At 40.6% G+C, this 57671-nt stretch carries 46 protein-coding genes (2 of these 46 cut by a window edge); 21 read left to right on the top strand and 25 right to left on the bottom strand.

Annotated elements, in window-relative coordinates; all coding sequences use genetic code 11:
* The 3 genes in view from tatC to tatA are tightly spaced (at most 12 nt apart) and all read right to left on the bottom strand, a layout consistent with a single transcriptional unit that may run on beyond the window.
* On the bottom strand, positions 1-198 hold the 5' end (the start) of the coding sequence (gene tatC / locus FTU02_RS10155; protein WP_180156970.1) for a twin-arginine translocase subunit TatC. Its footprint begins 573 nt before the window's first position; the window shows 198 of its 771 coding nt (coding positions 1-198); the start codon lies at positions 196-198; its stop codon lies beyond the left edge, outside the window.
* Positions 195-671 carry a Sec-independent protein translocase protein TatB gene (gene tatB / locus FTU02_RS10160; RefSeq protein ID WP_180156972.1) on the bottom strand — a complete coding sequence of 159 codons (477 nt, stop codon included), beginning with the start codon at positions 669-671 and terminating at the stop codon, positions 195-197. Before tatB ends, tatC begins: the two co-directional genes overlap by 4 nt.
* 12 nt (positions 672-683) lie before the next feature.
* The gene (gene tatA, locus FTU02_RS10165) at positions 684-905 is read right to left on the bottom strand and encodes a Sec-independent protein translocase subunit TatA (protein ID WP_078189673.1); all 222 of its coding nucleotides are present in this window, start codon (positions 903-905) and stop codon (positions 684-686) included.
* Positions 906-1046: 141 nt separating this feature from the next.
* Between tatA and FTU02_RS10170 the strand changes: the two genes are divergently transcribed.
* The gene (locus tag FTU02_RS10170; RefSeq protein WP_180106416.1) at positions 1047-1928 is read left to right on the top strand and encodes a permease; all 882 of its coding nucleotides are present in this window, start codon (positions 1047-1049) and stop codon (positions 1926-1928) included.
* A 395-nt stretch (positions 1929-2323) separates the two neighbouring features.
* Here FTU02_RS10170 and rdgB read toward each other — a convergent pair whose 3' ends face one another.
* From rdgB to FTU02_RS10220, 10 genes are all read right to left on the bottom strand, one after another.
* Positions 2324-2947: an RdgB/HAM1 family non-canonical purine NTP pyrophosphatase gene (gene rdgB, locus FTU02_RS10175; protein WP_180156974.1), complete on the bottom strand. Its 624-nt coding sequence runs from the start codon at positions 2945-2947 to the stop codon at positions 2324-2326.
* 76 nt (positions 2948-3023) lie between these two features.
* The gene (locus FTU02_RS10180) at positions 3024-3464 is read right to left on the bottom strand and encodes a hypothetical protein (protein WP_180144333.1); all 441 of its coding nucleotides are present in this window, start codon (positions 3462-3464) and stop codon (positions 3024-3026) included.
* A 92-nt stretch (positions 3465-3556) separates the two neighbouring features.
* The gene (locus tag FTU02_RS10185) at positions 3557-4147 is read right to left on the bottom strand and encodes a tetratricopeptide repeat protein (protein WP_218956183.1); all 591 of its coding nucleotides are present in this window, start codon (positions 4145-4147) and stop codon (positions 3557-3559) included.
* Positions 4144-4737 (bottom strand): methionine biosynthesis protein MetW, encoded by a 594-nt coding sequence (metW, locus tag FTU02_RS10190; RefSeq protein ID WP_067763682.1) that lies wholly within the window; start codon positions 4735-4737, stop codon positions 4144-4146. The genes FTU02_RS10185 and metW overlap by 4 nt, the downstream gene beginning before the upstream one ends.
* Entirely contained in the window at positions 4737-5897 is a 1161-nt protein-coding gene (locus tag FTU02_RS10195) for a homoserine O-acetyltransferase (RefSeq protein WP_078192713.1), read from the bottom strand. Before FTU02_RS10195 ends, metW begins: the two co-directional genes overlap by 1 nt.
* Positions 5898-6001: 104 nt before the next feature.
* Positions 6002-7699, bottom strand: coding sequence for a 2-isopropylmalate synthase (gene leuA, locus FTU02_RS10200; RefSeq protein ID WP_180156976.1), 1698 nt, complete (start codon positions 7697-7699; stop codon positions 6002-6004).
* 256 nt (positions 7700-7955) lie between these two features.
* On the bottom strand, positions 7956-9062 hold the full coding sequence (locus tag FTU02_RS10205) for an alpha-hydroxy acid oxidase (protein ID WP_180157071.1): 1107 nt from the start codon (positions 9060-9062) through the stop codon (positions 7956-7958).
* A 33-nt stretch (positions 9063-9095) separates the two neighbouring features.
* The gene (locus FTU02_RS10210; protein ID WP_078192711.1) at positions 9096-9779 is read right to left on the bottom strand and encodes a Fe2+-dependent dioxygenase; all 684 of its coding nucleotides are present in this window, start codon (positions 9777-9779) and stop codon (positions 9096-9098) included.
* Positions 9780-9888: 109 nt separating this feature from the next.
* Entirely contained in the window at positions 9889-12141 is a 2253-nt protein-coding gene (locus FTU02_RS10215; RefSeq protein WP_180156978.1) for a TonB-dependent siderophore receptor, read from the bottom strand.
* Positions 12142-12442: 301 nt separating this feature from the next.
* Positions 12443-14653: a TonB-dependent receptor domain-containing protein gene (locus tag FTU02_RS10220; protein ID WP_180156980.1), complete on the bottom strand. Its 2211-nt coding sequence runs from the start codon at positions 14651-14653 to the stop codon at positions 12443-12445.
* A gap of 272 nt (positions 14654-14925) precedes the next feature.
* Between FTU02_RS10220 and tig the strand changes: the two genes are divergently transcribed.
* The 4 genes from tig (at position 14926) to FTU02_RS10240 (ending at position 19274) form a co-directional block, all read left to right on the top strand.
* On the top strand, positions 14926-16257 hold the full coding sequence (tig, locus tag FTU02_RS10225) for a trigger factor (RefSeq protein ID WP_078192708.1): 1332 nt from the start codon (positions 14926-14928) through the stop codon (positions 16255-16257).
* A 194-nt stretch (positions 16258-16451) separates the two neighbouring features.
* Positions 16452-17057 (top strand): ATP-dependent Clp endopeptidase proteolytic subunit ClpP, encoded by a 606-nt coding sequence (gene clpP, locus FTU02_RS10230; protein ID WP_078192707.1) that lies wholly within the window; start codon positions 16452-16454, stop codon positions 17055-17057.
* Positions 17058-17086: 29 nt separating this feature from the next.
* Positions 17087-18397: an ATP-dependent protease ATP-binding subunit ClpX gene (gene clpX / locus FTU02_RS10235; RefSeq protein ID WP_078189661.1), complete on the top strand. Its 1311-nt coding sequence runs from the start codon at positions 17087-17089 to the stop codon at positions 18395-18397.
* Between the two features lie 163 nt (positions 18398-18560).
* The gene (locus FTU02_RS10240) at positions 18561-19274 is read left to right on the top strand and encodes a DUF2846 domain-containing protein (protein WP_180004550.1); all 714 of its coding nucleotides are present in this window, start codon (positions 18561-18563) and stop codon (positions 19272-19274) included.
* Positions 19275-19404: 130 nt separating this feature from the next.
* On the opposite strand, the gene FTU02_RS10245 is transcribed toward FTU02_RS10240, so the two are convergent.
* The gene (locus FTU02_RS10245; protein ID WP_078189659.1) at positions 19405-20931 is read right to left on the bottom strand and encodes a fumarate hydratase; all 1527 of its coding nucleotides are present in this window, start codon (positions 20929-20931) and stop codon (positions 19405-19407) included.
* A 771-nt stretch (positions 20932-21702) separates the two neighbouring features.
* Between FTU02_RS10245 and FTU02_RS10250 the strand changes: the two genes are divergently transcribed.
* The 3 genes from FTU02_RS10250 (at position 21703) to FTU02_RS10260 (ending at position 25265) form a co-directional block, all read left to right on the top strand.
* Positions 21703-22140 (top strand): GNAT family N-acetyltransferase, encoded by a 438-nt coding sequence (locus FTU02_RS10250; RefSeq protein WP_218956184.1) that lies wholly within the window; start codon positions 21703-21705, stop codon positions 22138-22140.
* 232 nt (positions 22141-22372) lie between these two features.
* Positions 22373-23593: an OprD family outer membrane porin gene (locus tag FTU02_RS10255; protein WP_180034916.1), complete on the top strand. Its 1221-nt coding sequence runs from the start codon at positions 22373-22375 to the stop codon at positions 23591-23593.
* Between the two features lie 49 nt (positions 23594-23642).
* A complete protein-coding gene (locus FTU02_RS10260) occupies positions 23643-25265 on the top strand; it encodes an alkaline phosphatase (protein ID WP_180156982.1) in 1623 nt (540 codons plus the stop codon).
* Positions 25266-25417: 152 nt separating this feature from the next.
* On the opposite strand, the gene FTU02_RS10265 is transcribed toward FTU02_RS10260, so the two are convergent.
* The 4 genes from FTU02_RS10265 to FTU02_RS10280 form a co-directional block, all read right to left on the bottom strand.
* The gene (locus tag FTU02_RS10265) at positions 25418-26092 is read right to left on the bottom strand and encodes a phosphatase PAP2 family protein (RefSeq protein WP_180156984.1); all 675 of its coding nucleotides are present in this window, start codon (positions 26090-26092) and stop codon (positions 25418-25420) included.
* 260 nt (positions 26093-26352) lie between these two features.
* Positions 26353-28494 (bottom strand): phosphate acetyltransferase, encoded by a 2142-nt coding sequence (pta, locus tag FTU02_RS10270; RefSeq protein WP_180004548.1) that lies wholly within the window; start codon positions 28492-28494, stop codon positions 26353-26355.
* A gap of 59 nt (positions 28495-28553) precedes the next feature.
* Positions 28554-29771, bottom strand: a complete 1218-nt coding sequence (locus tag FTU02_RS10275) for an acetate/propionate family kinase (RefSeq protein ID WP_078189653.1) — start codon at positions 29769-29771, stop codon at positions 28554-28556.
* 494 nt (positions 29772-30265) lie between these two features.
* Entirely contained in the window at positions 30266-31531 is a 1266-nt protein-coding gene (locus FTU02_RS10280; RefSeq protein ID WP_180021062.1) for a glutamate-5-semialdehyde dehydrogenase, read from the bottom strand.
* Positions 31532-31834: 303 nt separating this feature from the next.
* On the opposite strand from FTU02_RS10280, the gene FTU02_RS10285 reads away from it, so the two are divergent.
* Positions 31835-33163, top strand: coding sequence for an alpha/beta fold hydrolase (locus tag FTU02_RS10285; RefSeq protein WP_180004547.1), 1329 nt, complete (start codon positions 31835-31837; stop codon positions 33161-33163).
* Between the two features lie 28 nt (positions 33164-33191).
* Here the strand turns inward: FTU02_RS10285 and FTU02_RS10290 are convergent, their stop codons facing one another.
* A complete protein-coding gene (locus FTU02_RS10290) occupies positions 33192-34061 on the bottom strand; it encodes a class I SAM-dependent methyltransferase (RefSeq protein ID WP_180021060.1) in 870 nt (289 codons plus the stop codon).
* Between the two features lie 130 nt (positions 34062-34191).
* Entirely contained in the window at positions 34192-35214 is a 1023-nt protein-coding gene (gene nagZ / locus FTU02_RS10295) for a beta-N-acetylhexosaminidase (protein WP_180021058.1), read from the bottom strand.
* A 200-nt stretch (positions 35215-35414) separates the two neighbouring features.
* Here nagZ and FTU02_RS10300 point away from each other — a divergent pair, with 200 nt between their 5' ends.
* From FTU02_RS10300 to FTU02_RS10330, 7 genes are all read left to right on the top strand, one after another.
* Positions 35415-37625 carry a carboxy terminal-processing peptidase gene (locus FTU02_RS10300; protein WP_180116706.1) on the top strand — a complete coding sequence of 737 codons (2211 nt, stop codon included), beginning with the start codon at positions 35415-35417 and terminating at the stop codon, positions 37623-37625.
* 437 nt (positions 37626-38062) lie between these two features.
* Complete coding sequence (locus FTU02_RS10305) at positions 38063-40129, top strand: EAL domain-containing protein (protein ID WP_180156986.1); 2067 nt, start codon at positions 38063-38065, stop codon at positions 40127-40129.
* A 242-nt stretch (positions 40130-40371) separates the two neighbouring features.
* Entirely contained in the window at positions 40372-41964 is a 1593-nt protein-coding gene (locus tag FTU02_RS10310) for a peptide chain release factor 3 (RefSeq protein ID WP_078192693.1), read from the top strand.
* Between the two features lie 106 nt (positions 41965-42070).
* Positions 42071-42898: a hypothetical protein gene (locus FTU02_RS10315; RefSeq protein WP_180156988.1), complete on the top strand. Its 828-nt coding sequence runs from the start codon at positions 42071-42073 to the stop codon at positions 42896-42898.
* Between the two features lie 74 nt (positions 42899-42972).
* Positions 42973-43929, top strand: a complete 957-nt coding sequence (locus FTU02_RS10320) for an RsiV family protein (protein WP_180084685.1) — start codon at positions 42973-42975, stop codon at positions 43927-43929.
* An 8-nt stretch (positions 43930-43937) separates the two neighbouring features.
* Positions 43938-44759 (top strand): TatD family hydrolase, encoded by an 822-nt coding sequence (locus FTU02_RS10325; protein WP_180156989.1) that lies wholly within the window; start codon positions 43938-43940, stop codon positions 44757-44759.
* Between the two features lie 151 nt (positions 44760-44910).
* Entirely contained in the window at positions 44911-45717 is an 807-nt protein-coding gene (locus tag FTU02_RS10330; RefSeq protein ID WP_078189642.1) for an enoyl-ACP reductase, read from the top strand.
* 150 nt (positions 45718-45867) lie between these two features.
* Here the strand turns inward: FTU02_RS10330 and secB are convergent, their stop codons facing one another.
* The 4 genes from secB to rsgA all read right to left on the bottom strand — a co-directional run bounded on the left by secB (position 45868) and on the right by rsgA (position 48198).
* On the bottom strand, positions 45868-46323 hold the full coding sequence (secB, locus tag FTU02_RS10335) for a protein-export chaperone SecB (protein ID WP_078189641.1): 456 nt from the start codon (positions 46321-46323) through the stop codon (positions 45868-45870).
* Between the two features lie 40 nt (positions 46324-46363).
* Entirely contained in the window at positions 46364-46618 is a 255-nt protein-coding gene (grxC, locus tag FTU02_RS10340) for a glutaredoxin 3 (RefSeq protein WP_078189640.1), read from the bottom strand.
* Between the two features lie 20 nt (positions 46619-46638).
* Positions 46639-47046 (bottom strand): rhodanese-like domain-containing protein, encoded by a 408-nt coding sequence (locus FTU02_RS10345; protein WP_078189639.1) that lies wholly within the window; start codon positions 47044-47046, stop codon positions 46639-46641.
* A 93-nt stretch (positions 47047-47139) separates the two neighbouring features.
* Complete coding sequence (gene rsgA / locus FTU02_RS10350; RefSeq protein ID WP_180004539.1) at positions 47140-48198, bottom strand: ribosome small subunit-dependent GTPase A; 1059 nt, start codon at positions 48196-48198, stop codon at positions 47140-47142.
* A 125-nt stretch (positions 48199-48323) separates the two neighbouring features.
* Between rsgA and orn the strand changes: the two genes are divergently transcribed.
* Positions 48324-48881 carry an oligoribonuclease gene (orn, locus tag FTU02_RS10355; protein WP_067763591.1) on the top strand — a complete coding sequence of 186 codons (558 nt, stop codon included), beginning with the start codon at positions 48324-48326 and terminating at the stop codon, positions 48879-48881.
* 55 nt (positions 48882-48936) lie between these two features.
* On the opposite strand, the gene FTU02_RS10360 is transcribed toward orn, so the two are convergent.
* Positions 48937-49377, bottom strand: a complete 441-nt coding sequence (locus FTU02_RS10360) for a GNAT family N-acetyltransferase (RefSeq protein WP_180156992.1) — start codon at positions 49375-49377, stop codon at positions 48937-48939.
* A 199-nt stretch (positions 49378-49576) separates the two neighbouring features.
* On the opposite strand from FTU02_RS10360, the gene FTU02_RS10365 reads away from it, so the two are divergent.
* The 4 genes from FTU02_RS10365 to FTU02_RS10380 form a co-directional block, all read left to right on the top strand.
* The gene (locus tag FTU02_RS10365) at positions 49577-50347 is read left to right on the top strand and encodes a ThiF family adenylyltransferase (RefSeq protein WP_180156994.1); all 771 of its coding nucleotides are present in this window, start codon (positions 49577-49579) and stop codon (positions 50345-50347) included.
* Between the two features lie 115 nt (positions 50348-50462).
* The gene (locus FTU02_RS10370) at positions 50463-52277 is read left to right on the top strand and encodes a tetratricopeptide repeat protein (protein ID WP_180156995.1); all 1815 of its coding nucleotides are present in this window, start codon (positions 50463-50465) and stop codon (positions 52275-52277) included.
* A gap of 236 nt (positions 52278-52513) precedes the next feature.
* Positions 52514-55288, top strand: coding sequence for a type VI secretion system Vgr family protein (locus tag FTU02_RS10375; RefSeq protein WP_180156997.1), 2775 nt, complete (start codon positions 52514-52516; stop codon positions 55286-55288).
* 13 nt (positions 55289-55301) lie between these two features.
* A protein-coding gene (locus FTU02_RS10380; RefSeq protein WP_180156999.1) for a hypothetical protein crosses the window boundary here: on the top strand, positions 55302-57671 show its 5' portion. It continues 711 nt past the right edge of the window; only the first 2370 of its 3081 coding nucleotides appear in the window; it begins with the start codon at positions 55302-55304; its stop codon lies off the right edge, out of view.

A 57671-nucleotide genomic window follows, 5' to 3' on the forward strand; every position in this document is an offset into this window, starting at 1 on the left:
CGGCAACTGCGCACGCAGTGGCTCTGACATCAATTGATAGCTTTGATTGGCAAAGGGTAGTAAACAAAAGAACAGAATCAAAATAAGTCCTGTAATTTTGATCAAATGCCGACGCAAAATCACCAAATGTTTGGTGATCGGCATTTCTTCCAAATCAGGCACAGTGTTCTGTGAATTATTCAGTGAAAGATCTGTCATACGGCCACCTGATATTCTGCTAATGCGTCGGTCGAACTTAATACAGGAGCTTGATCTGTTTTAATTTCGTGCTTTTTTTTCATTTGGGGGGTAACCACGGCAAAGATCGTGATCTGACCACGTTCGATGTACTGATAACGTGGGGATAAATTTTTATTGTCTGGTAGGACTGCTTCTTGTTGTTTTTGCGCAGTCTGTTCTATGGGGTGTTGCGTTTGTTGCAATTCATTCATCTGAGCCTGCATACGCGCTTCGAGCTGTTGAATACGTTGCATTTCTTTTTGCATTTCTTCACGAAGTTCGGACATGCGAAGTTCACGATCAATGTCTGTTTGCACGTTACTGATCAGTCGTTTAACTTTCCCGTACCATTTACCTGCAAAGCGGATACCTTCAGGCAGTTTTTCCGGGCCGAGTACGATCAGCGCAATAATGCTGAACACCAGTAATTCGCTAATACCAATATTAAGCATTATGACAACTCCTTAGCTTTGAACTGAGGAATTGGTTTTATTTTGAGCTTCATGCTCTAGCGTGCGAGGCTCATTAAGCTGTGTATTTGCTGCGTCTTCATCACGCATCGATTTTTTGAAATCTTTGACCGCGCCGCCGACATCTTTGCCCAAGTTTTTTAGTTTTGATGTACCAAAGAGTAAAATCACCACAATTGCAAAAATCAGTACATGCCAAATCGATAGTCCAGCCATCTTGTTATCCTCTTGTTGGTCTGCACAACATTTCAGCAGTTGTAGATGACAGTGAAGTGACCAAGATGTTGCAGTTTAAAGACAGCCGCGAAGCTTATGTTCAGTGTTACTATGCATGGATTGAGCAGTGAGGGTGGTGTAGTGGCGTTTCTTCTTCCGATATTGGGTTTTTTAAGTGGCCTCGGATTAGCATCATTATCAGGAACCGCATCGCTCAAATCGATTTTCTCTAGCTTACTTGCACGCTGTTTTATTCCAGCCGTAATCATCTACAACATGGTGTTCTATCAAGCAGGCAGTTTAGCGCTCATGCTCTTTAGCTTTAGTGTTGCCGTGCTGATGTTTTATTTATTTCGCTGGCTGTTAAAAGATAGTTTACGTGCCTTGTGTGTCAGTTATTTGAACTTAGCTTGGCTGGGTTTTCCTTTTGCCTTAGCACTGTTCGGCCCTGAAATTAGTGCAGCGATGGTGGCTCTGTATGTCGGTGGCTCTATCTTTGGCAATATGTGGGCCGTGACAGCCGTCAGTTCAGCCCAACTCCCATGGTCGAGCGTGATTCAAAAAGTGGCGATGTCACCGCCTGTATTTGCCTTGATGATTGCAGGCGTCTGTCGAATAGTTGGACTACAACATTTAGAAGAACATCAGATCTTAGATTGGCTGTATCAGGCTGCAAAAATTGGAATGAGTTTCACGGGGATGTGTGTCTTAGGCATGTGGCTGCGTCAAACCAAGGTGCAGTGGCGTGATCTGATGAACAGTAGTCGTATTTATGCGATGAAACTCACCGTCGGTGCGGTGATCTGTAGTTTGAGTTATGCCTTTCTTCCGATTCCTCAGATCGAGAAATATATTGGGGTGATGTTTATGCTGTTCTGCTTACCCCCTGCAGCCAATATTGTGGCTTTAGAAACGCATTATCAAGGAACAGGAACTTCGGCACGTTATATTGCTTCAGGCACGATTATGAGCTGCATCGTAGTCAGTTTTTATGGGTTAATTTTGCATCTTTTTTCGCTTTAATATGAAAAGTGAATTATAGATGCCCACAAAGGGTGACTACTTAAGCTGTTTGCGAATCTGCCAATCACGCACGAGGGCATATATCATCGCGATACCTATCAGGCCTGGAAATCCAACCTGACCTTGCGACAGATTAAGCATGATCGACAGTACGATCAACACTGCAAAAATAACGTAAGTGGTACGAAAGCCAGAGGTGAGCGGGTAGGTTAGTTGCGCATGGCAATGAGGGCAGCTTAGTTTTTGAAAACCAAGAAATGAGCGTGTTGGGATTTCAGTTGAAGTGTGATGGCAAGCGTTGCATATGATCTGTATCGGTTGAAGTGCCATAATTATTCTATTTTTATTCAGGGATTGGAGTTAATCTTTGGCATTAAGATTAACTCCAATTCAAATTATTTCAAACTTGCTTTAAATAATTTCATCGCCTGACCACGATGGCTGATTTTATTTTTTTCTTCTTTTGATAATTCAGCGCTAGAAACGTTTAGTTCAGGCAGCCAAAACAGTGGGTCATAGCCAAAGCCATTTTCACCACGTGCTGCTTCCATCACTTCACCGCGCCAAACCCCTTGGAAAATTTGTGGGAGTGGGTCTTCTGCATGTTGGACCAAAGCCAAGACACATACAAACATACCTTCGATGGCTTCACCCTCTTTACGGAGTGGTTTGAGGTCAGCAAGCAACTTGGCATTGTTAGCGGCATCATTGCCATGTTCACCTGCATAGCGCGCAGAGTAAATCCCTGGTGCGCCACCGAGTACAGGAACGCAAATGCCAGAATCATCTGCAATGGCTGGCTTGCCTGAAATTTTCGATGCGTGGCGCGCTTTGATAATGGCATTTTCAACAAAGCTTAGACCGTCTTCGATGGCATCTTCAATGTTCAACTGACCTTGTGGAATCACTTCAACAGGAAGATTAAGCTCGGCAAACATTTTTTCAAATTCTGCAATTTTACCTTTGTTGTTGCTCGCCAGAACCAAAGTGCCTTGAGATAACCAATTAGATGAAGCCATGCAGAATCGCTCTTTATGTTGAATATTGAAAAGTATTTTAACGGATTTAACGTATCTGGTTGAAGTTAAATGCGCTTTAGACTCCTATTACTGTAATACCATCAATTTTGTTGATTTGAATGTTTTTTAAAAATCCAATGACTTGGTTAATCATAGTGATTACTTTAGTTTTATATTTAGGGAATTTCTTCCTAAAATTTTTTGTTTCTTTTTTAAAGAGAAGCTGAACATTATCTTTATAAGTTAAAAATTTTTTTTCATTTAGATAGTTTTTATAATGATTCAGCCTTTCAATAATTGTAGTGATTTTTTCAGGATAAACATAAGTTGGTCCCCAGTGTGACCAAGGGCTTTCATGTTCAAAGAAGAATTTTTCGATAAGTGAAAAAGCTAGTTCATCAATAACGATAGAGTTTTGCAAGTTTGGATTTTGATCAAGGTTAAAAGGAATAATCTGTATGTTTAATCCAGAATAATATCCACTTGAATATTGAATGACTTCAAAATTTATTTTCATGTATTGCCCTTATAATTTTAAAAATATGGGTTGTTTTAGAAGTATATATTTAATAAAAAAGCACCCGAAGGTGCTTTTTAAGATTCAAAAACTTATTGTGCTTGAATCCATTTGTCTGCACGGTCACGTGCTTGACGAATTTGGTCTTGGCTTAAGTTGGCTGCCAATGCCGTTTTCTTACCTTCAGACAAGCTGATCACTTTGTTGTCGAGCATGCCATCACGAGTAGAAAGCTCATACCATTGGTATGCACCCATATAGTTTTTCTTTTGCTCTTCCATCATGGCTAAGTTAAAGCTTGCACGGTTATCACCACGGCTGGCTGCTTTTTCGAAATATTGACGAGCAAGCGCTTCATCTTTTTTAGTCCCAATGCCATCTGCGAGCATACGACCTACATTGAGCTGTGCCGCAGATAAACCTTGATCAGCAGCAGCCTTGTACCATGCAAAAGCTTGACGTTCATCTTTTGCAACGTCTTTACCTTGTTGATATTTAGTGCCTAAGTAAAACTGAGCACCGGGCTGACCTGCTTTAGCAGCTTTACTTAAGCTGTGAATATCCATAATTGAATATTGTGCAGCTTGGCTAGAAACTGAAGTTGATGGAGCAACATAATCCGCATGGGCTTGTATGCTAAAAAGTCCAATCAGTAGCGTCGTGCTTAATAATAATTTTTTCATAGAGCGCTCACTCGATAAATTGCGACTTCACCAAATAGATTTGGGAGACGTTTACTCAGTAAACTGTCTTGTTGATCCCCATTCACGGCAAGTCGGTTAATAATCCGGATGTTATTTTCAGCACACAGCGCTTCAAAATCACGGAAAGTACATAAATGAATATTGGGCGTGTTATACCACATATAGGGTAACGCGTCTGAAACAGGCATCATTCCTTTTAATGCAAGGAAAGAACGAGTCTTCCAATGTGCAAAGTTTGGAAAGGTAATAATAGCCTGTTTCCCCACACGCACCATGTCTCTTAAGAGAACGTCTGGTGCATCTACAGCTTGCAAGGCTTGTGCCATAACCACATAGTCAAAAGACTGGTCGGCAAAGCGACTTAAACCTAAGTTCAAGTCCTGTTGGATGATATTTAACCCGCGACTGACTGCAATTGCAATCTTTTCTTGATCAATTTCTAAGCCATATGCACGAATATTGTGCTTTTTGCTCATATGTGCAAGCAGTTCACCGTCACCACACCCTAAATCGAGTACGCTTGAATCTGGTTTAATCCAACGTTCAGCCAGTTGATGATCAATACGCATTAGTTGGTCTCCTTCGGTGTTTCTTGCAGGTGTTTTACACCGCCTAGGAATGCACGTAAGCTTTTCACATATAACGGAATCGGGAACAAGAAAGAGTCATGGCCTTGTTCAGCATCAATATCCACATAGCTCACAGGCTTATGATTGCTAATTAATGCATCTACAATTTCTTGCGAACGAGCAGGGGCAAAACGCCAGTCCGTTGTAAACGAAACAACTAAAAATTGACACTTGGTTTTAGACATCGCGGTTTTTAATGATTGCTCATATTCACGTGATGGATCGAAATAATCTAAAGCCTTGGTCATGATCAAATAGGTATTGGCATCAAAGTTACGGCTAAATTGCTCACCTTGATAACGCAAATAACTTTCGACTTGGAATTCGACGTCAAAGCCATACATAAATTTACCTGACTTTAAGTCACGGCCAAATTTTTGTTTCATGGCTTCTTCAGAGAGGTAAGTGATATGACCGACCATACGGGCCAAGATCAAACCTCGCTTAGGATAACTATCATTTTCTAAATAGCGACCATCATGGAAATCAGGGTCAGACAAAATCGACTGACGCGCCACTTCGTTAAAGGCAATGTTTTGCGCAGACAGTTTTGGTGTACTCGCAATAATCACGCACTTTTGTAAACGATCTGGATAGTCCACAGACCATTGTAGAGCTTGCATGCCCCCTAAAGAGCCGCCAATCACCGCATACCACTGCTGAATTTCTAAACGATCAGACAACATGGCTTGGGTTTTGACCCAGTCACGGACAGTCACTAATGGGAAATCAGGACCATAAGGACGATTGTCATTTTCAGGATTTGGAGAGGTCGGTCCAGTAGAACCGCTACAGCCGCCAATATTATTTAGTGCTACGACAAAGAATTTTGACGTATCAATGGCTTTGCCTGGTCCAATACATGCGTCCCACCAGCCCGGCTTACGGTCATCTTCATGATGATAACCTGCAGCATGGTGATGGCCTGACAGTGCATGACAAATCAAAATTGCATTGGATTTGTCCGCATTCAGTTCGCCATAAGTTTCAACCATGAGCTCAAAACGTGGGAGTATGCGATCGCATTCGAGCTCTAACGGCTCTTCAAAAATAAACTTTTGTGGGGTAACTAAGCCCACTGAGTCAGCTGGAAAAGACACAGGAATAATTCGCCTTAAATCTTTAGTATGAATAATAAAAGGATACCACTTGAGGGTATCCTTCTAAAGTCATTTTATTGCTATTTGATATTTATAGCATTGAATTAGACTGCAGCAGCAATCACTTGTTCAGTACTTAAAACACCTTGTTCAATTAAACGGTTCGTGCTGGCAATAATCGCTTCGATGGATGCAGTCACGATGTTGTCATGTACACCTGCGCCGAATGCAGACTTGCCTGTGCCTTTCACTTGAAGCTCAATCAACGCCAATGCTTTGGCATGCGCACCGGAACTGATGCTACGTTCTTCATAGTTCAAGACATCAATCGGCAACTGCAATGCATTTAAGATAGCTGAGATTGGACCGTTGCCTTCACCGCGCAATTGCTGGATCTCACCGTTCACTTCGACATCAAGCTCAATGACTTGCTTGCCATTTTCATCATGTAAGCGGTAGTTTTTCGCCGCATAATGCGTGTCTTTGGCAGCAACATAGGTGTCTTTAAATAAAGACCAGATTGCTTGCGCAGAAATCTCGGTACCGTCTTCATCTGTTTTTTGCTGTACGATTTGCGAGAATTCAATTTGAATACGGCGAGGCAACACCACGTTGTAATTTGATTCTAACAAGTACGCAATACCGCCTTTACCAGACTGTGAGTTGACACGAATCACGGCATCATAGTCGCGGCCCAAGTCTTTCGGGTCGATTGGCAAATAAGGCATATCCCACATTTCTTCGTTCTTTTGGAACTCGAAACCTTTTTTAATGGCATCTTGGTGCGAACCTGAGAACGCGGTGAAGACCAAATCACCAGCATACGGATGACGAGGGTGTACCGGCAAGCCTGTGCATTCTTCAATGGTTGAAATGATTTCGTTAATGTTTGAGAAATCTAAGTTTGGTGCAACACCTTGGGTATACATGTTCAATGCAATCGCTGCAACATCGACGTTACCTGTACGTTCACCGTTACCAAACACACAACCTTCGACGCGATCAGCACCAGCCATAATCGCCAACTCAGAAGCGGCAATACCACAGCCACGGTCGTTATGACAGTGTACAGAAATGATTACACCGTCACGGCGTTGAATGTTGCGGTGCATCCATTCCACTTGGTCGGCATAGACGTTCGGACCTGAAACTTCAACCGTTGCAGGCAAGTTTAAAATCACTTTGTTCTCTGGAGAAGCTTCCCAAATTTCAGTGACCGCATCACAGACATCTTTAGCCACTTCTAATTCTGTTGCAGTAAAACACTCTGGACTGTATTGGAATACAAATTCAGTTTCAGGCTGTTTTGCAGCGTATTCTTTGACTTTCGTTGCAGCGTTAATCGCTAATTGTTTTGCACCAGCAACGTCAACATTCAACACTTTATTGCGGAAAGTTGGAGAGTTTGAGTTGTAGATATGCACGATGGCACGTTTTGCACCTTGTAAAGATTCAAATGTACGTTGAATCAAATGATCACGTGCTTGAACCAAAACTTCGATGTACACATCATCAGGAATATGACCGCCTTCGATCAACAAACGCGTGAAATCAAAGTCGATTTGTGATGCAGAAGGGAAGCCGATTTCAATGTGTTTGAAACCAATTTTCACAAGCATTTGGAACATTTTGAACTTTTGTTCAATGTTCATTGGCTCGAAGATCGCTTGGTTACCGTCACGAAGGTCGGTACTCATCCAGATCGGCGCTTTATTGATTTCGTTATTTGGCCATTGACGGTCTGGTAAGTCTACACGTTGGTACATGCGACGGTATTTTTTGCTTGGATCTGCCAACATCATGTGAAAACTCCTTATAGCACCGTGGATAAATGTCGTGGATAAACGGCAAGGTACTACTTATATAGATTGTGTCTATTCTAGCAATTTACAAGTTTAATTTCGGAGTCTTTAGTCGAAATAAATCCGTAAAGATTCACATGACTTAGCTTTACCGTAAGCTCGTAAATGTATAACTAAATATTAGTCCATATATTCCGGAAATAATTTCCTATTTTTGCGTCAAGATGCCATTACTGGAAAATATTTTTCTATAAAATTAGCTTTTTTGAAAAATATAATCTTTATTAATCTCATCGACGGTGGCTGTTCCCATCAATGCCATCGTAATCTCAAATTCTTCTTTCAGTATTTTGAGTACATGGGCAACGCCTAAAGCGCCCGCTGTCGCTAAACCATAAATGCAGGGACGTCCAACTAATACGGCAGACGCACCCAAGGCTATCGCTTTAAACACATCTGAACCACGACGAATACCACCATCATATAAAACTGGGAAATCCGTAGGTACAACTTTTTTAATCAGTTCTAAGGCGGTGAGAGGGGAAATGCAACCATCCAGTACTCGCCCACCATGATTCGATACAATAATGCCTTGTACACCGTGTTGCAGGGCAAGTTCAGCATCATGTGGACTGACAATGCCTTTTAAAATAATCGGTAATGAGGTGTTTTGACTGAGCCAAAGGATATCCGCCCATGTCGGTGCGATTTTCATTAGACCGTTAAATACGGGATGATCGCTATCGTTGAGCTCAGGCAATGGGATATGTGCAGGGGTATGCGGATGTTGCATGCCTTCAGGCAAATTAAAAAACACTCGACGTTCACGGTCACGAATCCCTGTATGCGGGGAATCAATGGTTACTACAATCGCTGTGTAAGCATGTTCTTCTGCCATCTTGACCAGCGATAAAGACTTTTCGCGCTCACCTTGCCAATACAATTGGAACCATTTGTAAGGATTGTCCTGCTTTAACTCACGCATATCTGTATTGGTAAACGTGCTGAGGATCATATTGCTGCCAAGGACTTCGGCGGCGAGGGCTGTTGCAGCTTCGGCATCAGGATGAAATTGTTGTTGATGACCAATGGGTGCTACAAAAATAGGATGTGGGAAACGTTGCCCTAAGATTTCGATTTGGGTATGACCTTGGGTTAGATCTTTCAGCATACGTGGTAGCAGCTGTATCTGTTCAAACTGAGACAAATTGCCACGGACACTGTGTTCATCCATCGAACCACCTTGAAGGTATTGCCACACCATATGAGAAAGGTGCAGTTCAGCCTGTTTTTCGTAATCTGCAATGGTTTGCAAATGAGCTGGAATCTGAGTCAGTGGCGCTAAAATGTTGTGATCAGTCATTGTCTGTTTGTCCATGTCTACTGGCCTTGAGCTTTAAATTTCGGCCCATTTGCGGATGAGGTTGTGATACAGACTGGTTAACTTGACGACTTCACTATGTGCATCACCCAATTGCATACGCAAATTTTGAATGCTTTGATCGAGATTAAATAACATGTGACGCTCAGCATCTTCACGGATCATGCTTTGCAACCAAAAAAATGACGCAATACGACAGCCTGCAGTCACAGGAGTAACTTCATGCACACTGGTAGATGGATACAAAATCAAATCTCCGGCAGGCAATTTCACTTCGTGGTAGCCATAGGTGTCTTCTACCACAAGTTCACCACCCTCATATTCTTCGGGTTCACTTAGAAAAATCGTGCAGGACAAATCGGTACGAATTTTTTGATTGCTGTCAGGCATCCAGCGAATGGCATTGTCGACATGGAAACCAAACGTTTCACCATTTTCATAGCGGTTAAAATAGGGCGGCAAAATATTGAGGGGGAGAGCCGCTGATGTAAAAAGCGCGTGTTGTGACAATTCATGCAGAATAATGTCACCTAAATGCTGTGTTAATGGATGGTCTATATCTAGCTGTTGGTTATTTTTAACATTTTTAGACAGTGAGCCCGTAGTTTTTTGACCATTAATCCATTCTACTTTTTGCATTTCTGTGCGGAAGTAGTTGACCTGTTCTTTACTCAATACATTTGGAATATGGTGAATCACGGTCTGACCTTTTGAAATGTAATGTTTGTGTTTCGATCATATACAAAAATAGCCTCGAAGCGAGGCTATTTGAGTCAATACCATAAATTATTTATGGTATTTATTTTTCTTAGTATTTGAAGTTAACAGATAGAACTGCGCTGCGACCTTCTGCTTCAGTGGCATAGTGAGATGCGTAGGCTTTAGTGAAATAACGTTTGTCAGAAAGGTTATTTACATTCAACTGTAAATCCACATTTTTGTTAACGGTATAACGCGCCATAGCATCGTAGCGTACATAAGATGGAGCCCATTTGATGTTTGCAACATCACCATAAACTTTGTCTGAATATACTGCACCACCACCCAAAGTTAATTGCGGCAATATCTTATAGGTAGTCCATAATGTTGCTGCTTGTTTAGGTACATTAGGCATTTGGTTGCCATTATAAATGGCATTATCTGTACAAGTTGCTGTTGAACCTGAACCACGGCATGATTTACCATTTTTTGTTAATTCACTATTAAGATAAGTATAACCTGCCGAAATATCCCATTTATCGGTAATTTGACCATTTAATCCTAATTCAACACCATCTACTTTGCTTTCACCTACATTCGCATAAGTTGTTGGGTCAAGCTGTACACGAGTATTTTGTTTTTCAGTACGGAAGATCGCTGCTGTTAAATTCAAACGATCATTTAACAAGTCCCACTTAGTACCCAACTCGTAAGTTTGCGCTTCTTCAGGATCGATCATTTGGTTATTAGCATTTATGGTTTCGCTGTTATCTCCCCAACCAGCATTTAAGCCAACAGGACTGGCAGAGGTAGCATAACTTGCATAAATTGAACCATTTTCAACAGGTTTAAAGGTTATACCTGATTGATATGTAAAGAAGTCTGAATCATTGTTAGCTGTATATGCAGTAGCTGAAGATGTAGCACGAAAGTTTTGTGCAGCTTCAAACTTGTCCCAGCGCACACCAAGATCAAGTAACCATTGTGGTGTGATTTCAACACTATCTAATAAATATACAGAAGTGCTTTCAACCGTGGCATCAAAGTCTTGGCGGGCTTCTAGACGATCTAAAAATGGTTTTTGAGTTGGATTGTTTAGAGAAGTACACCAATTGCTTGAAAGGTCTTTACAGTCGCTGTAAAACCCCGTTGAGGAAACTTTGCCATCTTTACTGTTAATGATGTTATAACCACCTTTGTCAGTTTCTTGCTTGCTATATTCAGCACCGACATTAAAACTGTGATTAATGGCACCTGTAGCGAATTTACCTGTCAATGCTAATTGATTTGTAAAGGTATCGCTATCTGTGATGGCAGAGTTTTGACGATGCCATACTTTGCCATTGGCTACATTGCCTTTGGAGTCATCAGGGTTTGTCCAAACATAATCATTTTTAGATTTGCTGTACATTGCAGTGTTTGTGAGGGTTAAGTTGTCAGTTAAATCATGTTCTAACTTGATTGTTCCTGCTTGGTTTTCTTGTTTTTGGAAGTCACGATCTTTCCAACCATAATAAACGCCTTGTTTTACTTCCGCAGGTTTACCCTGTGGTTTACTTAAACCAGCATCCCAATATGGAACACCTGAATCTGGAGTGTCATCCGATTTTAAATAGTAATAACTTAAAGTTGCACGAGTAGGGGTGTCTAAGCCAAAAGTAATACTAGGGGCAATACCTGCACGTTTGTATTCAGCACCGTCAGCTTGACCTGCTTTCTCATTCATGTGTCCCATAACGGCAACACGTGCAGCAATCCCATTGCCAAAATCTTTATTGCCATCTAGTGTTACACGTGCATAAGCATCTGTACCGCCAGCAACAGTACCTTCTAGGTGGTCGCCTTTTTTAGCCACTTTAGAAATCATGTTGATGCTACCGCCAACAGTACCTGCACCACCCATAGCAGAAGCAGAGCCTTTGGTGACTTCAACTTGTTCTATGGCAAACATTTCACGGTTTTGTGAGGTTGAATTACGAATACCATCTAAATACATTGAGCTTTCAGAGCTGTAGCCACGGATAAATGGACGGTCGCCATTTGGGTTGCCGCCTTCACCAGCACCGAGGGTAATACCAGGTACTGTACGTAAAGCATCACTTAAAGTTGTGACTTGCGTGTCTTCAATCAGTTGCTTAGAAATCACTGATACAGATTTTGGTGTATCAAGAAGGGGAGCAACAAATTTAGCATTCGCAGATTTATCAACTTTTAAGCTTGGTGCCTTTTCAGCAACAACTTCTTGGTTAATCGTTGGAAGTTGAGTAACTTGCTCTTGCGCGACTGCATTAACAGCAATGACAGAAAGAGAAGAAGCAATTGCTGAAGAAACAATTTTCTTACGTGTTTTAATGAAGGTCATTTCGAACCCGATTTGGAATAGTGAATTTGTATGCGAATAATAATGATTCTTATTTGTTCTTACATCTTTGTGTAATTGTAAATCACGATAAATAATCATATTGTGATAGTAGTATTTAATGTAATGATATAACAAGTATTAATTAAGACTATGTTTTATTTAAATATTGATAAAATATATTGTTTTTTTATGTTTAATTGAGATTATAAATATAGACATGATTGTGAATTAAATAAGCATAAATCGTAATTGTTAATGCAAAAAAAAACCTGCCGAAACAGGTTTTTTATTATGTGGTTATTTAGAATTTAAAGGTTGTACTTAATTGTACACGGCGGCCTTCCTGAGTATTGCTATAACGGTTGTAGTAGCTATTGGCTACTTTCTCATAATCGTTAAAGTCTTTATCAAAGACATTGTACAGAGCAACCCCAATATCCCAATTTGGGGTGACATTAAAGTTTGAACCGACGTGTAATAATGCGTATTCCTTGTAGTCACCTAGGGCGTCATAAACCTGTTGATTCGCTACAGTTAGATTGTCATAGGTTGAGGTGAAACGTGCACGTTCACTTCGATACTCGCCACGCGCCCATAAATTCACAAAGTCAGCAGCTTGCCATTTAAGCGACGCATTGACCATGTGTTCTGGTGTGTCATTAAGTACAGGATTGCCTAAACTGCTATCTTTAATTTCAGTTTCAGTCCACGTGTAGTTCAGTCCAAATTTCCAATTGTCGGCAAATGCCCAGTTTAAACCCGCTTCAATACCATAAACTTCAGCTTCTTCGGCATTCACAGGACGAGTCACATTCCATGAATCTGGTTTGCCACGGTTATAATCCATCACCCACGGCGTTCCCACCGACGCCATGAATGCTTCACAGTCCGCTTTAGACCAATTAATACCCGAAGTTGTTGTGTTATCAGTATTACAGCTAATTTCTTTATTGCCCGTCATAATTTTATCTTCAATTTGGCTAAAGAAAGCTGTTACGTTGAAGTCAAAATTATTATTGGTAGAAAAGTATGTACCAAACTCAAAGTTCTTGCTGGTTTCAGGTTTTAGATTTGGGTTGCCAAAAGTTGGTGTACGACCCTGACCACTGACATTGACCACACCATCAGTTAAACGTTCTAAACGTGGGGCTTTATAACCTTCACTATATCCGCCTTTGAAGGTCCAGTTTTCATTTGCATTCCATACCAAATATGCACGTGGTGTCCAAAAGTCACCAAACGTATCGTGGTCGTCATAACGAAGACCAAGTGTTAATGCAAGATTGTCGTTCAGCGACCAAGTATCTTCGGCGAATAGACCCAATTGCTCAAAAGAAACTTCTTTTTTTACACGCAAACCATCACTGATACTGGCTTCCCACCATTGACCGCCTAGAGTAATACGGTGGTCTTCAAAATGTTGAGTGGTAAATTTAGTATCAAAAATCGTATCTTCACTTTCTAACACACGAGGAGTGATGGCTGTTGACATTCCTTGTGCACGTGCAGGAATTAAACGTCCAACCGTTTCTGTTTGAGTATTGATAATACTTGACTCAAGTTTGCCAATAGCATTATTCCAAGTATGTGCGAGGATCATTTTCTCACGGTTATATTCTTGAGCATCACCATAACCACCGTTTGCGCCAAGCGTCCCTAATTGACCTTTGCTATTGTCATACCATTGTTCAGTTTTTTCATATTCAACTGAAATATCATGGTCGCTGTGCGGTGTCAGGGTTAAGCGAGCACCGATAGTTTCTAGATCTGATTTAGTTGGGCTATTTCCGCCACTAAGTTCAGCACCAGTATCATCGTCATCACTACGTATTAAATCTGATTGATCACGTTCCGCTTTACGTGCACGGATTTGTAAGCCCAATAAATCTTGAATGATTGGCCCTGTTAAAAATGCATCGACAGCGCGTTGGTTACCAAAGTCTGAGTGATTTGGCAGTACTGTCCCTTCTAACGTGACCGAACCAGTCCATTCAGGTGAAACTTTTTTGGTAATGATATTGACTACACCACCAATTGCATCAGAACCATATAAAGTAGAAGCTGGTCCGCGGATGACTTCGATGCGTTGGATAGCCGAAACAGGGGGGATAAAACTATTATTCGACTCACCAAATCCATTAGGGGCAATGTCACCTGTACTATTTTGTCGGCGGCCATCAATTAAAACCAAGGTATATTCGGCGTCCATACCACGAATACGAATATTTAATCCGCCGGTTTTCCCTGCTGTAGGGCTAATATCGACACCTTCTACATCACTTAATGCATCTGCAACGGATGTAATTCGTTTATTTTTTAAGTCTTCAGCCGTAATCACGGTAATTGAAGCAGGAGCATTCTTGATCTTTTGTTCAAAGCCCGCTGCAGAAACAACAATGGTTTCCATCTGTTGAGCTTGAGATTCAGTCGTTTCAGCATGTGCGAAACTCGTAGTAGTTACAATTGCCCCAAATAAAGCAGCGGAAAGAGGGTTGAGATTAAATTTACTCATAAAAGAATACCAAATATGGACAAGATAAATATATGAAAATAAATTAAAAAAATATCATCAAGAATAATAGTGAGAAAGTTTCTCATTTTCAATGGTGAATTAAAAAATAATCAATATTTCTTCGAAAAAAGCTGAAAAATTCTAAAAATAAGAAGGGCATCCATGCCTGAATTTATAGTGTTATAATCCATTTTTGTATATCTTTAATTGTTGTCATATAATGTGGCACTTTTTTTTAAAACTGTTTTAACTAACAAATTATCGAGGAAGCCATGCAAGTAACTTCTGAAGCGGTTTCGGGCGTTGCCCGTCGTTTAAATGTATCTGTACCGACGAGCCGTATTAACGAGCAGTTTGAAGCTCGCTTGAAACGCACTGCCAAAACTGTGAAGATCAACGGCTTCCGTCCAGGTAAAGTACCTGTAAACGTTGTTCGTCGTGAATACGGTGCTGGTATCTATCAAGAAGTTGTAAACGACATCATTCGTGACACAGTATTCGAAGCGATCCAACAAGAAAAAATCAATGCTGTTGGTATGCCAAACATTGAAAAAACTGAAATGAAAGATGATGCTTTAGTTTATGAAGCAACTGTAGAAGTTTATCCAGAAGTTGAAGTTAAGTTCGAAGGTCTAGAAGTTGAACGTAAAACAACTTCAGTTGACGACAAAGACGTTGAGAAGATGATTGAAAATCTTCAAAAACAACGCGCTTCATGGGTTGAAACTAAAGGCATGGCTAAAAAAGACATGCAAGTAACTTTCGACTTTGAAGGTACTGTTGATGGCGAGAAGTTTGAAGGCGGCGCTGCTGAAGACTTTAAACTCGTTCTTGGTTCTGGTCGTATGATCCCTGGCTTCGAAGACGGTATCGTTGGTATGAAGAAAGGCGAAGAGAAAGTTATCGATGTAACTTTCCCTGAAGACTACCAAGCTGAAAACCTTGCTGGTAAAGCTGCTCAATTCAAAATCACTGTTAAGCTTGTTGAAAAACAAAAACTTCCAGAAGTTGATGCTGAATTCTTAAAAATCTTCGGTCTAACTGAAGAAGAAGGCGTTGAAAAACTGAAAGCTGACGTGCGTAAAAACATGGAACGTGAAGTGAAAAACGGTCTTCGTAACCAAGTGAAAGGTGCAACTTTTGATGCCCTTGTAGCTGCAAACGAAGTAGAACTTCCAGAAGCAATGGTTGCTCAAGAAATTGACCGTCAACGTCAACAAATGATCCAACAATTCACTCAACAGTTTGGTGCTCAAGGCGCTAAAGCGTTTGATTCAAGCATGCTTCCAGATGACCTATTCAAAGAGCAAGCTGAAAAATCAGTTAAACTTGGCGTATTAGTCAGCAAAGTATTAGCTGATGCTAAAATTGAAGTTGATGCTGCACGTGTTGATGCTTACATCGAAGACATGGCTTCTTCTTACGAAGATCCTAAAGAAGTAATTGAATACTTCAACAACGATAAACAGCAACGTGCTCAAATCGAAGCTGTTATTCTAGAAGACCAAGTTGTAGATCACATCTTAGCTTCTGCTAAAGTAACTGATACAACTGTGAGCTATGAAGACTTATTGAAAGAGCAACAAGCTCGTCAACAAGGCTAATTTCTAGCTTTCAAAAAAAGGCGCATTAAGCGCCTTTTTTTATCGAAATTTGCCCCCAAATAAGTTGTCCTGATTTCACAATGCTTATGAAAAAAATATCTGTTATTTAATTGGGAATCTTTTGCAATTTCGACAAATATCCCTCATATTGTGAATTATGGGTTGAGTCAGAAAAATTTAGGAATAAATAACGTATGTATGTTCCAACAATTGAAAACGCACTAGTGCCAATGGTGGTAGAACAGTCATCTCGTGGCGAGCGTTCTTTTGATATTTATTCACGCCTTTTGCGTGAACGTGTGATTTTTTTAACCGGTGAAGTTGAAGACAACATGGCAAATTTGATTGTTGCCCAAATGTTGTTCTTAGAAGCAGAAAACCCAGATAAAGATATTCATTTATATATCAACTCACCAGGCGGTTCGGTTACTGCAGGTATGGCGATTTACGATACCATGCAATTTATTAAACCTGATGTTGTGACTTACTGCATGGGGCAAGCAGCATCGATGGGTGCATTCCTGCTTAACGCCGGTGCTAAAGGCAAACGTTACTGTCTTGAAAATGCCCGTGTCATGATTCACCAACCACTCGGTGGTTTCCGAGGTCAGGCATCTGATATTGAAATTCATGCACGTGAAATTCTATTCATCAAAGAACGTTTAAATCGTTTAATGGCAGAGCATAGTGGTCAAGACTACGAAACTGTTGCTCGAGATACTGACCGTGACAATTTTATGACAGCGCAAGCTGCAAAAGAATACGGTCTTGTGGACGAAGTTTTATCTAAACGCCCATAAGTTTTAAAGAATTAATTATTGGAGTGAATATGTCCGAACATCCTCAAGGACAAAAGCATTGTTCATTTTGCGGTAAAACGCAGTCTGAAGTCGGGAAACTGATTGCAGGTGAGGACGCGTACATCTGTAATGAGTGTGTGGACGTATGTCTTGACCTAGTTCAGACCAGTCAGCAAGTTGAATCAAATGACTGGGCAACTCGTCCTTTACCAAAACCGCATGAAATCCGTGCTGCGCTTGACCAATATGTGATTGGGCAAGATGTTGCGAAAAAGACCCTCTCTGTTGCGGTATACAACCACTATAAACGCCTAAAAGTTGGCACCAGTGGTAAAAAACCAGAAGACGGAGTAGAGATTTCGAAAAGTAACATTATGTTGGTTGGACCAACAGGTTCAGGTAAAACACTGCTTGCTCAGACACTTGCGCGTCTTTTAGATGTGCCATTTGCGATGGCAGATGCAACGACTTTAACTGAAGCTGGTTATGTGGGTGAAGACGTTGAGAACATTGTTCAAAAACTCCTTCAAAAAGCCGATTACGATGTAGAAAAAGCACAAAAAGGCATTATCTATATCGATGAAATCGACAAAATTACCCGCAAGTCTGAAAACCCATCGATTACTCGTGATGTATCGGGTGAGGGTGTTCAGCAAGCGTTATTGAAAATGATCGAAGGTACGGTTGCGTCGATTCCGCCTCAAGGTGGTCGTAAGCATCCGCAGCAAGAATTTATTCAAATTGATACTTCAAATATCCTGTTTATCTGTGGTGGCGCATTCTCTGGTCTAGAGAAAATCGTACAGCAGCGTCAGGAAAAAGGAGGTATTGGCTTTACAGCTGAAGTGCGTAAGAAAGATGAAACTAAAAAATTATCTGACTTATTCCGTCAAGTTGAAGCGACAGATTTGGTTAAATTCGGTCTGATTCCTGAATTTATTGGTCGTTTGCCAGTCATTGCAACCTTGGAAGAACTCGACGAAGAAGCATTGATGCAGATTCTGACTGAACCAAAAAATGCATTGACACGTCAGTACCAATATTTATTTGAAATGGAAAATGTTGACCTCGTATTTGAAGACTCAGCATTGCGTGCCGTGGCTAAAAAAGCCCTTGACCGTAATACGGGTGCACGTGGTCTACGTTCGATTTTAGAAAATTCATTGCTTGAAACGATGTATGACCTACCAAGTCGTTCAGATGTGGGTACGGTTGTCGTCAATGAAGCGGTGATTAATGGTGAAGCGGAACCTGAATTTAAATCAGAACGTCAACCAAAGAAAACTGAAGAAGCTGCACCGAAGTCAGATTTAAAAGTTGTGAACTCTAAATCTGCTTAAGCGCTATTCGTCTGAAACGTGTGTAAATCCAAGATTTGCACACGTTTTTTATTTCCAAAAATAAAAGCAGAATGTTAATCTCAGCAGGATGGCGTGGATGCCTGAATGTAAAAAACTGAAAACAAAAGTGTAAAAATAAAAAAAGACGCAGTGAGGGATAATCATGCGTGGAGTTGCAATTCTACTTTTAAGCAGTGTAGCGCTGCTGGGTTGTCATGGAAAATCAGCCATTGAGCAAACGTCATTGGCTTCGACATTAAAGCCTGTGGATCCTGAAAGTACACCGGGTCATATTGAGCAATATCGATTGGGTATGTTTACCATTGGTGGTTGGGTCAATCAGAAACAAGGCCGACATTTTCAAGAAGTGAAAGCTCAGCATGATCAAGCAGCGATTGTGTATTTATATCGTCCAGACAGTAAATGGAATCGTCAAGAAATTGTGGCCAGCAGCTTATTTCTGAACAGTGAGCGTATTCCAAGTTTATTGAATAATCATTATTACTGGGTGGAGTTACCGGCAGGGAATTACCGCTTATCGTCCAGTCGCCCTTTGGGGGTGAATCATTTTCAAAAACCTAAATATTTAGACTTTGATGTTGAAGCAGGTCAAACTTACTTCATTAAATATGATGAAGAGAATTTATCCAGTAAAAGAACGGTTTCAGGGCCATTGCTGCTCATGCCTGAAAAAATTGGTCGAAATGAAATCGCATTTACAGAGTTGAAATCCAACAGTTTTAACTTTGTGGCAGAAGATCAAAACACTGGAAAAGTGCGGAAAAGTGCGCAGAAGTTGAAAGCACCTCATTATGATCCTGCGGAAGATGTGCAGTTGACCAAGCCTTTTAAACTATGGAATCCATTAACTTGGTAATGTAATTAGCTCGTGTTTTTGAGTGTGTGAAAATATTAAATAGCGAATGTCATTCGGCAAACAGCCTAAATATTGACATTAAAAAAAGCACCCGATGGGGTGCTTTTTTTAGATCTTGAATGTGGCGAAATTAGTTCGCAGCAGCATCAACTACTGGGATTTTACCAATTTTTGCTTGCCAGATTTTTGGTGCAGTTGCGTGAACAGAAGTACCATTTACGTCAACAGCTACAGATACAGGCATGTCTTTTACAACAAATTTGTAGATCGCTTCCATACCTAAGTCTGCGAAAGCAACCACTTCAGCTTCACGAATCGCTTTCGATACTAAGTACGCAGCACCACCGACAGCCATGAGGTAAGTTGCTTTGTTGTCTTTGATTGCTTCAACAGCAGCAGGGCCGCGATCCGCTTTACCAATCATACCGAACATGCCAGTTGCTTCAAGCACTTGACGTGTGAACTTATCCATACGAGTTGCAGTTGTTGGGCCAGCTGGACCAACGACTTCGTCACCGACTGGATCAACAGGGCCAACGTAGTAAATAAATTTACCTTTTAGGTCAACTGGAAGTTCTTCACCTTTGTTTAACATGTCAACCATACGTTTGTGCGCAGCGTCACGACCTGTATAGATTGTACCGTTAAGAAGTAGTGTGTCACCAGGTTGCCAAGAGTTCATTTCTTCTTGAGTGATGTTATCTAAGTCAACACGTTTAGACGTTGATGAATCCCAAGTTACCGCAGGGTAGTCTTCAAGGCTAGGCGCTTGAATATGCGCTACACCTGAACCGTCTAATTGGAAATGCGCATGACGAGTTGCAGCACAGTTAGGAATCATACCTACTGGTTTACCCGCAGCGTGACATGGGTAGTCTTTGATTTTGATATCAAGAACAGTCGTTAAACCGCCAAGACCTTGAGCACCAATACCTAAAGCATTTACTTTTTCGAAGATTTCGATACGAAGTTCTTCGATTTGGTTTTGTGGGCCACGACGAAGTAATTCGTCCATGTTGATTTCTTCCATCAATGCTTCTTTTGCAAGCATCATGGCTTTTTCAGCAGTACCACCAATACCGATACCGAGCATACCAGGAGGACACCAACCTGCACCCATTGTTGGAACAGTTTTAAGTACCCAATCTACGATAGAGTCAGAAGGATTAAGCATTGCAAGCTTAGATTTATTTTCTGAACCACCACCTTTAGCAGCAACAGTAATATCAACTTTATTACCCGGAACGAGTTTGTAGTGAATTACAGCAGGGGTGTTGTCTTTGGTATTTTTACGACCAAAAGCAGGATCAGCTAATACTGATGCACGAAGAATGTTTGAGTTTTCAAGATAACCTTGACGTACACCTTCGTTGATTGCATCGTCTAGGCTCATGGTTAAATCAAATTTAACGTCTAAGCCCACTTCAAGAAATACGTTCACAATACCCGTATCTTGACAGATAGGACGATGGCCTTCTGCACACATACGAGAGTTAATTAAAATTTGTGCAATCGCGTCTTTTGCGGCTTTGTTTTCTTCACGGTCATACGCACGGCTCATCGCTTGGATGAAGTCCTGTGGGTGATAGTAAGAAATGAACTGAAGCGCATCTTTTACCGATGTGATCAAGTCATCTTGCTTGATAATAGTTGTCATACAAATATCTCTTGAGCGGGCTGATAGCTAGCGGGCTAAATTATAAGACAAAAACACAGTTGTGTGGGTATTTCGCTTAATCTTTGGCCGAAAGTTTAATAGGGTTTAACAGTGCCATGTCTCGCTGTCATAAATGGCCTGAAAATGACGTTTTCACTGTCATATTTCATGAAATATTTGTCACAAAACTAGAGAGGGAGATATGTTTTTATTTTTAAATTGTTGAAAATAAATGATATTTATTATTTTTGAATATTTCGTATTTGTCATATAACTGTCATAAAACTTTTACATAATGACCTCATCAAAGTTAGAGTGTGAAATATATGGTTACTCCAGTGTTGTCAGTTATTGGTTTTTCTCTGTTTATCGCAGCAACTTGGTTCTACGGTCAACAAGAAGATCAAGCCTAAAGCTTTATCTTCTTTTTTTTTTTGCTTTAAATTTTATAAAAAATAATATTCTTCTTCAAATCTTCAAATCTTCAAATCTTCAAATCTTCAAATCTTCAAATCTTCAAATCTTCAAATCTTCAAATCTTCAAATCTTCAAATCTTCAAATCTTCAAATCTTCAAATCTAATCATGAGTAATAGCTAATTTTTAGTCTTTGCGTCAGTGTGTGTGATAATCATCGATGATCTTTGTTGCTTTCAAATTTTTTACAAGACTTCAATTCTAAACGTTATGATTTGAAGCAAATAGATGACAGGTAAAATTAAAAATGGGCACTGTTACTGTTCGACCAACTGTTTAATCAGATTGGGAGATACTGAAAAATTTACGGCTAGAAGCATTACAAGACAGTCCCGATGCATTTACAGCAACTTATGAAAAAACCAAAACTCATAGTGAGTCTGAATGGCGTGATAGAGCTGCGCAAAAAACACCATGTCAGTTTCTATTGGCATTTGACGGAATAAGAGCAGTCGGCATGGTTGGAGGTACTATTGATAAACAGCATGAATTTACTGTAGTTGCAATGTGGTTGTATGAGAATTATCGGGGAAACAGTGTTGCTGATCTTTTAATATCTAATCTAAAAAAATATGCAGCAAACCAAGGTTATACAAAAATTGTACTTCGTGTTGAATTAGGTAATTTACGAGCTATTCAATTTTATTCTAAGCAAGGTTTTATAAAAGTTCTTGAGCAATTTTCTTTAAAATCAGACTTAGAGCTTAGCAGTCAAAAAATGGAGTGCTTGTAGTCCTTTTAATGGTCAACTTTTTTCGTATTTAAGTGCTTAAAAACAAAAAAACTTTAATTTTTATATTATCAAATATTTATATTTAACTTTTGTTTTATTTTTCATGTAATTGTCATGGGATTGCAAGTGTATTGTCATACAGAGTCTTTAGGTTATTGCAGTATTTCTCAAGGACCAAAGAGGTTAGACGTTGAATTACAAAGCACTCATCTGCTGTATGGTTTTCACCCCCATGCTGACAATGCAGGCAGCACAAGCAGAATTTATTAAAGATAGTAAAGCAGAAATAGATTTTAAAAATTATTATTTTGATCAAGATCAAGAGCCTAACGATAAAGATTCGACAGTTTGGGGACAAGGTATTGAATTGAGTTATCAATCTGGCTTTACCGAAGGTCAAGTCGGTTTTGGTTTAGATGCTACTGCGGCAGCAGGTATACGTTTAGACGGCAGTAAAGATAAAGCCAAAAATTCGTTGATGTTTCCTTTAGAGGGTGATGGTAGTCCAACAAATTATTGGACACGTGCATATCCCACTTTAAAAGCGCGCTATCAGAAAACTGATGTAAAAGTCGGGGAGTTACGCCCTAATTTACCCATTTTAAGTCGAAGCTTTGCTCGCTTGCTCGAATCTGCCTATTTAGGTGGTCAAGTCACTTCTAAAGATGTAAAGGGATTGACTTTAACGGGTGGTTACGTCACTAAAGCAATTCCACGTGCATCACGAGATGCTTCAAAGCTTTCTATTAAAGGCGCAACCGAAACCAGTGATGGGTTTATGTTTGGCGGTGCGGACTGGAAGCCCAATAAAAATTTAACGCTACAGTACTATGCCGGTGAGCTGGATGATTTTTATGTACAGCAATTTATCGGCGTGAAACACAAATTTCCATTCAGTGAAAACCAGAGTTTTAATACCGACTTACGTTTATTTGATACTCAAGCGACTGGAGCTAATGAGCGTGGTGAAAAAGGCTATGGCGCTAAAGTAGATAACCAGACAGCCAGTGTGGATTTCAAATACAAATTTAAAAATCATCAGCTGCAATTTGGCGCGCAAAAAATTGGTGATGATGGCGATTTTCTGCATATGAATCAGGGCAGTTTAGATAATGGTGCAGATGGGACTTTCATTTACTTACCAACCAACCGTTTGTTGCAGAACTTTACCAATGCTGGCGAAAAGTCCACATGGTATGGCTATCGATATGACTTCAATAATCAATACTTAAAAGGCTTAAATGTATCGTTCCTGAAAGTCCAAGGTCGCGACTTTGGTAAATGTGGCTGTGCAACTGAGTCTGAAATTGACTATACCTTGCGTTATAAAGTGCCGGAAGGCAAATTCAAAAATTTAGGTTTTACAGCTCAATACGGAAAATTCAAAAAAAGTACAGGAACAAAGCAGGAACAAAGCCGTATCTACTTGACCTATACCATGCCAATTTTCTAATCCAAAACTGATCAGATTAATTTATTAATAAGTTTATAGAGAAATAAAAATGAATCATATTAATTCGAATCGTCGTCAATTCTTAAAGGGTTTGATGGGAGTCGGGTCTTTAGCGTTATTTTCTGGACTGAGTCCAGTAAGCACGTGGGCAAATGCCAAATTTCCGATTAGCCCATTTCAATTAGGTGTTGCCTCAGGTGAACCTTGGCCAGATGGTTTTGTGATTTGGACCCGAGTTGCACCATATCCACTTTCAGTGGATGGTGGGATGCCGAAAGAAGCAGTTGAAGTAGATTGGGATATTGCTACAGATATTGAATTTAAGAAAATTGTGCAAACTGGGAAGGCGCAGGCACATCCTGACTTACATCACACAGTACATGTAGAGGTAAGTGGTTTAGCACCGATGACACGCTATTATTATCGATTTAGATTGGCCGGTTATGAAAGCCCAGTAGGCACGGCAAAATCAGCACCTGCCGCGCACCAAATGCCAGAACGAGTTCGAGTCGCTGTAGTGGGATGTCAGCATTATGAAACTGGCTATTACACCGCTTATGATTATTTGAGCCAAGAAAAAGATATCGATATTGTCTTTCACTATGGTGATTACATTTATGAAGGGCCTGAAGGCAAGGGTGGTGGACGTGCAATCGGTGACTTGCGTGTGTCTATTCCAGCGCGTCAGCATATTGGTCCGGAAATTCAAACTTTACTGCAATATCGTATTCGTTATGCACAGTACCGTGCGGATCCCGATTTACAAGCTGCACATGCATCTGCACCTTTTGCGATGACGTTTGATGATCATGAAGTGGATAACAACTGGGCTGCAGATATTGAAGAAAAAGGTGAGAAGAAAGACATATTTTTACTGCGTCGCGCAGCAGCGTTTCAAGCATGGTATGAATATATGCCTGTGCGTTTAAAACAGAAGCCGAACGGCCCAGATATCCTTGCTTACCGCACTTTAGATTATGGCAAAATGCTACGGATGAATATTTTGGATACACGCCAGTACCGTTCTCCAATTTTATGCACCAAAGCTCAGTTAGAAGATGGGTTTGATAAAATAGATTACTGCCGTACTGAGAATAGCCGAAATGAGCAGGTTCTTGGTAAAGCACAAGAGCAATGGTTGGCGAAGCAAATGCGCCATGATAAGCGTTGGAATGTCTTGGCACAGCAAATTCAGGTTATGCCTTGGGTACGTTATAACAAATCAGGCAAAGCTTATTTTGGGAAAGATACGTGGAATGGCTATCCATACGCACGCGAGCGCTTGATTGAATCTATCAAAAAAAATGCACCTCATGGTAATACGGTAATTTTATCAGGAGATTTGCATCAATATTTTGCAGCGAATATTCCAAGTGATTTGAATGATTTTAAGAGTCCATCGATTGCAACCGAATTTTTAACTACATCGATAACCTCTACCGGCAATGGTCAACCAATTCGTCCAGGGCAGGAAGATGTGCTGAAGTTAAATCCACACATCAAATTTATCAATGATCAACGCGGTTATCAGACTTTAGACTTTTTTAAAGACTATATGCGTACAGACTTAAAGGTTCTAGACTTTGTTGAAAAACCAGGTGGAAAAATGACGACCGTAGCAAGTTTTGAAGTGGCTTACGGCAAGCCAGAACTGAAGCAGATTGAATCTTAATAAAACGGTATCAAAATACTTCTGCTAAATTCAATAAAGCGCTTAGATGGTTCTAAGCGCTTTATTTTTATATTGGACATGCACATCTATTAAAAACCACTGCCCATGCATGTGATCTACTATCTATGCAATGGGACAAGATGCTGATTTTTTTAATCAGATTTTTTGTGTGTGGCAGAAATGAGATGGTTAATTTCAGTTTTGGCTTTAATCATATCGGCTTGGAATTGTGGATCTGCCTGTAGGCGTGAAAATTGCGCTGCTCCCATAATACGGCCAGCATCGACATCACTTTGCCAATGCATATTGCACACGACTCGGCTTTGACCAAATTCAATACCACGTTTAAAAATTTGACTTTGACGCTCAGGACGTAACTCTGCTAAGACTAATGCATATGTCCAACCGATAGTTGTATGTCCAGAAGGATAGGAAACATATTGATTTTTTTCATTTTCTTTTTCAGGGGTACAAGTGCTGACATTAAAATAGCCATATGGACGTTCACGGCTATATTTCTTTTTTGCAGTTTGAGTAGAGTATCTACTATCAAGTTTAATTTTTCTTAAAATTTCAAATAAAATAGGTGTATTTTTCTCATTAATTTCTACGCCAAATGCATGTGAAAAAGGTCGCCCTAAGTGTGCATTTGAAACATCAGCATCAATTTGTGCTTGCTGCCAGCGAGCCGTATTTTTTAAATATTGAGATTGTTTAAAAATACTTTGATCACGAATAAAATCTCCACTATAGGGTTGTGGAGGAGTAGATAATATTTCAAGACTATTTGGAGCTGAGTCAGGTGTTAGATATGAATCTGCGGCCATGGAGTGTGCGCTTAAGCAAACCCATATCAATGTAGAGATGGCACATGGAGTATAAAATTTTAAGTTTGTCATGATATAGCTAAGTTTTGAATAATTAAAAAAGCGCTCATACCATAAGCAATAATATTGACTCTAAGATGACAAGAATTAATAAGATGAAAATTATCGCAATATAAATAAGATTGAAATGCGGGAAAATTGGAATGAATAAAAAAACCACCCAATCTTTCGAAAGGGTGGTTTAGAACTCGAAACTAAAATTAAGCTTCTTGCTGTTCGGATTGAATTGCCGTTAATGCAATGGTAAACACGATGTCATCGACCAATGCGCCACGAGACAAGTCATTTACAGGTTTGTTTAAACCTTGAAGCATTGGGCCAACACTGACAACATTTGCAGAACGTTGAACTGCTTTATAGGTTGTATTACCTGTATTTAAGTCAGGGAAAATAAACACATTGGCACGACCAGCCACTTTCGAGTCAGGTGCTTTAGAGCGTCCCACACTTTCCACCGATGCAGCATCGTATTGAAGCGGGCCATCAATAAGTAAGTCTGGGCGGCGTTCTTTGGCAATGCGTGTTGCTTCAGCCACTTTTTCGACATCTGCACCTGCACCAGAAGTACCTGTTGAATACGAAATCATTGCGATACGTGGGTCAATACCAAAAGCTTTTGCTGAATCTGCAGATTGAATCGCAATCTCTGCAAGCTGTTCTGCATTCGGATCTGGATTAATGGCACAGTCACCGTACACATAGACTTCATCTGGTAGCAGCATAAAGAACACAGAAGAAACCAATGAATAATCAGGTGCAGTCTTAATCAATTGGAATGCTGGACGCACTGTATTCGCCGTAGTATGTACTGCACCAGATACAAGGCCATCCACTTGATCGAGTGCAAGCATCATGGTGCCTAAAACCACGGTGTCTTGTAGCTGTTCGCGTGCTTGTAGATCATTGAGTTTGCCTTTACGCAGCTCAACCATTTTCGGCACATAGTTTTCACGAATCAGGTCTGGATCAATGATTTCCAAATCATGAGGAAGTTCGATATTACGTGCTTTTGCAACTTCAATCACGGCTTCAGGTTTTGCCAATAAAATACAGTGTGCAATGCCACGTGATTGACAAATGGCAGCCGCTTGAATGGTCCGTGGTTCATCACCTTCAGGTAGAACAATCCGTTTTTTCGCAGCAATGGATTTTTGTACCAATTCATGACGGAATGCAGAAGGGGACAAGCGTGGTTGATACGAACCATTCAATACTTCAGTAATCCACTCAGCATTAATGTGGCTTGAAACAAAGCGAGTCACTTGCTCTGCACGTTCTACGTCATCGACAGGAATTTCATTGCCTAAATTTGAAAGTTGTTGTGCCGTTTCAAAAGTGCTTAAAGGCGTATGTAAAATCGGTAAGCCTTGCTTAATCGCGGTTTGGCAGAAATCCAAAACTTGCGGGTTCGGTTGATGATGTTCAGTCAAAACCAAACCGGCAAGTGGAATACCATTGCTACTTGCAAGGCTAGAAGCCAACAACACATCAATACGGTCAGAGGCGCTGATAATCAGTTCACCTGCCACAAATTTGTGAAGTTCATGTTCAATATTCGACGCAACTAAGCTGCTATGTAGTACACGGCGATGAGCAGCATCGCCTTGGTTGATCCATTCCGCTTGAATATGCGTCGCCAAGTCAGACATGCGCGGTACGCTGAGCGTATTACTAAATGGAACGAGGCCAATAACAGGTAGCTGTGTAGAACCAATTTGCGGATTACTTTGTTGTAATTCGAGTACAAATTTATTGGTGTCACTAATTAAACGCAGATTTGGATCAAGTGTGACAGGAATTTGCGCAGACTCTTCTGGCAAGCCACGTGTGCGCATAAACAAAACACCCGCAGTACGTTCAGATGCAGCACCACCAAATTGGCGTAGTGAACTGTCAATTTTCTCAGCCGTTTTCGTGGCATTTTGAATATCTGCTGTGCTGACAATAATCACTTTGGCATCGAGTGCTTTTGCTAAAGTCGCATTCAGTTCTGAGGCAAAGTTATCTCGGCTGTTTGGAACCAAGCCTTCAACAATAATTAGGTCATGCTTTTTTGCAATTTCACGGTGCAAACGAACCGCTTCTTCGAGCAGTTCATCACTTTCATCATGACTGAGTTGTTTCACGATGGTGGCATGGTGAATGGGTTCTACCGTTTCATTATTAAATAAATGACGATAAAGAGCCGTTGTACGGTCTACAGTATCTGCGACATTTTCCTGTGAAAATGGTTTCAGAAAACCTGCTTTGACCCCTTGGCATTCCAAAGCATAAATTAAACCTAAGCATGCAGATGTTAAACCTACACCTTCCCCAGTTGGCACGAGTAAAATTGTTTTCATACGGTGTCTAAATTAAAGCTAAAAATTAATATTGAAGGCGAAGGGGCTGATGCGATTGCTTATGCAATCGCAGCTTCAGCATCAGGCTTTTTTGTAGCAGACGCTGTCACCTCGTCTACAACATGCTCAGTTTCTTTGGCAATACGGCCTTCTTCATCGGTAGGAACAACCCAAATTTGTGGGCCAGTACCGTGGTCAATACGACCTTCCGTACCGCGTTTTAAGTTGTCATTTAATTCTTTACTAAGGTTGAAACCAAAGTGTGGTAAGTATGAAACCGTTTTTTCACGAATGTAGGCAGAGTTTTCACCAATACCACCGGTAAAGAATAAACCGTCAATACGTGGTAGACCACAGCTGAGACCTGCCAAAGATTTTGCTAAACGGTAGCAGAATACTTCAATGGCAAGCGCGGCATCTTCGTTACCTTGTTCTGATGCTTCGATCAATGTACGCATGTCATTTGATAGATCAGACAAACCGAGTAGGCCTGATTGGCTGTTCAGCATTTTGTCGATTTTGTAGATATCCCAACCTAAGTTGCTCGCAAGGAAGCTGTGAATACTTGGGTCAACATCACCACTACGTGTGCCCATCACCACACCTTCAAGTGGTGTTAGACCCATTGACGTATCTACAGATTGACCATTCCAAATCGCACAAGTTGAGCTGCCATTGCCTAAGTGAGCAGTTAACCAACCACCTTGTTTAAAGCTGCCTGCCAACATTGAGCCACGCTCAGATACGTAGGCATGGCTAGTACCGTGGAAGCCATAACGACGCACGTTATGCTGTGTGTACAAGAATTTTGGTAATGCATAACGGTAAGCATGAGACGGCATCGTTTGGTGGAATGCTGTATCAAATACGGCTACTTGCGGAAGTTCAGGGAACAAACGCATGGTTGCTTCGATACCCACCAAGTGAGCCGGGTTATGCAATGGAGCAAGCGGAGTTGCTTCACGAATACGTTCAATTATTTCTGGTGTTAATAGCTCAGCTTTGGTTAATGTACCGCCGTGTACCACGCGGTGACCAATCGCTTGAGGATTATGGTGAGCCAAACGCTCTAAAATAGTTTCGAGGGCTTTTTCATGGTCAGCATGTGGAATAGACAGCTCAAGCGCAGCACCACCCGTAGTGACCCCTTTAATACGTGCATCAGCAGAACCTAGGTTCTCGGCCAGACCAAAAATACGATCTTCACGGCGCTCAGAAACTAACGCATATTTGATAGAAGAAGATCCGCAGTTAATTACTAATACTGATGTAGACACGTTTAAATACCCGAATTCTAATTGAAATACTTATCCATAATGTTGATCTGATTGCAGTTGTATTGATTGATGCAATTTAGATCTGTGATGATGTTTTATCATGGGTTTTTTTATCGTCCTAGATAGACTTTAGGAGATTAGACTTAAGCACTATCGACCCTGAGCACAATAATAATTAAAATTTATCAGTTCATAGTTTTCATTTATTAATAAAATAATCCTCAAAATTTATACGATTTAAGGGATATACATAGAACATAACATGCGGTTGCTGCGCTGTAATCCTAAAATTGTTGCAAAAAAGCAGGTAATTTGAACTTCTCTTATTTTTCTGAAGCATTTAATTGTCAAAATATCTGTTTTTCGATTCTAGATCCTGTGTGTTTGCAGGCTTATATTTCAATATGTGAACCTTGGGTCTAGTTTTTTAAATTGCCATAAAAAAAGCTGTGCCTTTAATCAGAAAAGCACAGCTTTCATTGTCTTATTGGGTGTTATTGGCGAATTTGACCATCACCAAACACAATCCATTTTTGAGAAGTCAGACCTTCTAGACCGACTGGACCACGTGCATGGATTTTATCGGTTGAAATACCGATCTCAGCACCAAGACCATATTCAAACCCATCTGCAAAGCGCGTTGAGGCATTGATCATCACTGAACTCGAATCTACACGCGCTAAGAACTGACGCGCCAAACTGAAGTTTTCGGTAATGATTGAGTCGGTATGGTGTGAGCCATATTTGTTGATGTGCTCAATCGCTTCATCTAAGCCAGTAACGACTTTCACTGCCAAAATCGGGCCTAAGTATTCGGTATACCAATCTTCTTCAGTTGCAGGAACAATCGATTCACCCAAAATGCGCTGCGTTTCAGCACAGCCACGAAGTTCAACTTTTTTCTCCGCATAAAGTTCAGCAATGCGTGGTAAAAACTCTTCAGCGACATTTTCATCGACAAGTAAGGTTTCCATGGCATTACATACGCCATAACGGTGTGTTTTGGCATTGAGCGCAATAGGTAATGCTTTTTGCAAATCAGCCTGAGCTTCCACAAAAACATGGCAGTTACCATCAAGATGTTTGATGACCGGCACACGTGCTTCATTGGTAATACGCTCAATTAAGCCTTTGCCACCACGAGGTACGATCACATCGACATATTCAGGCATGGTAATTAATTGGCCAACCGCAGCACGGTCTGGGGTATTAAGCACTTGAACGGCATGTTCAGGCAAGCCAGCGGCAGTTAAGCCATGTTGAATCGCTGCTGCAATTGCTTGGTTAGATTCCAAAGCTTCAGAACCACCACGTAAAATAATCGCGTTACCTGATTTAAGCGCTAAAGATGCGGCTTCAAGGGTTACATTCGGGCGAGATTCGTAAATCATGCCGACAACACCTAGTGGCACACGCATTTTTCCTAACTGAATACCTGTCGGACGAAAGGCCATATCGGTGATTTCGCCAATCGGGTCAGTCAGTGCGATTACATCTTTTAGACCTTGAAGCATGCCTTTAAAGCGTGTGGGGGTAAGTTCTAAGCGATCAAGGAGAGCACTATCCAAGTTGTTGTTATGCGCTTTGGTCATATCCACTTGGTTAGCTGCCAAAATTGCAGTTTCACTGTTTTGTAAAGCAGTATAAATTGCTGATAAGGCATTATTTTTAGTCTGGGTAGAAGCCCCTGCGAGCACACGTGATGCTGTGCGTGCTTGCTGTCCTACCGTTTGCATGTATTGTTCAATAGACTCTTGCATAGCGGTTTGATCACTTAGAAATTTCAACTCGATATTAACAGCCTGTGACTGAACAATGAAGCACTTAAGTGCATATTCGACTGTACTTGCTGACCAGAATTAACATTTTGAAATTGTTTTTAGAACAAAAGTAGATAAGCGGCGGGGATATCAGTTGCTTGTAAAATGAACCTCTGTATAGAATGAAACAATAGCGACATTGAAGTCGTACAAATAACGATTAAAGAGCAGGACGCTAAGTCGAGCAGAGTCTCTAAATGAATTCCTGACAATAAAAATAAGGCAGGAATGGAGGAAAGGAATATGAATTCCATTATCCAAATGGATCCCACCGTACAGGAAAGTACGCATTACAGTTTTTTTGATCTGTATGACAAGCAAAGCTTTAAACAGCCTGCCAGAACGACATGGATTGATGGCTGGAAGGTCGAATATATGGCCATTGCACAACCTGAAACCATTCATCGCACCCCGATTGTTATTATTGGTGGGGCATTTCAAAACTTTAATTCCTACAAATATTGTGTCGAACAATTATTTGCGGCAGGCCCTATTATTTTAATTGATTTACCCTCCATGGGCTCAAACCAGCAAATTACCAATGTCGATACAGCCGTGTCAGCAGGGACTTTAGAGTTGGGTGATCTGGCGCAGATGTTGGGCGTTTGGTTGGATATCGTCGGGCTAGAAAAAGTATCCGTGATGGGGATGTCACTAGGTTCAGTGGTGGCAGCAGGTCTGGCCGATCAACGTCCTGAATTGATTGATCGCATGATTTTAATGGGCGTGATGCAAAAAACGCGCAAGAGCTGGCGCATGTTGCTTGAAGAATCCTTGCACTTAATGAAAGAACAGCGCATGGATGAATTTGGTCAAGCGGTGATTTTGTATTTGGTCAATCATGCCAAACTGGATGTGACGCGGATGTCACCGACAGCGAAGCGTTTGTTCTTTAGACAAATGGCTGAATTCACCAATACCGAACAAGAGCGTTATGACATTAACTGTAATCGTTTGCTGCGTTTGCAAGACGTGCCGATTCCACAGTGTGATGTATTGGTGTCATGCGGGCAGTACGACAGTTTTACTTTGCCACATGAAAATGCGGGCTTTGCATTGCAATGTCCGAATATGCAATTTGCTATGATTGCCAATGCGGATCATTTACCGCAGTTGCAACGCCGTAAGGAAACCATGAATTTGTTTGCAACTTATCTACGCGGTGAGTCTATTCAGCAGTTGGACGGGATCATTCCAATGAGCCGTGAGCAAATGCAAAATATTGAACGCCGTGGCGAAGCGCGTGTAAGTGTACAACAGCCATTCACGCATTTATCTCATCGCCATTCAGACCTTGTGGTTGATACTCAAATTATGGATTTAAATTATTTCGGTGTGTTGTTGAATGTGCAGGCTGAAATGTTGGACTCCATGCACGCATATCCACGAGATTTGGCTTTACATCTAGAAGACGAAGAAGGTGAGTTTAAAATTGAATGTCTCATCTTTGACGTTGTGGATACACAGGTTCGCGCTTTGTTTAAGCATGGTAGTTTTGAGTTGGCAGAGCGCTTATTACGCTTTGTACAACGCCAAAAAGAAGATGTATTGTTATTAGAAGCCGTCAGTTAAAACATGAACAACTAAAAAAAACAGCGCTTTAGCGCTGTTTTTTTGTTTTGGCATGGACCATCCAAACCAAATCGCCACAGTGCTGCTCTGCATCGTGGAAAGGAATCACTTGTTCATGTTGCTGTTGTGGAAAGTATAAGGCCGGCTGAACGACTTTTACTTCTTCAAATCCTGTATGGGTGAAAAACTGCTGTAATTCAGCAGGGGATTGAAAATGAAAAGTAAAAGCGCTGCGAGACATGACTTTGAGTAATTTACTACTGGCCCAAATAAAACGTGCTAAACGGTTTTTAACGGGTTCTGGATAGATGTCGGTCAGATAATGTAATTCCTGAAACGAGGCGCCATATTCGGTGATCCCTTGCAATAACTTATTCAGTAGCGTTTGATCAAAATAATTAATTAGCCCTTCACTAATCACCACCAAAGGACGTTCAGGGTTGAAACTCTGAAAAATACGTTCAAAATCTTGTGTGAAAATGTCGCCAGTTAAGACCTCGGGGGCATGCGGGTCAATCTGTTTGAGTGCCTGTGTTTTGATTTTTGCCATATCTGGCAAGTCGAGTTCACGATAGTCAATTTCAGGATGTTTGGTGCGAAAATTCCAACCGCGCGGGGAGAGGCCACAGGCAATTTCAAGGACTTGTAGCTGAGGGTGTTGGGCAATGAGTTGATCTAAATGTTGATCGATCATGGCATGGCGCTGTTTGAGCGTCGAGCGCATGCTACCGCCCACATTCTTTTCTGCCCAGCTTTCTAAAGGATGGACTAAACGTGCTAAAAATTTGCCTTTACGTGTGGCAAAAACGGGATGCGAAATCCCCATGCTGTACCAAATATAGCCGGTGTAATGTGCAGTAAAGGAAATGTGTCGATGTTCCGATAAACTTTGTGTCATGTCGTCCTGACCTAATGTTGTTTTTATTGGCAATTTTTGTATAGCGCCGAAGCACTTATTTTGTCTTCATCATAAATCAAAAAGGAGCACCTTGTCGTGCTCCATTTTCTAGAATTTTGAAAGTCTTGGATTAGCAATATTGATTTTTAAAATCCACAATACGGTTACGCACGTTTTGCCAGTCCGCCCCGAGTTCAATGCTTTGTCCAATCTCAATCTGTGGGATTTTACCGCGCATACGTTCTAGGCGTTCTTGATTTGGGAGAGCCAAGTTTTGAATGCCATCCAGCGCAATGCATGCAGATTCACGGTTATTACACACGAGGCCCATATCACAACCTGCATTTAATGCTGCTTGGATACGAGCATCTGCGCCGCCAGCGACACAAGCGGCTTGCATGCTTAAATCATCGGAGAATAAAATGCCATCAAATTGGAGCTCTTGACGTAAGACTTTCTGAATCCAATACGGTGAAAATCCAGCAGGATTAGGATCGATATTTTCATAAATCACATGCGCAGGCATTAAGGCATCAAGCTGTGGTTGCAGTTGAATAAAGCTTTGCATGTCTTTTTGATAGATTTCTTCATAACTACGATGGTCAATGGCAGCAGCGACATGTGAATCTGCTTTCACCGAGCCATGGCCTGGGAAATGCTTACCTGTAGATGCCATCCCCGCACGTTTCATACCTTTTAAGAAGGCACTTGCAAGTGGAATGATGTCTTGCATATTTTTGGCAAAACCACGGTCACCAATCACATCACTGACATTATTTAGGTCCAGCACTGGTGCAAAACTGAAATCGATCCCGACCGCAAGGACTTCAGCCGCCATCAACCAGCCACATTGTTCAGCCAGTTCAACTGCTTTTTCAGGTTCAGTTAAGTAAAGTTCTCCAAACTTACCCATAGCTGGTAGGAGTGTGAAGCCTTGCTTTAAGCGTTGTACACGACCACCTTCCTGATCGACGGCAATTAAAATATCAGGACGAATTTGACGCATATGGTCGGTCAGGGCACGAACTTGTTCAGGAGATTCAATGTTGCGACCAAATAAAATCATGCCGCCAACTTGTGGTGCCTGTAATAGTTCAATATCTTCTTGGGTGAGTTCTGTGCCAGCAATGTCGAGCATTAATGCGCCAATCATATTCGGTGTCCGTGTTGGAATTTTTAAGGAAAAACAATACCTGAATTCTGCAATGATTTGCTACACTTTGTCAGCAGAGAATATGATAAAACTACACGACATAAACATATTAAGTTGTTTAAGATTTTGAATCTATTCAATTCAGGTCGAAAACCAACACGGTAATATTGGTCTTAATACCAAGGAAGTACAAATTATTTATGAAACTTCAAACATTAGCTTGTGCCGTTGCGATTGCGACAGGTGGATTCTTTTTCACTCATGTGGTGAATGACGCAATTGCTGCCAATAATACAGAAGCAGTGAGTGCGGGTACTATTCAACCCACTCAAGAACAAGCCTTGGTCTCACGTCAGCTTGCAACATTGGTAGACCGTCAACACTATTTAAATCAGCGTTTAGATGCCAATACCTCTAACCGTATTTTAGATTTTTATATTGATAGTTTAGACGCTGAACATACGTTGTTCTTGGCACCGGACATTGAAAATTATAAAAAACGTTATGGCCCAACTTTTGGCGCAAATCTCAAAGCGGGCAATTTAACAGGGCCGTATGCCATTCATGCGCAATATCGTGAGCGCTTAAAACAGTTCTACACCTATATGTTGGAAGAGCTGAAAAAGCCACAAAATTTAAATCAACCGAATAGCTACATCGAAACCGATCGTGAAAAAGCGCCATTCTTTAAGTCGACAGAAGAACAGCGTGCGCATTGGAATAAAATGTTGGTCTCTCAGCTGATCAATTTAACCATCAGCAAAGAAGAAGAGAAAGCCAAACAGAAAGCGTTGAAAGATGATCCTGCCCTAGCAAATGGTCAAGATTTAACTGGTCCTGAAGATTTAACTCCTGAACAAACCTTAACTAAGCGTTATACACGTCAGTTAGAGCGGATTAGTCGTTTAAAAAGCGATGATGTGCTTGATAAAACTCTGAATGCCATGATGCTGACGTATGATCCGCACAGTAACTATTTTCCGCCTGTAGATGCGATGGAATTGAACCGTCAAACCACGTTGCAATTGGAAGGGATTGGGGTGTCGATTCGTCCTGAACGTGGCAACGAAGACTACACCAAAATTGAAACGATTGTAGAAGGTGGTCCAGCCAGCAAATCAGGACAAGTCAAGTCAGGTGATCGCATCGTTGGTGTTGCCCAAGATGGCGACAAAATGGTGGATGTGATCGGTTGGCCGAGCAATGAAATTGTCGGACTGATTCGTGGTAAACGTGGCACCAAAGTGACTTTACGTTTATTGGGTGCTGGTGCGTCCATGAATCAAGCGCGAAATGTCACGATTGTACGTGATGTAATTCAAGAAGAAGATGCGGGCGTGCGTTCACGTACCGTTGAAATTGAACGTGATGGCAAAAAACATAAGTTTGGTGTGATTGAAATTCCATCGTTTTATTTGAACTATCGTGCCCGTCGTGCAGGTACAGATTACCGCTCTGTGTCAGAAGATACCAATAAAGCCTTAAAAACATTAGATGCGCAAAATGTTGAAGGCATCATCATTGATTTGCGTAACAACCCAGGTGGCTCACTTGAAGAAGTGGCGCGTATGCTTGGACAAGTGATTAAATCAGGTCCAGTGGTGCAAATCCGTGATGGTAATGGCAATGTCAGCGTGTTTGAAGATGATGATGGTGGCGCGCAAACTTATGCAGGCCCATTGGCAGTATTGATTAACTTGGCTTCGGCATCTGCGAGTGAAATTTATTCTGCTGCGATTCAGGATTATGAACGTGGTGTGGTGATTGGTAGTACCACAACGGGTAAAGGTACTGCACAGGTGCAACTTGACTCTTTAGCCTATGGTCAAGCGACCTTAACGCAACGTAAATTCTACCGCGTGACTGGCGGCAGTACCCAAAATAAAGGGGTCGTGCCTGATATTAAGTTGGTTGATATTTACAATGAAGAGTTTGGTGAACGTAAAGCGAAAAATGCTTTACAGTGGGATACCATTCCTACAGCACCGTTTAAACGTGAAGGCTCGATCCAAGCCTATGTTCCCGATTTGATTAAGTCATCTCAGCAACGTGTCAGCATTGATCCGCAATTTAAATATTTAGAGCAACGTACTGCGATTGCGAAAAAGACAGAAGAGCAAAAGCGTGTGGTGCTTGACTTAGCGAAGCGTAAAGCCGAGCTGTTGGCACTAGAGCAAAAGTCTTTGGATGCTGAAAATCAGCGCCGTAAAGTGGTGGGTCAAAAACCTTATGCCAACTGGGAAAGCTACCAAGCGTCTATGGATGCATTGGTGGAGGCACGTGCAAAAATGAAGGCAAACCAACGTCCAGCACTGCCTGAAGAAGAAGTCTTTGTGACGGAAGCAGCAAACGTGCTAATGGACTATGCCAAATTACAAGGCAAAACGCATACAACAACAGCCAAAAAGTAAGTAATTCATCCATAAATAACATTGAGATGATTGCTTGAGTTTTTGACAGAAAAGATGAATTTATCCATTGAGAAATAGCGAGCTACGGCTCGCTATTTTTTTTGTGAGTAGGGCGGTGTTCGATTTAAATCTAGAAAGCAATCTATAAATGATTCTAACTTATTCATTTTATTATGGTTAGAAACTGTTCTAAAATAAAAACCACCTGATGCGTTTTTTATCAAAAGTTTAAGTTTTAGTGAACTTCATCAAGCTTTCTTTTTTTAAATTAATCAGTTGCTTAAAATCTTGAAAGAAAGACTTGACCATTATCGTAGACTAATAGATTCTAAGGGAAAATAAGTAAGTAATTGAAAACGTAACAAGTTAAAGGGAAGAGATAGATTGGGTAATTCGGTTAAAGAAAGTGCCACGATAACCTAAGCGGAACGCTTGATATGACTCATATTCATTATGATTACAGTCTGGTCGCTGGTTCAATCGTAGTTGCATTATTAAGTTGTTACTTTGCTGTTTCACTCGAACAAATGTTGTTTCGTGGAACACGACCAAGATATGAAAATGTCATTTTATTCTTCAGCGGTGCAATTTTAGGTGCTGCGATCTGGTGCATGCATTTTGTAAGCATGATAGCCAGCCATTTGCCTTCAAGCCATAGTTTCGATACCAGTCTGACCCTGATATCCTATTTTATTGCTTTCGTTGCTTCCACTTTTGCTGTGTGGTTAACCACACGACAGACATTACCTTTTCCGCGTTTAATTTTAGGTTCAGTGTTAATGGGCCTTGGCATTTCCGGCATGCATTATACCGGTATGCTGAGTTTAGCCGTTCAGGGCTATGAACAACGGTATGAACCTTTAATTGTTATCTGTTCAATTTTAGTTGCGATCTGTGGTTCGGGTTTGGCCTTTTGGATGACGTTTAAAAATAAATATTCGTCTAAACGTAACATCATGAATGCCTTTGTTGCGGTCATGCTGACATTTAGCATTGTCGCTATGCATTATATTGGTATGGCAGCTGTTGATTTTGTACCGCTAAACTCGATGGATGTATTGGTTGCGGCTCAAATTAACCATAATTTATTGCTATTTATTGTCTTATTTGTCACCAGTTTATTGTTGATGGCGGCCTTTAGCGTTGCAGTACTTGAGCAACGTTTAGAACATCGCAGTTTGCAGTTGATGCGCGCAAATCGAGAACTGGCCAATCAAGCGGTACAGGACAATTTGACCCGTTTACCTAATCGACTATTTTTGGCTGAATATGCACATTTTCTATTTACAGAGCATCGTTTAAGACAAGATAAAATTGCTTTTATTTATATTGATATCGACCGTTTTAAAGCGGTCAATGATGTGTTTGGACACCATGTGGGTGATCAACTACTGATTCAAATTGCTACGCGTATTCACCGTTTAATTAATGATCAAGCCAAATTGCTACGAATCGGTGGGGACGAGTTTCTGATTGTGCTTGAGTCGGCAAGCAATGACTCTGCCACAGCAATGTCTGAAAAAATATTGGAATTGATGCAAGAAAGCTTTTTGATTGCAGGTAAGGAAATTAACATTTCAGGCAGTATTGGTATTGCGATGTACCCTGAACATGGTGCGAACTTACAAGACCTACTGATCAATGCAGACACCGCAATGCTGAGTTCGAAGTATCAGGGGCGTAATACCTATTCATTTTTTAATTATACTGCCGACCAATTTGAAGAAAAAAGTCAGACGAAACTGATCAATGATTTGTATAAAGCGGTAGAAGAACAGCAATTTATTTTATTTTATCAGCCAAAATTTAATGCCGTTGATCGTGAAATTTGTGGAGTAGAGGCCTTAATTCGTTGGAATCATCCAACTCTAGGTATGTTGACGCCAAATAAGTTTATCAATGGTGCAGAAAAAACTGGACTGATTATTGCCATGGGCTATTGGGCGCTTGAAGAAGCCTGTAAGCAAATTCAGCACTGGGAAAAGCTGAATATGCCGCTGTATCCGATTGCGGTCAATTTATCAGCGATTCAGTTTGAACATAAACATTTATTTAGTACCTTAGAGTCGCTTTTTGCACGGTATGAAATCAACCCGTCACATTTAATTATTGAAATTACCGAGTCAACAGCGATGCATCATATCGATGCCAGTATTGTAACTTTTGAACATTTGAGAAAGATGGGAATTAAAGTTGCGATTGATGACTTTGGTACGGGACATTCAAGTTTCTTGTATTTAAAAGAACTGCCTGTAGATGAGCTGAAAATTGACCGTGAGTTTATCCGCAATTTGAGCGTCGGCTCTAAAGAAGAAATTATTTTAGAAAGTATTATTCACTTGGCAATTCGACTGGGTTTAACGGTCACTGCAGAAGGTGTAGAGACAGAACAACAAGCAGAAATTTTAAAACGTTTAGGTTGCCAACAATTGCAGGGATATTTGTTAGGCATGCCGATGCCAGTGGCACAGCTTGAAGAAAGCATGAAAATGAAAGTTGAATAAAGTCATTTGTAGTCTGATCGCATTGCCAATGTGTACAGAAAAAAAGAAAATGAAATGTGCTATATCGTCGATAAAAACAGGTCGTCATCCAATGTAAAACATCAAGACACGCCACGCTAAGATTTTGACTCAACCCGATGTGGTTGATTATTTTTAATGGTCAATCTGATACAATATCGCCAATTTTCCATATTGATCAGATCTGATCTTTTGCACTGCGAGTTTTGCAGTAGGTGTCTTTCATGAGTTTTAAAGAAGAATTAGCGACACAGGTCGCTCAGCGACGTACTTTCGCTATTATTTCCCACCCCGATGCCGGTAAAACCACAATGACAGAAAAACTGTTGTTATGGGGACAGGCGATTCAGGTTGCAGGTATGGTAAAAAGCCGTAAATCTGATCGTGCGGCAACGTCTGACTGGATGGAAATGGAAAAAGAACGTGGTATTTCGATCACCACTTCTGTTATGCAGTTCCCGTTTAAAGACAAGATGATTAACTTGCTCGACACCCCAGGGCATGAAGACTTTTCTGAAGATACCTACCGTACATTAACCGCTGTTGACTCTGCGCTCATGGTGATTGATGGTGCAAAAGGTGTCGAAGATCGTACGATCAAATTGATGGAAGTGTGTCGTATGCGCGACACGCCGATTATTTCATTCGTCAACAAAATGGACCGTGAAATTCGTGAGCCATTAGAACTGCTTGATGAAATCGAAAACGTTTTAAAAATTAAATGTGTTCCGATTACTTGGCCACTGGGCACAGGTCGTGACTTTGCCGGTGTATTTAACCTACTCGAAGAAAAATTCTACGTTTATAAGGCAGGTTTCGGTTCAACAATTACGGATATTGAAGTCCGTGATGGCTATGACTATGCAGATTTGCGTGAAAAAGTCGGTGATCTCGCTTGGGCTGCATTTGAAGAATCATTGGAATTGGTTCAAATGGCCAATGAACCTTTAGACCGTGATGAATTTTTGGCAGGTCGTCAAACGCCAGTGTTGTTTGGTACGGCACTCGGTAACTTTGGTGTAGACCATGTTTTGGATGCATTTAGTCAATATGCGCCTGAACCTAAAGCACATCCAACTCAAGACCGTAAAGTTGAAGCGACTGAAGAAGGCTTCACTGGTTTCGTCTTTAAAATTCAAGCCAATATGGATCCAAAACACCGTGACCGTATTGCATTCATGCGTATCTGTTCAGGTAAGTATGAAAAAGGCTTAAAAATGAAACATGTGCGTCTAGGTAAAGATGTGCGTATTAGTGATGCTTTAACGTTCCTTGCTGGTGACCGTCAGCACCTTGAAGAAGCATGGCCGGGCGACATTATCGGTTTGCATAACCATGGTACGATTCAGATCGGCGATACCTTCACTTCGGGTGAAGATTTACACTTTACCGGTATTCCTCACTTCGCCCCTGAAATGTTCCGTCGCGTGCGTTTAAAAGATCCTTTGAAGTCAAAACAGCTACAAAAAGGCTTAAAAGAACTTTCAGAAGAAGGGGCGACTCAGGTCTTTATGCCGCAAAACAGTAATGACTTAATCGTGGGTGCTGTGGGTGTGCTTCAGTTTGAAGTTGTGGCTTATCGTCTGAAAGAAGAATACAAAGTTGATTGTATTTACGAGCCTGTAAGTATCAATACCGTACGTTGGGTATCGTGTGATGACGAGAAAAAATTCAACGAATTTAAGAAAAAAGCACACGACCAATTGTCTGTCGATGGCGGTGGTCATTTAACTTATCTTGCACCAAGTCGTGTGAATTTACAGTTAATGCAAGAACGTTATCCGGATATTGTGTTCAGTAATACACGTGAACACTAAGTTGTTCTTTTACAGAAATAAAACAGCTTCTTCGTGAAGCTGTTTTATTTTGTGGTAGAGTTTTTAAATCCATACATTACGCAATCATTTGGTCGTTTAGGACATCATGAAAAAATTCAAGGATGCTACAGTTTTTGCACTTTTGGGGAGTGTTTTGCTGCTCAGTGCATGTGATTCAGGAAAAGAAAACAAAGCGACAAAGCCGGCCGACGGTGGTGCTTCTGAAGCGGTCGTGATCAATCCAGATGTTTTGCCCTATTTAAATATTCGAGAGCAAGCAGCAAAAATTGCCAAACCGTTTTGTGAAAATAAAAGTTGTATTGATTTAGAGATACAAACCATTCAGACCGTAGATACATGGTTGAATGGCTGGATTGAAAAGAATCAGGCCAGCGTCGTACAAGATCAGATTGCATTAAAGCAAAATATGAATCTCCAACAAGCCGTCGATGCGTATGTGAAAAAATCAGATGCTTGGCAGGCAGAGTTTAAAACCAATAAAGCCTACGAATTGGCCATGTACACACGAGTTCCATATCAACGGAATCAATATGTGTTGCTGCAAATCGGTGTTGATACCAAACAGGAAAATATCACAGTCAAAGAGCGGTATTATTTTTTTGTGGCAGACCGCCGTGCGAAAAAGAATCTTAAGCCTTTAGATATTATTGAAGCAAAGCAACAGCAAAATATGGATGCTATTGTGCAGCAAGCCTATAGCAAATGGTTAGATGAACAAGTGGTAGATGTCAAAAAATCGGCACCGAAAAAACTCTATTGGGGCCAAGCGGATTGGTTCTTTGATCAAGAAGGCGTTGGTTTGCATTACCGTACAGATGAAATTGTCAAAGATGGTAAACAATTGGATATTTATCTCAGCAAAGCGCAAACACAACAAGTATTGAAAGCTGACGTTTATCAGCATATGTTCTAAACAACGAAAGTATTTAATTTGATAAGATATTTACCAAAATAAATATCAATCATTCGAAATGAAAGGTTGAAGCAATGGTGCAAAAAAATAAAATTTGGGCAAGCTCAATATTGGCAGTTTCTGTTGCATTCACGGCGTGTCAGCCACAACAAGCTGAACCTGAAAAAAAGCCAGATCAAGCAAAAACTGAACAGCCAGATTTGAGTGCAAAACTGATTGGTGATGCGGAAAAATTACAACTGAATTTACCTGAATGTGATGGCGGGGTCTGTCCTGAAATTTCAGTTGAACGCTTAAACAGTAATCAAGCCTTTATTGATGACTTTATTGATGCGGAAATTCTAAAACAGTTAGGTGAAATTCTATCTGTATCGCCTTTAGAAGATAAAACGCTGAGTACTGATGCTCCCGCTGCAAGTGAAGTTCCTGCAGCGTCTGAAGCAAAATCTGCTTTGGCAAAGGTTGAAACGCCCAAATTAAAATTGGAAAAAGCCACGCAGCCTTACATGCAAGCGTTCTTAAATTTAGATAAAGAGTTGAAATCTTTAAGTGCCAATCAGCAAATCAGTTTGATGATTAAACCTAAAATATTGAATGCTGAAAAACCCTTGGCAACAGTGGTTTTAAATACCAGTTCATATTTAGGTGGAGCGCATGGTTCTTCTGCACAGCAATATTATAACTTCGATTTAAGCACTCAAAAATTGGTGCAGCTCAACGACATATTATTGCCTAATCAACGTGCTGAGCTTGAAAAGCGGGGCTATGAAGTATTTAAAACTTGGGTGAAAGATGCCAAGTTGGCAGACAATATTCAAGAATACGAACAGATTTGGAAATTTAAACTGTCTGATAATTTTTATCTGAGTCAGCAAGGTTTAATTTTGCAATATGCCGAATATGAAATTGGGCCGTATGTGGTGGGTTTACCACGTTTGACCATTCCGTATGATCAATTGCAAAGTGTATTGAAAAAGCAATATCTACCTCCAGTTGAAGCTGTTGAAGCCTCAGCCGCAAAAGCAAATTAATTAGTTCAATGACTTACTCACTGTTTGATACGCATACGCATTTTGATGTTCCCGATTTTGACGCTGATCGGGAACAGTTGGCGTATGCTGCCAAACAAGCGGGTGTCGATGCGTTAGTATTGATTGGTTTTGTACAGTCACGTTTTCACAATTTGCTGCAAACCCAAGAGTTTTTAGCTCGTTTATCCAATGCTCCCAAAAGCTATTTAGCCCCCGGCTTACATCCGTTTTATATTGAGCAACATCGTGCAGAACATTTGCTCGACGTGGAACAGATGCTAAAGCAGCATGATTGTGTTGCTGTCGGTGAAATAGGTTTAGATACCTTTTTGAAACAGCATAAACAGCCTGAACTTTTTCAAAAGCAGCAGCAGTATTTTTCCGCACAACTTGAGTTAGCACAGCAGTTTGATAAACCTATTTTGCTGCATATTCGTAAATCCCATGCGGAGGTGCTTTCGATGTTGAAAAAGCATCAATTTAAGCTCGGTGGTATTGCACATGCATTTAGTGGTGGTGTTGAAGAAGCGAAGGCATTTACCAAGCTAGGTTTTAAAATCGGTGTAACAGGGCAAATCACCAATCCTAATGCAAAAAAATTACATCAAGTGGTTCAGACTTTGGGTGTAGATCATTTGGTCTTAGAAACTGACTGTCCAGATATGACACCCTTATGTTGTCAGCATTCAACGGAAGGGCGTACTCGCAATACGCCGGTCAATTTGCCCTATGTCTTGCAGGGGCTAGCTCAGAGCTTAAACCGTACTGAATCTGAGATTGCACAGATCTTATGGACTAATTCATTACAAGCATTGCATCTGGACGCTTAAGGGCCAATAAATATTGATGCTGCTTGATTGAATCTAGTTTCATTCGCATCGTGCATGCAATGATGGTTTTATAAAAAAAGGCGCATTATGCAATTTCTAAAATGCTTTAGACTTGGCATTATGCTGTTAAATTATTTTGAGTGAGTTTCACATGGCACAAGGACTATTGGCTGGCAAACGCTTTTTAATCGCGGGTATTGCAAGTAAGTTATCAATCGCATTTGGTATTGCGCAAGCTTTACATCGCGAAGGTGCAGAACTGGCTTTTACTTATCCAAACGAAAAATTAAAAAAACGTGTAGATGATTTTGCTGAACAATTTGGTTCAACTTTAGTTTTCCCATGTGATGTCGCAGTGGACGCTGAAATTGATACCGCTTTTGCTGAACTTGCTAAACATTGGGATGGTCTAGATGGTGTTGTGCATTCAATTGGTTTTGCACCGGCACATACTTTAGATGGCGATTTCACTGATATTACCGACCGTGAAGGTTTTAAAATTGCTCACGACATCAGCGCATATAGCTTTATTGCGATGGCTCGTGCGGCAAAACCTTTATTGGCTGCACGTCAAGGTTGCTTATTGACGCTGACTTACCAAGGTTCTGAACGCGTAATGCCAAACTATAACGTTATGGGCATGGCAAAAGCGTCACTAGAAGCAGGCGTACGTTATTTGGCAACAAGTCTTGGTGCTGAAGGTATTCGTGTAAATGCGATTTCAGCAGGTCCGATTCGTACCTTAGCGGCTTCAGGGATTAAATCTTTCCGTAAAATGTTAGATCTAAATGAAAAAGTCGCACCGCTTAAACGCAATGTCACCATTGAAGATGTCGGTAATGCAGCATTGTTCCTTTGCTCGCCTTGGGCAAATGGTATTACAGGTGAAATTCTGTATGTTGATGCTGGCTTTAATACTGTAGGTATGAGCGCTGATCTAATGGCAGATGCCGAGTAATTTGCTCCTCCCTTTTTAAAAGGGAGGGTGGGAGGGATTTTGTTAAGTAGAAGTAAATCCCCCTCATTCCCCCTTTTAGTAAAGGGGGAAGCTAAAAGGCAATAAAAAAGACCGCTAAAAGCGGTCTTTTTTATATCTGAGATCAAGTAATTAAGCTTGGCCTTCAGCAGCAGTTTGCGCACGTTGCAAATTCGCTTCGAATTCAGCATCGAAGTTAATTGGTGTAAGCAATAATTGTGGGAAGCTGCCTTTAGTAACCATATCGTTCACAGCTTCACGTAGGAATGGGAACAAGATATTTGGGCAGTAAGCACCAAGAATGTAAGGAAGACGTTCTTCTTCAACGCTATCGATTAGGAAGATACCTGCTTGAGTAACGTCAACGATAAATGCAGTGTCACCCGCATTGTTCGCTTGAACGACAACTTTCAGTGAAACTTCGAAGTGTGTTGGATCAACTTTTTCTGCAGAAGAAGAAAGGTTGATATTTAGTTCAGGCTGCCATTCTTTAGTAAATACTTGAGCCCCAGGTACTTCGAAAGAAATATCTTTAGTATAAATGCGCTCTAATGCCAATTGTGGTTGAGCTTGTTGTTCTTCACTCATTGTTTATTCCTTAATATGAGGTGACGATTTATGTTTAAAATTAAGATAGCATGCCGTCGAGTTTGCCTTCACGCTCTAAAGCATAAAGTTGGTCAAAACCGCCAATAAACTGATCATTAATAAAAATTTGAGGAACGGTACGGTGGTTGGTGCGTTGCATCAATTCAACACGTACTTCAGGCGCTTCATTTGATAAATTAATTTCTTTATAAGCCACGCCTTTACGCTCTAGGAGCTGTTTTGCACGAATGCAGTAAGGACATACAGTTGTTGAATAAATCGTAACTTCAGCCATGTTAATCTCCTAAGAAGCGGTTATTTGCTTTTAACTAGAGGTAAGCCTTGAGCTTTCCAGTTGCTAATGCCGCCGTCTAAACGGTATGCATCTGCATGACCGACTTGTTGCAATGCAGAACCTGCCACTTGACCAAGGTTACATACAAAAACCAACGGGCGATCAGAAGTTTTTAACTCTTCAATGTGTTTTGTAATTTGGCTATATGGAATATTACGGCTACCGCTAATATGACCTTCGCGGAAGTCTTTCGCATCACGTAAGTCAATCAATTGAGCATTTTTAGCTTTAACTAAAATCCCTAAAGATTGAGGTGAAATTTTGCGACCATTACGCTGGCCTTCAAGAATAAAGAACAGCACGACCAATACAGCCAGCGTTCCAAATAAGAAGGGGTGATTCCCCATAAATTCGAACCAACGTTCCACAATTCACCTAACTACAATTTTAAATTGCCAAGAGTATAGCCCATAAATATGGTGATCAAAATCACCCCTTCAAGGGCATAAACAGAATAAAAATTAATTTTTTTGCTGCGCTTCCGTGATTTCGTCGATCAGACGTAAATAACTGTCTAATCGGCGCGGTAAAATTTCGCCATTTTGAGCCGCCATTCTAAGCGCACATTGCTTTTCATGTTTATGCGTACAGTTACGGAACTGACAATAACCCAAATGTGACTCGATCTCAGGGAAACCTTGTTGAACTTTTTCCAGTTCTAAGTGCCATAAACCAAATTCACGGATTCCCGGTGAATCAATCAATGCAGAACCTTCACCAAACGCAATTAAGCGCGTAGAGGTGGTGGTGTGCTGACCGAGCGCGGAGTTTTCCGAAATAATATTGGTTTTTTGCGCAGCATCCGGAACAATGGCATTAATTAAAGTGCTCTTACCAACCCCAGACTGACCTACAAATGCGACAGTTTCACCAGAAAGTCGAGCAGAAAGTGCGCTTAAGTCACCATCGGATTGGGTTTGCATGACCTCATAGCCCAAGTCACGATATTCTTGTAATAGCGTTAAGATCGGATCGTTGTCTTTAAGTAAGTCTGATTTATTTAAGACCAATAAGGCTGGAATATCGGCATCTGCACAGGCCACCAAATAGCGGTCAATCAGGCCAGGTGCTGGCTCAGGAAGCGGTGCAAATACAATCACAATCAGGCTGACATTGGCTGCGACAGGTTTCACTTTGTGATAACGGTCAGGGCGTGTCAGTAAAGATTGGCGTGGATGAATCGCGGTAATAATCCCTAAACCTGTGATCGGGTCAGCTTGCCATTTGACACGGTCACCCGTCACCAATAATTCGAGATTGGTACGGGTATGGCAGCGCCAAACACTGCCTAATTCGATGGGTTTCCAATGTGGTTCAGGTTCACCAGCTTGCACAATAGGTTTTTCAGGATGTTGGTCGGGTGTAGACAGCGCTTGAACTTCAAGTTGACGACCATAATGTTGGACGACCAAGCCTTCCAAATCTGCAGAAGTATCGATTTCTTCCTGACGAGATTTATGTTGCTTCTGAATGCGACGTTGCTGCTGTTCAGTCAGTCGGCGCTTACGAATTAAAGCCATTCATATCCTAAAAAACCGTGAAAACTAGATGGCAAAAATAGCATGAAAGCAGGGTCTATTTACAGCGCAAGCCCAATAAATTTGCTACTATGTTCATTTTTACAGCCTAATAAGATTGCACATTTATGAGCAGCACACCTGATACACGCCTGATTTGGATTGACCTTGAAATGACAGGTCTAGATACAGATAACGACCAGATTATTGAAGTTGCAACAATTGTGACGGATGATAATTTAAATATTCTGGCGGAAGGGCCTGTGCTTGCGGTACATCAGTCTGATCGTGTGCTCAATGCAATGGATGAGTGGAACACTCGCCAACATGGTCAATCAGGTCTGATCGAACGTGTACGTCGTAGTAAATTGACAGCACAAGATGCTGAACAGCAAACTTTAGAATTTTTGAAAAAATGGGTGAATCCAAAATCATCACCGATGTGCGGTAACTCAATTTGCCAAGATCGTCGTTTCTTGCATCGTTTGATGCCTGAAATGGAACAATACTTCCACTACCGTAATCTCGATGTATCATCAGTGAAAGAATTGGCGAAACGCTGGCGCCCAGAGATTATGGGTGGCTTGAAGAAAAATGCCTCGCATTTAGCAATGGATGATATCCGTGACTCGATTGCAGAGCTTAAATACTACCGTGAATATTTCTTTATTATGAATAAAGACTAAGGTTGTAAGATCGAAAAAGAGGCGAAAGCCTCTTTTTTTATCCGAGATATTTTCTCTATCGTTGATAGATGTTGGCTTGATGAATTTCGAGAAAACTTGCAGGTTGAGCCAAATCAGTGAAGCCAAATTGACGATATAGACCATGTGCATCCGCCGTTGCAAGTAACATGCGTCTGAGATCTGCGGAGCCACATTTTTCAAATAAAGTACTCACAATTAATTTTGAATAGCCTTTGCCTCGATGCTCATCGGCGACATAAATATCGGCTAAATAAGCAAAAGTTGCATAATCCGTAATAGCACGACCAAAACCGATGAGTTCATCATCGAGAAGTAGAGCCACGGCCAAAGAGTTTTCAATCGCTTTTTTCACCACATTTTTCGGAATATCTTTTGACCAATAGGTATGGCTTAAAAAGCGATGCACGGTGTCTAAATCCATTTCATTTTTGTCATCGGTAATTTTTAAATTATTTGGCAGAGGATGGATGTCCATGGCAATACACACTTGAGTTTTAGATTTATGGTTATACTTTTTAAAGCAGACCTCCGTTCACTGTAAATGTTTATTTTGATGGATTTAGACCTGATGCGAATGCCGCTCTGTTGCGCTGTCTGCTGAATTGCGTTTTATCAAAGAAAATAAGTAGCGAATTTGCTAAAATGGCGGCTGATTTAACACAGCTTCCAAACCTATGACTGAACTGCTCCAAAATGATGAATATGACCGCCGTTTTGCTGGCGTAGCCAAAATATATAGTGATGAAAGTTTTCATCATTATGAAAAAAGTCATGTCATGGTGATTGGGATTGGTGGTGTAGGCTCATGGGCAGTCGAAGCTTTAGCGCGTACAGGTATTGGTGAGCTGACCTTGGTCGATATGGATGTGGTTGCTGCATCGAATATTAATCGACAATTGCCTGCCATGAGCACGACATTGGGACATGAAAAAATTGAAGTGATGGCAGAGCGCTGCCGTGCGATTAATCCCCGAATCAAAATAAATTTGATTGATGATTATCTTACACCTGAAAATGTCAAAGAAATTTTGGCAGGTGATCCTGACTTGATTTTAGATTGCATAGATGACGTGAAGGCCAAATTTGCCTTAATGCTACATTGCCGTTTTAATAAAATTCCGTTGATCGTTTCCGGTGGAGCAGGGGGTAAACTTGATCCGCTGAAAATCCGAGTCGCAGATTTATCAAGAACAGAGCAAGACCCAATGTTAGCCAAATTGCGCACACAATTACGCGGCAAAGGCATTTGTAAAAAGCCGAAAGAAAAGTTTGGGATTACCTGTGTTTATTCGATTGATAATCCATTTTCCAGTGCTGATGTTTGTCCAAGTGCGGGCTTACGTTGTGGTGGATATGGTTCAGCAGTAGTGGTGACGTCCAGCTTTGCGATGGTGGCTGTGTCAGAGGTGCTCAAAAAACTTGATGCAAAACGAGCAAAAGCATGACAGCTATCTCATTTTGAAAAAAAATAAAGCACCAAATTCGGTGCTTCTTTTGTATATAGAATTAAAATCAGACACAATGTTGGAATAATTAAAATATTGATTTTTTGGGGCGAGTATGTGGTTTTTACTGATACTAATTTTGGGGATGGGAGCACTTGCGTTTTGGATGTGGAAAAGACCCGATCCAGTGAAACGCGATCAGGCTAAAGCGGTTGGGCATGACTTGTGGATAGACCAATTAGATGCACAGCTGAAATTTGCAGAACGTTTAATGCTTGATGCACCAACCGACTATGCGCGTGCCTATGAGTTGTATCAAAATTTGGCCAAACAGCATGAAATTCCACAGGCCTATGTCGCTATGGGACAGATGCATTTACAAGGCTTAGGCCGAGAAGTCAGTGTGGAAAATGCGCTGGCTTTATTGGAAAAAGCCAATAGTTTAGGTAGTGATGATGCTGCATATGTGTTGGGGCAAGTTGAAGAAGGTATCTATGGCGGTGTACCCAATCTTGAAAAAGCGCAGTATTGGTATCGACATGCGATTTCACGCGGTCATTTGGATGCGCAATATCGACTCGCCGAACTAAACCCAGAAGATCAGACACATGCCGAGCAACAACATTTAGATTTGTTGCAAAAAAATGCGGACAATGGACATGCCAATTCACAGTATCAATTGGCACAGTTCTATTTAAACCAAGCCACGCCAAATATTACTTTGGGAGTGGAATATTTACTGAAAGCTGCTCAACAAGACCATATGGCGGCTATTCAGCAATTGCAGCAATTCTATGCAAAAGGAAAGTATCTTGCACAAAATGATGAAAAGTCATTGCAATATTTAAAGCGAGGATTGCTACTCGGGCACCAGCAGCAGTTGTATGAATATTATCAAGCAGTATTGATGGGTAAGATCGATGTCGATCAGCGTCAGCGGGTTTATCATGATCTTTTGCAGCAGGCCAAAGAGCACAAAGTTGCTGCAGCCAGCCGATTATTAGGTATTGCACATTTTCATGGTTGGTACTTGGAGAAGCAGGAAACTTTAGGTTTTCGCTTTCTGACCGAAGCTGCTCAACTTAAAGATGCTGAAGCGATTAGTCTTATTGCCGCACTGTATTTTGAAAAGTATTTGGTTCGTGATGATCCGCAAAAAGCATTTGAGTTATATCAAACAGCGTATCAATTCAAACCATTATTCATTAACCAAGTTGGTTTGGCCCTATGCTATCTACACGGGGTCGGTGTTGAGCGAAATATCAAGCAAGCGCAGCAACTTTTAATTGAAGCTGCTAGGGATTTAAATGAAATGTCCATTACTTGTGTCGCCGATCAGAATTATGTGATTGGACGTTTTTATGCATTGCCAGAATATCCTTTACCGCATCGTGATCAGTGTCTGAGTTATCTGGAAAAAGCCGCAGAACAAGGTTCGCAGGATGCTGCTTGGTATCTCTACCGTTTAGCCGTGGACAATATCTTACCTGATCTACAATTTGATGATGCTCAAACACAGCGGGCATTGTTGAAAGCGGCAAAATTAGGCCATCCTGATGCACTTACGCAACTAGGTCTAGTTAATTTAAAAGGACAATGGGGAACACAAGATTTCCAACAAGCATTGCAGTATTTCTCGCAAGCGGCAGCATTGGGTAATGTGACTGCCTTGTACCAACTTGGTGAAATGTCAGAACATGGTTTAGGTGTACAGCAAGATTTAACCCAAGCGCATAGCTATTATGCACAAGCGGCTCAGGGGATGAGTGCTGCGGCGTTAACGCGATTGGGCTATTTATATATTCATGGCATGGGCGTAGAGCGTGATCTTAAAATTGCACAGCAATATTTGGAAAAAGCGGCCTTGCAAGGCTTTGTCGAAGCACAAGAACAATTGGAGAATATTCACGCATTTTTAAATGCCAATTAATCGTGATGCAAGGCAGTAAGGTGGTATGAAGAGACCTGAAGTTTAGTTTGATGGTCTCTATATTTTTTTAATGCAGAAATAAATAGAGTAAAAGTAACATAAAGAATTGATGTGGAAATTTGAATTTTTACTTACATAAAACCCAAAAAAGCAGGCAGATTATGCCTAGAAAAATATGAGTTTTTTTGATTAAATACCCCGCATATTTTATAAAAATCTGATTTTAGATAATAACGATGCTGAACAATATTTATTCTGCACTTGAGAAATTGGGCATTAGTCCACAAAAACGTGCCTTGCATATTCAATTTTCCAACACCACGCTGAATGAACAAGTATTCTTGCAACGTATTGATGGGGAACATGCCTTAAGTGAAGGTTTGAATGTTCAGCTCATCTGTCTCTCAACTTCTGCCACGCTCGAACTGAAACAATTTATTGGTACGCAAGTCGCAATCGATCAGGTGACCGATGCGGGGCAACTTTTTCGTATTACCGGGATCATTACAGAAGCATTTCAAGGCCAAAGTGATGGTGCATTAACGCTATATAAGTTGACCTTAGAAGATGCAACAGCACTATGGCATAAGCGTCGTAATAGCCGTGTGTTTATGAATAAATCGGTCAAAGATGTGGTCGAGATTATTTTTAAGGAATGGCAAAAAAAGAGCCCACTTTTTGCAGCGAGCTTAAGTTTGGACTTAAGTGGCTTAAAAAAAGAGTATGACGTTCGACCATTCATGATGCAAAGTAATGAAACCGACTATGATTTTATTACCCGCTTATTACGCAGTGAAGGCATTCATTGGTTGGTTGATGAAGCTCAATCTTTTGTAACATCGTCTGCGACACCCATAGCAGCTCAAAAGCTACGTTTGATTGATGAAAATAATCAATATCAAGCTTTAGAGCGACGTAATATCCGTTTTCATCGTAGTAGTGCGACTGAAAAAAATGACAGTATGATCAGTTTTATCGGTCAGCGTAGTCTGCAACCGACGTCGGTACATGTGCAGCGGTGGCAGGCGGATGTGCTTGAACAGGACGAAGGTGGTGGTGCAGTACAAAGCAAGCACCTACATAGTCAAAATCAAGATAATGCGAGCTTAAGCTTAGAGCAGGCATGGCATGTGAGCCCTGCATGGATGCAAGATCTGAATGGTGAAGATGCTGCAACTGCCTCTAATAGTGCTCAAGTTGAACGTCTCAATCAAAATTTTAGTGATTATTATGCGGCTCAAGCCAAACAATTTATTGCCAAAAGTACCGTACGTGATACGCAAGTTGGTTATTGGTTCAAATTGGATGAGCATCCAGAGATTGACCAGCATCGTGGGGCCGATCAAGAGTTTTTGATTTTATCCAAGTCTTTTTATAACCAAAATAATTTACCCAAAGACTTAACCGATCAAGTTACACAACTGATCCATCAAAGTCAGTGGCAAGTCAAACAAAGCGACGCGGATGAACGCCAAGCCAATACTTTGGCTTTACAACGTCGAAATATAACGACCGTCCCTGAATTTAATCCGCTTACACATCGACCAGTAACACATCCACAGCGTGCTAAAGTTGTGGGTCCTGCTGGTGAAGAAATCCATGTTGATGAATGGGGACGGATAAAAGTCCGTTTCCTATTTACCCGTTCCGATGATCATGGTCATGATGGCGGTGCAGGTGCGAATAATAATGACACAGACTCGGCTTGGGTTGATGTACTGACGCCTTGGGCTGGCGAAGGTTATGGCGCGCGCTTCTTACCTCGAATTGGTGAAATAGTCGTCGTTGATTTCTTTGATGGCAACATTGACCGACCATTTGTCGTGGGGCGTATTCATGAAGCGCAGCGTAGTCCTACTAAATTTGACAATAAAGGACAATTACCAGATACCAAAAAACTCGCGGGAATTCGTTCTAAAGAAGTGGCGGGAGAGGGATTTGGTCAATTACGCTTTGATGACAACACGGGACAAATTAGTACGCAGTTGCAAAGTAGCCATGGTGCAACACAACTGAATTTAGGTCATTTAAGTCATCCTAAAGAAAAGGCTGAGAGTGAAAGTCGGGGTGAAGGTTTTGAGCTGCGGACCGATCAATGGGGGGCAGTACGGGCTGGGCAAGGCTTATTGGTGTCGACACATCAGCAAGCACAAGCAGGTGGGGTGCATTTAGCGAGCCATGAAGCCCATACACAAATCGAAAGCGCATTGAATAATGCTAAAGGGCTGAGTGATGTAGCGAAAAACCAAAAGACCGACCCTCTTGAGGTATTGGAGAGTCTTCAAGCCTTTATTGAGATATTAAGTCAGGATGATCAGCAAAAAACTGCTGAGTTTAAATCGGCCATTATGGTCTTGGCCTCCCCCAATTCGATTGCTTTAAGCAGTAATGAAGATATACATGTATCTGCAAATGGTCAGATCAGCCAAACTGCAGGCGATAGTATGAACATTTCCACGCAAAAATCTTTAATAGGTCATGCAGGCAAAAAAATCAGTTTATTTGCAGCGCAAGAAGGATTGAGAGCATTTGCTGGGAAAGGGAAAGTTGAAATTCAGGCACAAGGTGATGGACTCGATCTAATTGCACGTAAGGGCATTCAGATTATTTCAACCGAAGATACGGTATATATCACCAGCCCTAAAGAAATAAACTTAACTGCGGGTGGTTCACAAGTGAAAATTAATGGTTCAGGCATATTTCCAACCACAGGTGCGAAGTTTGAAAGTAAGGCAGGACAGCATAAGTTTGTGGAAGGTGAAAAGGTGGAGGTTCCACCAATTAAATTAAATTCGTCACCTTGTTACTTAACATTTGAAATTGTCGATGAATTTGGTAAGCCAGGACAAGGTGTTGAATATGTAGTTTTTAAATCTGATGGTACGCAAAAAATTGGTAAGACTGATGCTAATGGTAAAACCGAAAGATTTGAAACTGATGGTCCTGAGCAAATAGGTGTGCATATTTCAGATAAAGACGCTTCAAAATATAAAATTATGCAAAATAACTAAATTGGATAAGAAAATGGATAAATATTACGTTATTGATAATAAAATTCAGCTTAATAAGCAGGGTGGCGGTGCGCTCTCTAAAGTAAAATATAAAGTACAAATAGTACAAAATAACAAAGTAGTTAAAGAGATACAGGATGTAACTGATGAAAATGGGCAAACAAAAAATGTAATAGTAGAGAGTATTTGCCAACTAAGATTTTTTGTTTATGGATTTAAGAGTCCTTATTCAGCTAAAAGTGAATGGATGATCCCATTATTTTCTAAAAGTGATGTAAGTAATATTATTGTCATTGATGAAGAGAAGTTACTTGAAAACTCTAAATTTCCAAGTGAACAGAAATATGAATTAAGAAAGAAAGAATTAAGAAATACAATAAAAGTAATGAAAGAGAATTCTACGAAGGGAATTTTTTCAAACAATGGTATTGGAAAAATTAACTTTCAAAAATCAGTTTTTGAATTATCGGGTAGTAAGCCAATAGATCCAAAATTTGCAGAAATACTGAAAAATAAAAACTTAAGTAATAGTAATGGTTTGATTGAACCATTTGAGCGGTCACTTAAAGATTTAGGCAATAGTTATATTGAATATAAAAAGAAATGTACAAAAAAAATTTATAAAGCTAAGGTATTTTTCTTGAAGACGTATTCTGTTTTTCAGTTTATGAATTCACAGTCAAAACCTATATCTAATATTCAATATCAAGTATTTGAGAAAAATAATAAGAAACCAATTTTAAATAATTTTCCAAAGAGTGTTGAAAAAAATGGGGTAACAGGAATCGCATTCACAACCAAAAGTAGTCAGGTTAAATATAAAATAGGAAATCAAGATAAAGAGAGTGAGTTTTTTGCCCCGATCACTTGTATTGATAAAAATCAAATTAATCAAATTCGTATAGGTGTAGCAATGGGCGGGAGCAGCCCGAATGAAAATACTACTGTCGGCTTAGGTAAAGCTAAAAAAATACCCATTGTAGTCAATCCTCATACTGATGAATTGTTAATATTACCTCAGGATGCTTTCGATACATTTGAAAAAATAACGCGTGACTTAGAAGATTCTATAAAAAATATACATCGTACAAAATATGAATTAGACGAGAAAATGAACTATTTATCTAGGTCTACTGCTGAAATTGAAGAAATTGAAAAAAGATTAAATATTAATCAGCAAAAAGCGATAGAAAAATTAAATGAAAAATTTGGAAATAAAGCAGATTTGCGAGAAGTTTTGGTTTTAGAAACCAAAGGAGATACTAAAACAGGGGAAAAACAACTATTAAGAAAATATTTAACGGCGAAGGAATATGATCAATTAAAGTCAAAGCGACTAAATTTTGAGGCAAAAGTAAAAATAAAAGCTGCGGCAGTTAAATCTAGGAACTATGAAGAAGATGGTGATATAGAAATTGATTTAGTAGATATGAAGAAAAGCTTCGATGACTTAAAAGAGCAACTAAGCGTAGAAATTTATAAAAAGAAATTTGGTGATGATGAAAAAGTAATATACGACATGATAGGGGGGATTGGTGGCGAAATTGCAGAACAATATAAAAATAGTAAAGGGGTTAATGTTAGTGTTGAGTCGCAATGGATGCGCTTAGTTGCTGGAAATGGAGGCGAGGCTTCCATACATGCGACTAATAAAGGAACTTCAATTAGAGCAAAAGGAGACATCTCTGCCAAATTTGTGTTATTTGAAAAGCAAAAAGAGTGGAGAAGCTTTTATCCAAGTGAAAATGGTTGGAATTTAGAGTTGGGAGATATGGCTCTAGGTACTATTCGCTTTATTCGCGGTTGCAGTCTACATGGTTTTGCTGGTGCAAATATTGGATTGGCAGGTAATTTATCGGTTGATTTGCCAATGACTGTTGGTGCGCCTCAAGTTGTTTATCCTACGACACGGACACCGAGGCGTACTAATGCTACTTCCCGCGGAATTTTAGAGCCTACTGATACAGATTTTGACAAAACAACAGAAAATCAAGCATCAGCTGAAGTAAAAGCATTTGGTGGAGCCCAAATGGGTGTTACTGTTTTGGGCTCTTTAGAGTGGTATAACGATAAAACAGAAAGTCCGGCTAAGTTTGTTAATTTAGCCTCTGCTGCGCCGACGGTGGGTGGAAGTATTGGCGGTGGGTTTGAGGGGAAATTTCAAATATTTCTTGAAGGTGGAAAATTTAAATTCCGTGTGGCTTTGCATGTATGTTGGGGAATTGGGGCAAAGGGAACTTTAGACTTTGAAGTTGATTTTAAGCAAATGTGGCATTTTGCGCTGTTTGTAAAAAGTCAATTATTACAAGCGGCATTTAAACAACTTGTATATATTAATAAATTAGCTTTCACTGCATTAGCACAAATATTGGCTTATTGTATT

Origin of the sequence: Acinetobacter sp. YH12045, from assembly GCF_013419925.1 — a bacterium.
GTDB classification, from domain to species: Bacteria; Pseudomonadota; Gammaproteobacteria; order Pseudomonadales; family Moraxellaceae; genus Acinetobacter; species Acinetobacter amyesii.

Excerpts from the sequence above, each read along its gene's own strand:
- FTU02_RS10315 (WP_180156988.1), top strand. The coding sequence starts at position 42,071 with ATGAAAAAATTCAAGGATGCTACAGTTTTTGCACTTTTGGGGAGTGTT.
- leuA (WP_180156976.1), bottom strand. The coding sequence starts at position 7,699 with ATGATGTTGGCAGATCCAAGCAAAAAATACCGTCGCATGTACCAACGT.
- FTU02_RS10280 (WP_180021062.1), bottom strand. The coding sequence starts at position 31,531 with ATGCAAGAGTCTATTGAACAATACATGCAAACGGTAGGACAGCAAGCA.
- FTU02_RS10325 (WP_180156989.1), top strand. The coding sequence starts at position 43,938 with ATGACTTACTCACTGTTTGATACGCATACGCATTTTGATGTTCCCGAT.
- rdgB (WP_180156974.1), bottom strand. The coding sequence starts at position 2,947 with ATGGCTTCATCTAATTGGTTATCTCAAGGCACTTTGGTTCTGGCGAGC.
- FTU02_RS10260 (WP_180156982.1), top strand. The coding sequence starts at position 23,643 with ATGAATCATATTAATTCGAATCGTCGTCAATTCTTAAAGGGTTTGATG.
- FTU02_RS10180 (WP_180144333.1), bottom strand. The coding sequence starts at position 3,464 with ATGAAAATAAATTTTGAAGTCATTCAATATTCAAGTGGATATTATTCT.
- tatA (WP_078189673.1), bottom strand. The coding sequence starts at position 905 with ATGGCTGGACTATCGATTTGGCATGTACTGATTTTTGCAATTGTGGTG.
- secB (WP_078189641.1), bottom strand. The coding sequence starts at position 46,323 with ATGAGTGAAGAACAACAAGCTCAACCACAATTGGCATTAGAGCGCATT.
- FTU02_RS10310 (WP_078192693.1), top strand. The coding sequence starts at position 40,372 with ATGAGTTTTAAAGAAGAATTAGCGACACAGGTCGCTCAGCGACGTACT.
- rsgA (WP_180004539.1), bottom strand. The coding sequence starts at position 48,198 with ATGGCTTTAATTCGTAAGCGCCGACTGACTGAACAGCAGCAACGTCGC.
- FTU02_RS10290 (WP_180021060.1), bottom strand. The coding sequence starts at position 34,061 with ATGACACAAAGTTTATCGGAACATCGACACATTTCCTTTACTGCACAT.
- grxC (WP_078189640.1), bottom strand. The coding sequence starts at position 46,618 with ATGGCTGAAGTTACGATTTATTCAACAACTGTATGTCCTTACTGCATT.
- FTU02_RS10240 (WP_180004550.1), top strand. The coding sequence starts at position 18,561 with ATGCGTGGAGTTGCAATTCTACTTTTAAGCAGTGTAGCGCTGCTGGGT.
- nagZ (WP_180021058.1), bottom strand. The coding sequence starts at position 35,214 with ATGATTGGCGCATTAATGCTCGACATTGCTGGCACAGAACTCACCCAA.
- FTU02_RS10220 (WP_180156980.1), bottom strand. The coding sequence starts at position 14,653 with ATGAGTAAATTTAATCTCAACCCTCTTTCCGCTGCTTTATTTGGGGCA.
- FTU02_RS10205 (WP_180157071.1), bottom strand. The coding sequence starts at position 9,062 with ATGACTGATCACAACATTTTAGCGCCACTGACTCAGATTCCAGCTCAT.
- FTU02_RS10330 (WP_078189642.1), top strand. The coding sequence starts at position 44,911 with ATGGCACAAGGACTATTGGCTGGCAAACGCTTTTTAATCGCGGGTATT.
- FTU02_RS10365 (WP_180156994.1), top strand. The coding sequence starts at position 49,577 with ATGACTGAACTGCTCCAAAATGATGAATATGACCGCCGTTTTGCTGGC.
- FTU02_RS10360 (WP_180156992.1), bottom strand. The coding sequence starts at position 49,377 with ATGGACATCCATCCTCTGCCAAATAATTTAAAAATTACCGATGACAAA.
- orn (WP_067763591.1), top strand. The coding sequence starts at position 48,324 with ATGAGCAGCACACCTGATACACGCCTGATTTGGATTGACCTTGAAATG.
- FTU02_RS10255 (WP_180034916.1), top strand. The coding sequence starts at position 22,373 with ATGCTGACAATGCAGGCAGCACAAGCAGAATTTATTAAAGATAGTAAA.
- FTU02_RS10185 (WP_218956183.1), bottom strand. The coding sequence starts at position 4,147 with ATGAAAAAATTATTATTAAGCACGACGCTACTGATTGGACTTTTTAGC.
- FTU02_RS10285 (WP_180004547.1), top strand. The coding sequence starts at position 31,835 with ATGAATTCCATTATCCAAATGGATCCCACCGTACAGGAAAGTACGCAT.
- metW (WP_067763682.1), bottom strand. The coding sequence starts at position 4,737 with ATGCGTATTGATCATCAACTGGCTGAACGTTGGATTAAACCAGATTCA.
- FTU02_RS10245 (WP_078189659.1), bottom strand. The coding sequence starts at position 20,931 with ATGACAACTATTATCAAGCAAGATGACTTGATCACATCGGTAAAAGAT.
- FTU02_RS10300 (WP_180116706.1), top strand. The coding sequence starts at position 35,415 with ATGAAACTTCAAACATTAGCTTGTGCCGTTGCGATTGCGACAGGTGGA.
- FTU02_RS10375 (WP_180156997.1), top strand. The coding sequence starts at position 52,514 with ATGCTGAACAATATTTATTCTGCACTTGAGAAATTGGGCATTAGTCCA.
- clpX (WP_078189661.1), top strand. The coding sequence starts at position 17,087 with ATGTCCGAACATCCTCAAGGACAAAAGCATTGTTCATTTTGCGGTAAA.
- FTU02_RS10265 (WP_180156984.1), bottom strand. The coding sequence starts at position 26,092 with ATGGCCGCAGATTCATATCTAACACCTGACTCAGCTCCAAATAGTCTT.
- tatB (WP_180156972.1), bottom strand. The coding sequence starts at position 671 with ATGCTTAATATTGGTATTAGCGAATTACTGGTGTTCAGCATTATTGCG.
- FTU02_RS10320 (WP_180084685.1), top strand. The coding sequence starts at position 42,973 with ATGGTGCAAAAAAATAAAATTTGGGCAAGCTCAATATTGGCAGTTTCT.
- clpP (WP_078192707.1), top strand. The coding sequence starts at position 16,452 with ATGTATGTTCCAACAATTGAAAACGCACTAGTGCCAATGGTGGTAGAA.
- tig (WP_078192708.1), top strand. The coding sequence starts at position 14,926 with ATGCAAGTAACTTCTGAAGCGGTTTCGGGCGTTGCCCGTCGTTTAAAT.
- FTU02_RS10370 (WP_180156995.1), top strand. The coding sequence starts at position 50,463 with ATGTGGTTTTTACTGATACTAATTTTGGGGATGGGAGCACTTGCGTTT.
- FTU02_RS10215 (WP_180156978.1), bottom strand. The coding sequence starts at position 12,141 with ATGACCTTCATTAAAACACGTAAGAAAATTGTTTCTTCAGCAATTGCT.
- FTU02_RS10305 (WP_180156986.1), top strand. The coding sequence starts at position 38,063 with ATGACTCATATTCATTATGATTACAGTCTGGTCGCTGGTTCAATCGTA.
- pta (WP_180004548.1), bottom strand. The coding sequence starts at position 28,494 with ATGAAAACAATTTTACTCGTGCCAACTGGGGAAGGTGTAGGTTTAACA.